This window comes from Thermococcus sp. (genome assembly GCF_027011145.1).
Lineage (GTDB): Archaea > Methanobacteriota_B > Thermococci > Thermococcales > Thermococcaceae > Thermococcus.
Map to the genome: position 1 here is coordinate 1 of NZ_JALVAO010000063.1, position 49,755 is coordinate 49,755.

56 protein-coding genes, 2 tRNA genes and 1 rRNA gene are annotated in these 49,755 nt (G+C 49.9%); 16 read left to right on the plus strand and 43 right to left on the minus strand.

The genetic code is table 11. The annotated features are described in order from the left end of the window. Positions 1-105 precede the first annotated feature (105 nt). Positions 106-1,584 carry an FAD-dependent oxidoreductase gene (locus tag MVG27_RS08615; protein WP_297549061.1) on the minus strand — a complete coding sequence of 493 codons (1,479 nt, stop codon included), beginning with the start codon at positions 1,582-1,584 and terminating at the stop codon, positions 106-108. Positions 1,585-1,701: 117 nt separating this feature from the next. After that, the gene (locus MVG27_RS08620; protein ID WP_297466334.1) at positions 1,702-2,868 is read right to left on the minus strand and encodes a GTP-binding protein; all 1,167 of its coding nucleotides are present in this window, start codon (positions 2,866-2,868) and stop codon (positions 1,702-1,704) included. Positions 2,869-2,983: 115 nt separating this feature from the next. On the opposite strand from MVG27_RS08620, the gene MVG27_RS08625 reads away from it, so the two are divergent. The 3 genes from MVG27_RS08625 to MVG27_RS08635 all read left to right on the plus strand — a co-directional run bounded on the left by MVG27_RS08625 (position 2,984) and on the right by MVG27_RS08635 (position 4,977). Then, positions 2,984-3,439: an Lrp/AsnC family transcriptional regulator gene (locus tag MVG27_RS08625; protein ID WP_297549071.1), complete on the plus strand. Its 456-nt coding sequence runs from the start codon at positions 2,984-2,986 to the stop codon at positions 3,437-3,439. A gap of 69 nt (positions 3,440-3,508) precedes the next feature. After that, the gene (gene pfpI / locus MVG27_RS08630) at positions 3,509-4,009 is read left to right on the plus strand and encodes a deglycase PfpI (RefSeq protein WP_297549058.1); all 501 of its coding nucleotides are present in this window, start codon (positions 3,509-3,511) and stop codon (positions 4,007-4,009) included. 44 nt (positions 4,010-4,053) lie between these two features. Continuing rightward, the gene (locus MVG27_RS08635; RefSeq protein WP_297549056.1) at positions 4,054-4,977 is read left to right on the plus strand and encodes a triphosphoribosyl-dephospho-CoA synthase; all 924 of its coding nucleotides are present in this window, start codon (positions 4,054-4,056) and stop codon (positions 4,975-4,977) included. On the opposite strand, the gene MVG27_RS08640 is transcribed toward MVG27_RS08635, so the two are convergent. Both MVG27_RS08640 and snatA read right to left on the minus strand, forming a co-directional pair. Beyond that, positions 4,961-5,239: a family 4A encapsulin nanocompartment shell protein gene (locus tag MVG27_RS08640; protein WP_297549069.1), complete on the minus strand. Its 279-nt coding sequence runs from the start codon at positions 5,237-5,239 to the stop codon at positions 4,961-4,963. The two genes, MVG27_RS08635 and MVG27_RS08640, sit on opposite strands and share 17 nt — an antisense overlap. A 49-nt stretch (positions 5,240-5,288) precedes the next feature. Then, on the minus strand, positions 5,289-5,939 hold the full coding sequence (gene snatA / locus MVG27_RS08645; RefSeq protein ID WP_297549054.1) for a neutral amino acid NAAT transporter SnatA: 651 nt from the start codon (positions 5,937-5,939) through the stop codon (positions 5,289-5,291). A 117-nt stretch (positions 5,940-6,056) separates the two neighbouring features. On the opposite strand from snatA, the gene MVG27_RS08650 reads away from it, so the two are divergent. Continuing rightward, a complete protein-coding gene (locus MVG27_RS08650; RefSeq protein WP_297556511.1) occupies positions 6,057-6,332 on the plus strand; it encodes a TonB-dependent receptor in 276 nt (91 codons plus the stop codon). Here MVG27_RS08650 and MVG27_RS08655 read toward each other — a convergent pair. From MVG27_RS08655 to twy1, 11 genes are read right to left on the minus strand one after another with little or no spacing between them, the layout of a single operon-like run. Further along, positions 6,287-7,042 carry a DUF2101 family protein gene (locus MVG27_RS08655; protein ID WP_297556513.1) on the minus strand — a complete coding sequence of 252 codons (756 nt, stop codon included), beginning with the start codon at positions 7,040-7,042 and terminating at the stop codon, positions 6,287-6,289. The genes MVG27_RS08650 and MVG27_RS08655 overlap by 46 nt on opposite strands. A gap of 6 nt (positions 7,043-7,048) precedes the next feature. Further along, positions 7,049-8,173, minus strand: coding sequence for a hypothetical protein (locus MVG27_RS08660; protein ID WP_297556515.1), 1,125 nt, complete (start codon positions 8,171-8,173; stop codon positions 7,049-7,051). A gap of 3 nt (positions 8,174-8,176) precedes the next feature. Further along, positions 8,177-10,285 (minus strand): TPM domain-containing protein, encoded by a 2,109-nt coding sequence (locus MVG27_RS08665; RefSeq protein WP_297548933.1) that lies wholly within the window; start codon positions 10,283-10,285, stop codon positions 8,177-8,179. A 1-nt stretch (position 10,286) separates the two neighbouring features. Then, entirely contained in the window at positions 10,287-13,043 is a 2,757-nt protein-coding gene (locus MVG27_RS08670) for a hypothetical protein (RefSeq protein ID WP_297548935.1), read from the minus strand. After that, positions 13,040-13,462: a hypothetical protein gene (locus MVG27_RS08675; RefSeq protein ID WP_297548937.1), complete on the minus strand. Its 423-nt coding sequence runs from the start codon at positions 13,460-13,462 to the stop codon at positions 13,040-13,042. The genes MVG27_RS08670 and MVG27_RS08675 overlap by 4 nt, the downstream gene beginning before the upstream one ends. Before the next feature lie 22 nt (positions 13,463-13,484). Then, a complete protein-coding gene (locus MVG27_RS08680; RefSeq protein WP_297548939.1) occupies positions 13,485-13,922 on the minus strand; it encodes a hypothetical protein in 438 nt (145 codons plus the stop codon). Then, positions 13,923-14,540 carry a class III signal peptide-containing protein gene (locus MVG27_RS08685; protein WP_297548942.1) on the minus strand — a complete coding sequence of 206 codons (618 nt, stop codon included), beginning with the start codon at positions 14,538-14,540 and terminating at the stop codon, positions 13,923-13,925. A 44-nt stretch (positions 14,541-14,584) separates the two neighbouring features. Then, the gene (locus MVG27_RS08690) at positions 14,585-15,202 is read right to left on the minus strand and encodes a hypothetical protein (protein ID WP_297548944.1); all 618 of its coding nucleotides are present in this window, start codon (positions 15,200-15,202) and stop codon (positions 14,585-14,587) included. Beyond that, the gene (locus MVG27_RS08695) at positions 15,195-16,355 is read right to left on the minus strand and encodes a cell division protein FtsZ (protein WP_297548946.1); all 1,161 of its coding nucleotides are present in this window, start codon (positions 16,353-16,355) and stop codon (positions 15,195-15,197) included. Before MVG27_RS08695 ends, MVG27_RS08690 begins: the two co-directional genes overlap by 8 nt. Before the next feature lie 6 nt (positions 16,356-16,361). Further along, positions 16,362-18,587, minus strand: coding sequence for a prenyltransferase/squalene oxidase repeat-containing protein (locus tag MVG27_RS08700; protein WP_297556518.1), 2,226 nt, complete (start codon positions 18,585-18,587; stop codon positions 16,362-16,364). Positions 18,588-18,644: 57 nt separating this feature from the next. Continuing rightward, entirely contained in the window at positions 18,645-19,646 is a 1,002-nt protein-coding gene (gene twy1, locus MVG27_RS08705; protein ID WP_297548996.1) for a 4-demethylwyosine synthase TYW1, read from the minus strand. A 124-nt stretch (positions 19,647-19,770) separates the two neighbouring features. Here twy1 and MVG27_RS08710 point away from each other — a divergent pair, with 124 nt between their 5' ends. Then, on the plus strand, positions 19,771-19,905 hold the full coding sequence (locus MVG27_RS08710) for a hypothetical protein (protein WP_297470064.1): 135 nt from the start codon (positions 19,771-19,773) through the stop codon (positions 19,903-19,905). On the opposite strand, the gene MVG27_RS08715 is transcribed toward MVG27_RS08710, so the two are convergent. Further along, a complete protein-coding gene (locus MVG27_RS08715) occupies positions 19,890-20,465 on the minus strand; it encodes a HemK2/MTQ2 family protein methyltransferase (protein WP_297556520.1) in 576 nt (191 codons plus the stop codon). The two genes, MVG27_RS08710 and MVG27_RS08715, sit on opposite strands and share 16 nt — an antisense overlap. 234 nt (positions 20,466-20,699) lie before the next feature. Here MVG27_RS08715 and MVG27_RS08720 point away from each other — a divergent pair, with 234 nt between their 5' ends. After that, positions 20,700-21,980: a S8 family peptidase gene (locus MVG27_RS08720; protein ID WP_297548952.1), complete on the plus strand. Its 1,281-nt coding sequence runs from the start codon at positions 20,700-20,702 to the stop codon at positions 21,978-21,980. A gap of 85 nt (positions 21,981-22,065) precedes the next feature. Here the strand turns inward: MVG27_RS08720 and MVG27_RS08725 are convergent, their stop codons facing one another. The 15 genes from MVG27_RS08725 to MVG27_RS08795 all read right to left on the minus strand — a co-directional run bounded on the left by MVG27_RS08725 (position 22,066) and on the right by MVG27_RS08795 (position 30,287). Beyond that, a complete protein-coding gene (locus MVG27_RS08725; protein WP_297470056.1) occupies positions 22,066-22,236 on the minus strand; it encodes a 30S ribosomal protein S27ae in 171 nt (56 codons plus the stop codon). A 10-nt stretch (positions 22,237-22,246) separates the two neighbouring features. After that, positions 22,247-22,543, minus strand: a complete 297-nt coding sequence (locus tag MVG27_RS08730) for a 30S ribosomal protein S24e (protein ID WP_297063803.1) — start codon at positions 22,541-22,543, stop codon at positions 22,247-22,249. Beyond that, positions 22,533-23,060, minus strand: coding sequence for a GTP-dependent dephospho-CoA kinase (locus MVG27_RS08735; RefSeq protein ID WP_297548954.1), 528 nt, complete (start codon positions 23,058-23,060; stop codon positions 22,533-22,535). The genes MVG27_RS08730 and MVG27_RS08735 overlap by 11 nt, the downstream gene beginning before the upstream one ends. Position 23,061: 1 nt before the next feature. Beyond that, complete coding sequence (spt4, locus tag MVG27_RS08740) at positions 23,062-23,265, minus strand: transcription elongation factor subunit Spt4 (protein ID WP_297063806.1); 204 nt, start codon at positions 23,263-23,265, stop codon at positions 23,062-23,064. A gap of 2 nt (positions 23,266-23,267) precedes the next feature. After that, positions 23,268-23,828, minus strand: a complete 561-nt coding sequence (locus tag MVG27_RS08745) for a DNA-directed RNA polymerase (protein WP_297548956.1) — start codon at positions 23,826-23,828, stop codon at positions 23,268-23,270. 36 nt (positions 23,829-23,864) lie between these two features. Beyond that, the gene (locus MVG27_RS08750) at positions 23,865-24,401 is read right to left on the minus strand and encodes an inorganic diphosphatase (protein WP_297548958.1); all 537 of its coding nucleotides are present in this window, start codon (positions 24,399-24,401) and stop codon (positions 23,865-23,867) included. 78 nt (positions 24,402-24,479) lie between these two features. Then, positions 24,480-25,442, minus strand: a complete 963-nt coding sequence (locus MVG27_RS08755) for a hypothetical protein (RefSeq protein WP_297548960.1) — start codon at positions 25,440-25,442, stop codon at positions 24,480-24,482. A 2-nt stretch (positions 25,443-25,444) separates the two neighbouring features. After that, positions 25,445-26,317: a hypothetical protein gene (locus MVG27_RS08760; RefSeq protein WP_297556522.1), complete on the minus strand. Its 873-nt coding sequence runs from the start codon at positions 26,315-26,317 to the stop codon at positions 25,445-25,447. Next, complete coding sequence (locus MVG27_RS08765; RefSeq protein ID WP_297548964.1) at positions 26,310-27,368, minus strand: signal peptidase I; 1,059 nt, start codon at positions 27,366-27,368, stop codon at positions 26,310-26,312. The genes MVG27_RS08760 and MVG27_RS08765 overlap by 8 nt, the downstream gene beginning before the upstream one ends. A 45-nt stretch (positions 27,369-27,413) precedes the next feature. Further along, positions 27,414-27,959, minus strand: a complete 546-nt coding sequence (locus MVG27_RS08770; protein ID WP_297548966.1) for a DUF1102 domain-containing protein — start codon at positions 27,957-27,959, stop codon at positions 27,414-27,416. Between the two features lie 14 nt (positions 27,960-27,973). Continuing rightward, positions 27,974-28,573, minus strand: a complete 600-nt coding sequence (locus tag MVG27_RS08775; RefSeq protein ID WP_297548968.1) for a DUF1102 domain-containing protein — start codon at positions 28,571-28,573, stop codon at positions 27,974-27,976. Between the two features lie 187 nt (positions 28,574-28,760). After that, positions 28,761-29,192: a hypothetical protein gene (locus MVG27_RS08780; RefSeq protein WP_297548998.1), complete on the minus strand. Its 432-nt coding sequence runs from the start codon at positions 29,190-29,192 to the stop codon at positions 28,761-28,763. Between the two features lie 5 nt (positions 29,193-29,197). Further along, entirely contained in the window at positions 29,198-29,440 is a 243-nt protein-coding gene (locus MVG27_RS08785) for a hypothetical protein (protein ID WP_297548970.1), read from the minus strand. Between the two features lie 356 nt (positions 29,441-29,796). Then, positions 29,797-29,872, minus strand: a tRNA-Gln gene (locus MVG27_RS08790). A gap of 337 nt (positions 29,873-30,209) precedes the next feature. Further along, a tRNA-Arg gene (locus tag MVG27_RS08795) sits at positions 30,210-30,287 on the minus strand. Positions 30,288-30,380: 93 nt separating this feature from the next. On the opposite strand from MVG27_RS08795, the gene MVG27_RS08800 reads away from it, so the two are divergent. From MVG27_RS08800 to MVG27_RS08810, 3 genes are read left to right on the plus strand one after another with little or no spacing between them, the layout of a single operon-like run. Further along, positions 30,381-30,746, plus strand: coding sequence for a BlaI/MecI/CopY family transcriptional regulator (locus MVG27_RS08800; protein WP_297549001.1), 366 nt, complete (start codon positions 30,381-30,383; stop codon positions 30,744-30,746). A 6-nt stretch (positions 30,747-30,752) separates the two neighbouring features. After that, a complete protein-coding gene (locus tag MVG27_RS08805) occupies positions 30,753-31,532 on the plus strand; it encodes a M48 family metalloprotease (protein WP_297548972.1) in 780 nt (259 codons plus the stop codon). A 1-nt stretch (position 31,533) separates the two neighbouring features. Continuing rightward, positions 31,534-32,067, plus strand: coding sequence for a cytidine/deoxycytidylate deaminase family protein (locus MVG27_RS08810; protein WP_297548974.1), 534 nt, complete (start codon positions 31,534-31,536; stop codon positions 32,065-32,067). Here MVG27_RS08810 and MVG27_RS08815 read toward each other — a convergent pair. Together MVG27_RS08815 and MVG27_RS08820 are read right to left on the minus strand one after the other, a co-directional pair. Next, positions 32,060-32,428 carry a DUF2304 family protein gene (locus MVG27_RS08815; protein WP_297548976.1) on the minus strand — a complete coding sequence of 123 codons (369 nt, stop codon included), beginning with the start codon at positions 32,426-32,428 and terminating at the stop codon, positions 32,060-32,062. The genes MVG27_RS08810 and MVG27_RS08815 overlap by 8 nt on opposite strands. A 5-nt stretch (positions 32,429-32,433) precedes the next feature. Beyond that, a complete protein-coding gene (locus MVG27_RS08820) occupies positions 32,434-33,756 on the minus strand; it encodes an HAD-IA family hydrolase (protein WP_297548977.1) in 1,323 nt (440 codons plus the stop codon). Positions 33,757-33,809: 53 nt separating this feature from the next. Here MVG27_RS08820 and MVG27_RS08825 point away from each other — a divergent pair, with 53 nt between their 5' ends. Further along, positions 33,810-34,706 carry a glycosyltransferase 4 family protein gene (locus tag MVG27_RS08825; RefSeq protein WP_297470921.1) on the plus strand — a complete coding sequence of 299 codons (897 nt, stop codon included), beginning with the start codon at positions 33,810-33,812 and terminating at the stop codon, positions 34,704-34,706. Here MVG27_RS08825 and cas6 read toward each other — a convergent pair. Next, on the minus strand, positions 34,663-35,412 hold the full coding sequence (cas6, locus tag MVG27_RS08830) for a CRISPR-associated endoribonuclease Cas6 (RefSeq protein ID WP_297548978.1): 750 nt from the start codon (positions 35,410-35,412) through the stop codon (positions 34,663-34,665). The genes MVG27_RS08825 and cas6 overlap by 44 nt on opposite strands. 179 nt (positions 35,413-35,591) lie before the next feature. Here cas6 and MVG27_RS08835 point away from each other — a divergent pair, with 179 nt between their 5' ends. Next, on the plus strand, positions 35,592-36,782 hold the full coding sequence (locus tag MVG27_RS08835; RefSeq protein ID WP_297548980.1) for a proteasome-activating nucleotidase: 1,191 nt from the start codon (positions 35,592-35,594) through the stop codon (positions 36,780-36,782). Here MVG27_RS08835 and MVG27_RS08840 read toward each other — a convergent pair. Continuing rightward, positions 36,769-37,878 carry an MFS transporter gene (locus MVG27_RS08840; protein ID WP_297549003.1) on the minus strand — a complete coding sequence of 370 codons (1,110 nt, stop codon included), beginning with the start codon at positions 37,876-37,878 and terminating at the stop codon, positions 36,769-36,771. The genes MVG27_RS08835 and MVG27_RS08840 overlap by 14 nt on opposite strands. 102 nt (positions 37,879-37,980) lie before the next feature. On the opposite strand from MVG27_RS08840, the gene MVG27_RS08845 reads away from it, so the two are divergent. Together MVG27_RS08845 and MVG27_RS08850 are read left to right on the plus strand one after the other, a co-directional pair. Continuing rightward, positions 37,981-38,913, plus strand: a complete 933-nt coding sequence (locus MVG27_RS08845; RefSeq protein WP_297548982.1) for a serine/threonine-protein kinase RIO2 — start codon at positions 37,981-37,983, stop codon at positions 38,911-38,913. Beyond that, positions 38,903-39,394, plus strand: coding sequence for a hypothetical protein (locus MVG27_RS08850; RefSeq protein WP_297548984.1), 492 nt, complete (start codon positions 38,903-38,905; stop codon positions 39,392-39,394). The genes MVG27_RS08845 and MVG27_RS08850 overlap by 11 nt, the downstream gene beginning before the upstream one ends. On the opposite strand, the gene MVG27_RS08855 is transcribed toward MVG27_RS08850, so the two are convergent. The 4 genes from MVG27_RS08855 to MVG27_RS08870 are packed head-to-tail and all read right to left on the minus strand — an operon-like array spanning position 39,363 to position 43,351. After that, entirely contained in the window at positions 39,363-40,301 is a 939-nt protein-coding gene (locus MVG27_RS08855; RefSeq protein WP_297548986.1) for a radical SAM protein, read from the minus strand. The two genes, MVG27_RS08850 and MVG27_RS08855, sit on opposite strands and share 32 nt — an antisense overlap. After that, positions 40,291-41,451: an MFS transporter gene (locus MVG27_RS08860; RefSeq protein WP_297549005.1), complete on the minus strand. Its 1,161-nt coding sequence runs from the start codon at positions 41,449-41,451 to the stop codon at positions 40,291-40,293. The genes MVG27_RS08855 and MVG27_RS08860 overlap by 11 nt, the downstream gene beginning before the upstream one ends. 8 nt (positions 41,452-41,459) lie before the next feature. Continuing rightward, a complete protein-coding gene (locus MVG27_RS08865) occupies positions 41,460-42,380 on the minus strand; it encodes an isoaspartyl peptidase/L-asparaginase family protein (protein WP_297470916.1) in 921 nt (306 codons plus the stop codon). Positions 42,381-42,439: 59 nt separating this feature from the next. Beyond that, entirely contained in the window at positions 42,440-43,351 is a 912-nt protein-coding gene (locus MVG27_RS08870) for a phosphate uptake regulator PhoU (RefSeq protein ID WP_297549007.1), read from the minus strand. An 83-nt stretch (positions 43,352-43,434) separates the two neighbouring features. Here MVG27_RS08870 and MVG27_RS08875 point away from each other — a divergent pair, with 83 nt between their 5' ends. After that, positions 43,435-44,610: an MFS transporter gene (locus MVG27_RS08875; RefSeq protein ID WP_297548988.1), complete on the plus strand. Its 1,176-nt coding sequence runs from the start codon at positions 43,435-43,437 to the stop codon at positions 44,608-44,610. On the opposite strand, the gene MVG27_RS08880 is transcribed toward MVG27_RS08875, so the two are convergent. After that, complete coding sequence (locus MVG27_RS08880) at positions 44,611-45,195, minus strand: indolepyruvate oxidoreductase subunit beta (protein ID WP_297549009.1); 585 nt, start codon at positions 45,193-45,195, stop codon at positions 44,611-44,613. It abuts the gene before it with no gap. Positions 45,196-45,355: 160 nt separating this feature from the next. On the opposite strand from MVG27_RS08880, the gene MVG27_RS08885 reads away from it, so the two are divergent. Continuing rightward, positions 45,356-46,042 carry a class I SAM-dependent methyltransferase gene (locus MVG27_RS08885; RefSeq protein ID WP_297548990.1) on the plus strand — a complete coding sequence of 229 codons (687 nt, stop codon included), beginning with the start codon at positions 45,356-45,358 and terminating at the stop codon, positions 46,040-46,042. 1 nt (position 46,043) lies between these two features. Here the strand turns inward: MVG27_RS08885 and lysS are convergent, their stop codons facing one another. Then, positions 46,044-47,624 carry a lysine--tRNA ligase gene (lysS, locus tag MVG27_RS08890; protein ID WP_297549011.1) on the minus strand — a complete coding sequence of 527 codons (1,581 nt, stop codon included), beginning with the start codon at positions 47,622-47,624 and terminating at the stop codon, positions 46,044-46,046. A 109-nt stretch (positions 47,625-47,733) separates the two neighbouring features. Here lysS and MVG27_RS08895 point away from each other — a divergent pair, with 109 nt between their 5' ends. Beyond that, on the plus strand, positions 47,734-48,342 hold the full coding sequence (locus MVG27_RS08895) for a hypothetical protein (RefSeq protein ID WP_297548992.1): 609 nt from the start codon (positions 47,734-47,736) through the stop codon (positions 48,340-48,342). On the opposite strand, the gene MVG27_RS08900 is transcribed toward MVG27_RS08895, so the two are convergent. Together MVG27_RS08900 and MVG27_RS08910 are read right to left on the minus strand one after the other, a co-directional pair. Then, positions 48,336-48,902 (minus strand): DUF366 family protein, encoded by a 567-nt coding sequence (locus MVG27_RS08900; protein WP_297548994.1) that lies wholly within the window; start codon positions 48,900-48,902, stop codon positions 48,336-48,338. The genes MVG27_RS08895 and MVG27_RS08900 overlap by 7 nt on opposite strands. Positions 48,903-49,318: 416 nt before the next feature. Continuing rightward, positions 49,319-49,755 (minus strand): 23S ribosomal RNA (locus MVG27_RS08910); the annotation flags it as partial.

Consider the following 49,755-nt stretch of genomic DNA (forward strand, 5'->3'; position numbering starts at 1 on the left):
CCTCCTCCCCGCGCTTGGCAAGCTCATGGGCTATAGTAACGCCAACTATTCCCCCACCGATGACCGTTATCTCGCTCTTTTCGGGAAGGTTTCTCGTCGGCATCTTCACTCCCTCCCGGCGACAACTTTCATCTTGACGTTCTTTATGGGTGGCCTGGCCACGGGTATGTCGAGCCTGTCCATCGGCGTTCCACTCCGCTGTGAGACAAGCAAAGCTCCGTTGAATAGGCAGAAGCGCCCCTGACAGAAGCCCATCGCGAGGTGTGTGAGTCTCTTTATAATCTGGAGGTCCGTTATGCCACTCTTCACCACGTCGTCAACCTTCTTCAGCGTGACCCCACAGCCACATATCTGGACGTCATCGGCGTTGAGGCCCTCAAGCGGGAGCTTTGGAATCGGCCTCGCTACCGGCTCGTATTCCTTCAGCTTCTCCTCGTAGATGCAGGGTTCTGCCTCAAGACCGAACTCCCTGAGGATATAGGCCCCGACGAGCTTTCCTTCGAGGTAGTTAGCGTAGTGGGGCTTTATGCTGACTGCACTCCCGGCGACGTAGATTCCGTCGCGGATTCTGTGGTTCGAGTCTATGACCGGCCTGTAGTAGCCCCGCTTGAAGTAGAGCTTCCCACCGGCCTGTGTGATTGGGTTTATGTCGGGAATCCTGCCATCGGCCATAATCACCGCGTCAACCTCGTAAACGTTGCCATTCTCGTCTATGAGGCGCTCGACTTTGTCGTTTCCTTCAACGCGCTTTGGATTTGGAACTACGATATAGTCAATCCCCCAGTGCTCGAGCTCAGCAATTATCTCCTCAGGAAAGGCCCCAACGACGGCGACCTTCTTGCCAGGTGCAACGTTCCAGACGTTGATAACCTCAAGGGCATCACTCCTCCTGAAGACCCCGGGATAATCGTTGTTCTCGAAGAGCATTATGGAATCGACGGCACCAGTGGCCAAAACGACTCTCTTCGCCATGAACTCTATTAGCTGATCGTTCCTAACGGCCGGAACGAGGAAGTACTCACCCTTGTCAAAGACACCGAGGGCCGAGGTCTTTAGAAAGACCCTGACGTTCTCGGGGAAGTTTGTGAGCTTCTCTATAGCCTCCCTCGGGTTTCCAAGGCCCTCCTGCTCGACTCCTTTGAGCCACATATCCCCTCCAAGCCAGCTCTTTTCCTCAATGAGCGCAACGGTAAGCTTTCCGCCGATTTCCTCAACAACACCCAGTCCAGCCGGTCCCGCACCGATGACGGCAACGTCAACGACATAGCGGAGAACGGGCTTGTTCTCGTCTATCTCAACCTGCTCCTGAAACTCGTCATAGCGTTGTCTCTCAATCCTCATGCCGTCCTTAAGGATGAGTTTCCTGCCGTTGACATTCTTGATACCGTTCACCTTAACTGGAAGCGGGCCGAAAGTAAACGCCCCGCGGTGCCTTCCCTCTGTACTCGTAGTGAGCCAGTAAACGCCGTTGGCGAGCATGGCAACGGGGAATTTTTCGCCCTCGTAGGCCTCGTAGGGCTTCCCCTCGAAGTAAATCGTGATTTTCCTAGAAGGGTCCTTCTCGGTCAGGTCGAGTTGTCTCATATGACCACCCCGAAAATTTTACGGCCAGCGTTCGACCTTATACACCCATGCTTATAAACGTTGGGTTGTACAAGAATGGTTGAATTCCGGAGAGTCAGAAAAAACACAACAGAGTAGTCATCTGGCGTGAATCTCCACTATATCCCCATCTTCAAGCACGTGGTCGGCCCCAACCCTCTGACCGGGGAACTTGACGCTCTTACCCCAGACTCTAGCATAGCGGAAGTTCTTGGCGAAGTCCTTGTGAATCCTCTCCGCCAAATCCATAACAGTCGAGCCCTTTTTGAGGGCAACTGGAGGATAGGCCGGCTCCTCCCCGGGGCTCTTCGTGAAGACGCGGATTATTCCGGCCAAATCATAGAGCTCGTCCTTGAGTTTGTCTAGGTTTATGCCCTTCTTAGCAGAAACGGGGACTATCTTAAAGCGGTCGCCGTAGGCCTTTACCAGTTTCTCGTAGTTCTCCTTGCTTCCGGGAGCGTCGCCCTTGTTGGCTATGATTATCGCCCGCCTCCAGACGAGGCTTTCATCTATTGCATCGGCGAACTCTTCCAGCGTTACCGGTTCTTTGACAGTTATCTCGGCGGAGTGAATCCTCTCCTCGCGGAGCATCTTCATGACCTCGTTTATGTCGCCCTTGATGTTCTCCTGGCCGTTGATGACTATTCCACCCATTGCCGTCCTCTTTATTTCCACCCGGGGCTTCCTCTTGTTGACCTTTATCCCGGCCCTCTCGAACTCCCTGAGAAGGATTTCCATCTGCTTGAGCGGGTCCTGGGAGAGGTCCACCACGATGGCTATGGCATCGGCGTTCCTTATGACGCTCAACAGTTGGGGCCCCATTCCCTTACCGAGCGCTGCCCCCTCAACTAAACCAGGAACCTCAACGAGCTGAATCTGAACGTCCTTGTGGTGCATCATCCCCGGAATGGGCTGGACTGTTGTAAAGGCGTAGTCCGCCACATCCGCATCGACGTTGGTAAGGGCCCTCATGAGGGAGCTTTTGCCGACGTTTGGCAAACCGGCGAGAACTATCTGGGCGGCCCCTTCCTTTCTCACGGCCATTGAAGGCCCGCCACCGCCCTTCCTGAGCTGTCTCTGTTTCTCAAGCTCCTTTCTGAGCTCGGCCAGTTTTCTCTTTATGTGTAATCTGAGCTTCTCCGTTCCCTTGTGCTTCGGGACGGTGGCATACATCTTTTCGAGGGCGCGAATCTTCTCCGGGATTGTCTTTGCGTTTCTGTACTCCTCCTCAGCCGCTAGATACTCTGCCGTCACGTTCGTTGGCATTCCTGCTCACCCCCGGCCCGGAACTAAAAGACGAACGGCATTTTATAAACATATGGTTATTGTGAATCGGCAAATTTATAAGGACTATCGAAAATTTTCCATGCCGGTGATGAATATGTCGAGAAGTGGTTTGGATGATGTTGATAGAAAGATACTCATGATACTCCAGAGGAACAGCAGAACGCCCCTCCGAGAGATTTCCAAGGAAGTCGGCCTTGCCGAATCAACAATATATGAGCGTATAAAGAAATTGAAAGAGAGAGGGATAATCAAGAAGTTCACAGTTATACTCGACCCCGATGCCCTGGGATTTAAAATCCTCGCTTTCATACTCATAAAGGCCCGGGCCGGAATGTACGGCCATGTTGCAGATGAGCTCAAAAGGTATCCCCAGATATGCGAGGTATACGAGACTACAGGAGATTACGACATGCTCGTCAAGATCAGAACGAGAAGTAGCGAAGAGCTCAACGAGTTCCTTGACAAGATTGGCGAGGTTGAAGGGGTAGAATCAACTCACACGATGGTCGTTCTGAAGACCCACAAGGAAACAACTGAGCTCCCTCTTTGAACATTTTTGCCCAGTTAGGGTTATAAATGGCCTGTGCTATTCTCTTTTGAGAGCTCAGGGGGTGGTGGAATGAAGGTTCTGTTCCTCAGCGCCAATGATTTTGAGGACGTTGAGCTGATTTATCCGCTCCACAGGCTCAAAGAAGACGGCCATGACGTGTACATAGCGAGCTTCCAGCGCGGAAGGATTACTGGAAAGCACGGCTACACCGTGAACGTTGACCTCGCCTTCGACGAAGTTGACCCGGATGAGTTTGACGCCCTCGTCCTCCCTGGCGGAAGGGCACCGGAGAGGGTCAGGCTCAACGAGAAGGCGGTCTCAATAGCCAAAAAGATGTTCGAGGACGGAAAGCCCATCGCGACAATCTGCCACGGACCGCAGATACTCATCTCGGCAAAGGTTCTAAAGGGCAGGAAGGGAACGAGCTACGCGGGGATAAAGGACGACATGATAAACGCCGGCGTCGAGTGGGTTGATGAACCTGTTGTCGTTGACGGCAACTGGGTCAGCTCAAGGCATCCCGGAGATTTGTACGCCTGGATGAGGGAGTTCGTCAAACTGCTCCGCTGAGAAACCGTTTTAAGCCCTCCCTTCTTTCTTCTTCCGGTGGAAGAATGAACCGGTGGGAGCTCATAAGAGCTTTTCTGACGGGGCCATTAGTCGAGGCCACAGTTCCAAAGCCCGGGAACGTGAGCAGGAAGAGGGACTTTGAGGATTTGAGCATCTACAACTTCCTCGTTGCATATCCAGCTCTGGGGAGTATCTACCACGAGACGGTGAAGAGGGCCGAGTCCATACGCTCCGGCCTTCTAAAGCCAAACGAGGCCGGAATTGGGGAGCTCATAAGGAGGGGAGTGGAGGCAACGAAAAGGGTTCAAGATGCAAATCCCAACTTTGGGGTTATCGTCCTCTCGATTCCCCTAATCATGGGCCTAACCCTGACGAAGAAGATTCCGGAAGGTGGGGAAAAAGCGAGATTGTTCATCGAGGAATCAACGGTAAGGGACACCATGGAGCTTTACAGGGCCATAAGAACGGCGAACCCAAAGGGCCTGCCCAGCGGAGTGAAGTACGACGTCTATTCTGACAAAGCCTTCGAAGAGCTCTTCAGGGACCAGATAAACCTCATGGAACTTGCGAAGATGAGCGCCGGGAGGGAGCTCGTCTTCGGTGAGTGGGCTAACGGTTACGAGCTCACGTACAGAACGTTTTGGAGAATGGCAGAGGAGCTCCCATCGCCTTTGGAAGAAGCAATCCCAAGTGTTTTCATAGAACTGCTCTCCGAGAATATCGATACGTTAATCCTCAGGAAGGCCGGAAGAGATGAGGCAGAGCTCGTCAGAGATAAAGCCCGGGAAGTTCGGGAAGAAAGGTTGAGTTTGAAAGCGTTTGAGGAGTTCATGGAGGAAAAGGGCGACCTCAGGAACCCGGGCAGTTTGGCGGACGTCATGGCGGTTTCGCTGAGCCTGCTGTTTCTGGCCGGAGTGAGAGTCGAAATGAGAAACGGGAAGGCCTGGCTGGTCACCTCACGACGGTGAAACGTTTTGCAGCTGGAGAGTAGCCGAAGGCTTTACTGTCGATGACGACAGCGTCCTTTCCGAGCTCGTCAACGACCCTCACAGGAAGTCCGGAGAGTTCGAGAACTTCCTCGTCGCCACCGAATTCCTCGTTTACCTGGGCCTTTATGAACTCGTAGGCTTCCTTTCCAACGAGAACAACATCGGGGTTAAATCCTTCAAGCTTTAACTCGTTTGCTTTCTCCTCAATCAAGCTGAGAACTCGTATCAACTCTCCACGCATTTTCAACACCATTCCTGTTTGGAAATCGACGCTTTAAGGGTTTTGGAAATTAAAGACCAAAAGCCCCCTTGATGCCGTTTATAATCATCTGGACTGCCATCGAGGTCAGGATTAGACCCATCATTCTTGTCATAACCTTTATACCGACCCTGCCGAGACGGGCCTTTATCATGTTTGCCGAGCATAGAACGAGCCAGACCGTAATACCTATGAGAACTATTGTTATCAAGACAGCAACTCTCTCCGAAAAAGTTCCGGCCTTTGCCATGTAGAGCATGACAGTTGTTATAGCACCGGGACCGGAAATTAGGGGAATTGCCAGGGGAATTATGGCAACCTCCTCAAGGGTCACCACTTCCTCATCGAACTCCTCGGTTTCTTCTCTGCTTATTTTGACGGAAGAAAGCCTGCCAGAGAGCATGTCCATGGCCATCCTGAAAAGAAGAATCCCACCCGCTATTGCGAAGGCATCGACGCTCGAACCGAAGAAGCGGAAAATCCACTGACCGATTAGGGCAAATACTAGGAGGGTAACAATGACAGTTATTGCAGTTTTTGTGGCAATTTCCCTTCGCTCCCTCAAGCTTAGGTCATGGGTAACGCTCAGGAATACAGGAACGGCCCCAATAGGGTTTGTTATTGCAAACAGCCCACAGTAGAGCAGTATGAGGCTTTTAAGGAAAGTTACAATGTCTATCATCCAATCACCAACCGAGCACGAGGAAAGGGCTTTAAAAATTTAGTGGTTTTTCCTATTTGTAGTTTTATAATTAGAAAAACTTATTAAGGTTTCAAAATTACAGGTTTTGGTGATGTCATGGGGCATTCAATCCACTACAAAACCAATATCGCTAGATGGAAAGACTTTGAAAAGCTAGTGGAAAGGATAGCCTACGGCATAGGCTACGAGGTTGAAGTTGGGAAGAACTACCTCGTGCTCGACCCGGGCCATCCTCTAGTCGAACCCCTGATTATAGAGAAAAAAGGGATGGGCTTTGCCAAGACCAACCTGGTAGAGCCCCACCATTCCATATACCTGCTGGTTCTTCACTCGGTTGCGTTTTTCGGCTCCGTTGAGCTCTGGGAGGACTGAGAGAGGTAAACTTCAATTATTCTAATAGGCTTTGCACTTCTAAAGTTCCTATTCTCCACAAGGACTTTAACTATCCTGCCCGGTTCGGCATCTGGAACCGCAGGTAGCCAATAGAAGCCGGGTTTGACGTTGGCTGAGATGTCGTCGTGAACGAAAACCCTAACTAGATCCCCTTTAATTTCTTCAACAACTCCATAGGTAAATTCTCTACCGAATTTTCTTTTAAAATATATCCAGAAAACAACTACTAAAATAACAATAAGCCCTAAGAATGAATAGTAGGAGTACGGACTCACCCCAGCCTTTTTCAACACAACGTAACCAACGAATGAAAATGAAGAAATAAGAGAAACACCTGTGTAAAACACTCTATATGGCTCGGGTTCAATGAGAAATCCAGAGTATCGTTTTAAGTAATATCTAAGATACAGGAGATAACAAATGGACAGTATCCCCACTAGTCCAACCTCTTGTGTAGATACTACCAAGATAAACGCCAAAAGTACATATAGTAGAAATGCTATCTGAAGATGAAGACTTACCAATTCATGAACTGTAAATCCTTTTTTCATGAATTTTGAAATAAATCTATGGACAGGAGGTTTTTCGGACGGCTTAGGATTAAAGAACAAAGTTATACCCCTAATAATCATTCGTGCTAAGTTCTCAATTTTTTCACCTATAGAATAAAGAAAATCTTCTAAACTCATGCGTTTTCACCCCGTGGTATTAAAGACTAGTATTTTCGTAACATTATCTAAATGGAATGCTGGGTATTCTTGAGTAACAGTTTCACCAGGTACACAGTAAGACCCACCCATTGCCACACAGTTGAGGAAATAGAAGGCAACGCTATCATAATCTGGAGGCAAGGATATATGAAGACTCGTAAGAGCGCCTACTAATGCAGGATCTGTTGACTCAGAGGGGACCAAGAAGGTTATAATACCAACAGGGAGTGAAGAGTTAATCCCAAGTTCACGCTGAACTCTGAACGCCATATCTGTGTAAGCTTGTTGTCTTGCAACGTATGTTGCATATGGGACTCTTTCAAACCGGTTCAAGATTGTAGGATAATACACTGTCTGAGCACCGTAGTGTCCAGTTGAATTAACGCCGAGGTAACACCACCCATAGACTAAATTTGTAACGTTATCTATGTCATAATAACCATAGAGGTTTCCAGGATATGGAATCTCGCATGGGTTAATAACTCTTGTGTATATACCATTAAGAGATGCCGGAAGTAATGGATCTTCAAAACCAGTAATGCTAACAGTAGCATAGATAAAACCTCTAGAGGGAATGCTTCCAGAGAACATGACTCTCCCGGAAGAGTCCCTAATGGTTATGTTGTTTATCTTAGCTATTGCAACAATATGAAATGAATCCAGCGGAGCAATTGTTAGATTAAGGTGTGATTTAAACGCGGAGAAATTTGAAGGACTTATAGTTAGGCCCAAAGAGGATAAATAACTAACTAAATTGTTAAACCAAGCTTTGAGTGTTACGTTTTCCATTTCACTTTGGGGAATACCATTTAAAGTCCCGTCTAACATTAGAGTTTTCATTGCATATGAAGCGTTGGTTGATGTTAAAAATCCATTAGTGATTACATAGTCGGTCAAAGATAAATATGCCCTTTTTAGGCTTAAATCAAGGGCATTTTGAAAATCTTTCTTAACGGTAGATATCGCAAAAGTATCCCTAGAAAGGAGCAAATTCTGAGACTGTGCGTTCACTATACTGGAAGAAACTCCCTCATAAACCGCAACGAGGAGTAACAAGGGAATGAGTATAACTATAACAGCAACATTAATCAGGAATCCATTTCTTTTCATAGCTCATCCCCTCCAAATCCGTAAAGTAACTTCGATGGGAGCAATTGAATTGGGAACGTTCCTAATACCAATAGCCTCAATCTGAAGCCCTTGTAAATTAACCATAATTGGATTAGCCCGCGTACCGGGAAGGTTCAAGGTATCGTTCTTAGCTCCCAACTGAACAAACAATCTAAAAATTGCATTGTCCAGCGCATATTTAAGGGGCTTAAGCTCAGATGCAGATATTGAGAGTGGTGTCTCAGTTGGTTTACAGTTGCCTATAATGACAGTTCCGTTGTATATTGTTCCGGTAAAATTATAATAATAAGTCAGGTTATATCCACAAGAGTTGTTTTGGGAATAATAAGGGAATACATTACCGTATGGAGCATAGCCATTAAGGAAGTAATACACAATAGCCCTGCTGTCCTCATATCTAAACGTGTAATCGATATTATCACTAAGTATGCGGAATGTATTCGTTTCGCCTGGAACCATTATGGAGTTCAAAAGTTTTGTGTAGGCAATTCTAATAAGATACAAGTCTAGAGGTTCACTTAAGACCTTAACATTGGCCCCTGGCCCTTCATATAGAGTCAAAGTTCCACTGGGCCAACCTGTAAACTGAATAGCACTCCACACATCAACGTACCATGGGATAACGTTTTGAGGAAGATAATAGCTGAATGTCATGCCAGTTGGCAAGCCGTTCCATGAAGCAGTAACTCCGTCGGGTGAAAGTTGGTATATGTTCCCAAGGGGTATCATGAATTTTGTTACTGACACTCTTGGAATATAAGTGATATTGATATAGGAATTGGGATATCCATAGAGTATCCTTTCTTGAGTATATGAGAGATTGTAGTCTTGTCCCTCATATTCCATTTTTCCAGTATTAGAGTTGTAGTAAGCATCGAGAGCAATAACTAGGTTAAAATTCTTCTTACTCAACTCACTTAATGTAGTGTATTTTTTTAGTGCACTCACGAGTGTTGAATTGGATACTATAACCTCAGACGTTGTGGAAGGGTTAACCCGAGCAGTGTACAGAAGGTTCAGAGATGTCCCATTAGAGTAGTATATCCTCACAGTAGTTACTCCAGAAACAGTTAATTTCATGCTTATCCCAGTAATGTTTCCAGGAACAAAGAGGGAGTTCAAATAATACACTCCAGTATGAGCACTTTCAATGGTATATAACTTTACCAGTCCTGGATTTTGAATCGCGGGATATGCCGTTTTGTATTTCATAAAAATCCAGCTTCCGCTTCCAAAGCCTATTTCGTCTGCCCACCAAGGAGGATTCGTGAAGTATGCACTGAAAACATTTGACCCGTTTTTGAGCTCGCCTGTTATGTTTAAAGATTGAACTCCCGTGCGGGTAACAAGTCTGTTATTAACATAGAAATACACATTTTCACCGGACCTAGTTGCAAGGTTTAAAGTTCCATTTGTTATGTTAGCATCATTAGGCAGAGAGACTGAAAATGTCACATTAAGATCATTTTCATACCATCTACCCCAACCACTATAGTAATAGGCTCCAGCCAAAACCCTCTGTATGCCAATGAGTTTTTCTTGAGATGTTATTAGCTTTGTAATATAAGCCTTTGCAACATATCCCCTAGGAAGGGCGTTTTGGGAATATCCGCTAACCAAAATAGTTGCGGATCCTACATCTTGAGCTGTAGAGTAGTTATTTCCAAAAGTTAGATAAGGACTCGTATAGTTATTTATTATAAGCTGGTAGCTGTAACCTTTGATAAGAGACCTTAGGAGGTACTGGAGAATTATTTCAGAATAGTTCTTAAACTGAGAATAGTTGTTCGCCAACGCCCAATAAGTGGCAACTATCTGAAGAGGTGGCATTTGGGGATTTACATAGGTTAAATTCAATATCCCTGAAGAAATCCACTCATCTATGACCGTTGAAGGAACCAAGTTACTTATCGGAACCGTTCTGAGAGTATCGAGAACATGTTGAGCTATCATTTTGTTTTGAAAATGTGATTGAGTTAGATATACTCGTCCCGTGTTCTCGGCTACAGCACTTATACTCGCAATGAATATAAGGGCTAAGACGAGAGCTAAAACTGCATCAAGGGTAAAAATGAAAGCTTTTCTTCTCATTTTAACCACCCCATATTAATACTTTCATCAGGCCATAGCTGTATACCGGTCTCATGTAGAGATTCATATTTGCAATGTCTTGCAAATCTACCCAGGGATACCCTGCTATAGAATACGCCCATATGGTAAACGTCACGCCACCATTGAGAGTTTCAAAGGGTACTAAACACTTCCATGGAACGAGCAATACTGTCCCAGACACTTTTACATTACATGAAGCAACTTCAGAGCTGGCGAAACCATAAACAACAGTATTATTTATAGAGGCCACCGCCAGGATTGAATATCCAGAGTAGTCTTCCCCAACATAAGTAGATACCAACGTGAAGTTACCGGTCGTTGAGTTTGGCACTTCTATCTTTAAGTACCCTATTGGAGCGAACTGGAGCATGCCTCCATATAAGGCCTTAGGAAGAGATGTTCCAGTAAGATTGTACTCTTTAGAATACAAGAGCATTCTAACCGCAATAATCCTGCTTGCCTGTTCAACCCAACTTGATGACTTCATCGACTTAACTGCCAGAGTGTTGTTAACAAGACTACCATTAATCATTGAAATCTGGAAATAGGAAGAACTGAGCTGAGAGAGACTTGGGTAAACATAGCTGACGTTTAATGATGTGACGTTCAGTGAGAGAGTGGAAGTCGTTTGAGGTACGGTACAAATTGCTAACTCAAAAGGAGGCAATGGGGGAAGGGAATATATCCAGGTTGAAGATGAAATGTTGGAATAAGGTGGAACCTGCGGAAGAGTCTGATTTGGAGTTACGAGAGATACCCCATTTGGATCTATTAGCACATCTGCCGTTAGGGATGTGGAAGAATATGAAACTAGTTTTAAAGGAGCTTCATATACGCTAGCTTGAAATCTTCTAACATAATAGTAGTCAACATATACATACCAATTCTTGTCCCAATTGGTAAGACTTGCATCTGATGAAGTCCAACCACTATTTCCTTGTTGGATATATCCAGTCATATCATAGTCAGAATCAGAATACAAATATCCCTCTAAAGCATACCAGTTATTATCATAGAAGTAAAGATATCCTCCATGTATTGTTAAACTCTTTCCTCTAGGACCAAGCACAACCCCATAATAATAATCCTCAAGTATCCAGAGATATGAATCATAGTAGCCATTCTTATAGTAAACGAACACACTACCGTCGTTTATAGTTATTGTGCCGTTAGCATAGACCTGATAACCTATGTATGCATTTTTGCCGACAGTCAACGAAACACCAGAGGACGTTAAGTTGAGATACTGATCAACAACGAGCTTATCCCCAACTGAAACAGGCACAGTTGAATATTTTCCGGTCGTAAGGTTTCCTCCAACATAGAGACTTCCTCCGATTTCAACTCCATATCCGGCCAAAACTGTAAAATTGTCAAATACCACGGTAGTGTTACCAGTTTTGAGGGTATAGTAAGATGATGAGCCTTGAATAACAACGCTCCCATTTACGACTAAGTTTTCCCTGGCCGAAACCACTCCAGTATAACCAAGTATTTCCAAGCTTCCATTTACGTATATGTTTCTTCCAACAATAGTTCCATAAACAGTAGCGTTTCCATTTATATAGACGTCTCCAGAGGCATTTATAACTCCATCATACCCCAAATAGAGAGGACCGTTTATGTAAACAGAGCCATTGCTCAAAATCTCTGAACTACTCAGGGATGCGTTACCAACTATGTAGACTGAACCATTAGAAGATAAAGTAGCAGTTCCTCTAGCTAAGAGATTGCCACCAATGTAAGTTGAACCTCCAACCGCTAAATAAGCCCCATTTGCTAGTGTTAGGTTTGAGTACTCGTAGTATGAACCTCCAATAGTTGCAACTCCATAACTGGCTATGGTAGTGTTCTTTAATATGTAAACAGAGCCAGTAGCATTGAGAAGACCTCTGTTTCCAATATAAGCAGAGCCGTAAACGTAGAGCGTCCCAACATCAGCGACGTTTCCACTACCCGCTATATAGAGACTTCCATTGATATAAGCAACGTTTGAAGCACTCAGAGTACCACTATTGGCCACAGAGAGGTTCCCATTCACATAGAGAGAAGATGTATTTACCGAACCATCGGAGCCAACACTTAAAGAGCCGTTTACACTGAATGTTTGACCGACATACAAGTTAAAGTTGTTTCCAACAAAGGCTGAGTTCAAGATGCAGACACTGTAGGGATTACCATAATAATTATAGCTAATCCCTGAATGAGAGAAGTAAAATATGCCCGTTGGACAGTATATCACAATTGAAGTATCATTAGGCAATACACCGGCTTGTCTAAGACTACATATCTCAAGAACTGAAGGCACAGAAGGAAGTATTGATGAGACACTAAACGAGTAGTTTGCAGAGATTGAAGAGTTCACAAAATAAAAGGTAAGCCTGAAGTTATTGTGACCAGACAGGTTCCAGAGAGCATTCAAGAGAGCGGAGTTACCTGAGCGAACACCATCAAATAGGGTTGTAATTTTGTTGTAATCAACATACTGTCCATTGATTGACCTTAATCCCGGAACCCTAACAACACTTAAGTTCCCTGTCCAATTTGATGGTTCCCCTGGTGTGTTGATAAGAATGTCCAGCATGTTATCTGCCAGATTCGTTCTTTCATACCAGCTCAACATTGAAGAAAGTCCATTCCCTATGTTTTGAGATGCAGACGTAACAGCGGAAAGGATGAAAATCACTACAACAAGTGCGACCAGAGCATCTAAACTTAACAGCTGACCCTTTCTCACTTCACCACCACCCCGACTTGGATTACATAACTCCTAAAGGACAACACACTTCCATTATAAGCAAACCCCTTCATTGAAGAGAGACTCCTTACAATGTACTTCTCAAGCGCATTACTTAGGATTGTAGAATTAACCGAGTTAACACAGTTTATGTAAACTGTTGTATTGATGAGGTTTCCGTTTTGAGTTAATCCGACTCCCTCGACGTTGCACTGTAGTGAGCTGTAGTTGTAGAGACTGACCACAGTATTAAGGGGAGAGTATTTTGAAGCATTCACAACAACACCAGAGTTTAAATACAAGCATCCACTCATCGCAGTTGTTTTAACATAATAAACTATTTGATTCTTTGTATCGGATTGATAATAAGCTCCGCTAACTATCACAATACCCACTAGTATTATAGCTAGGATAAACATCAGCTCTATTGATACTTGGCCTCTACTTTTGAAGGACAACCGATATCCCCCCATCTGGAGAGGTCATGGAAGTTATTTCAAATGTATCATTACCAGGAGTCAAAAGGACACTAGATTGTGAAAGCACGGGAACCTGAAGTCTTTGGATGACAAGATAGTGTTTTCCATTGAGTTGGGCATTTACAACCACGGTTTGATTTGTCGTTAGGGTAATGTTTATCCAGTCCCCAGGATACAGCTGAAACGGTGGCTTTTTTTGAAGTGTTATACCCGGTCCAGAGGCATAAACTTTTGCAACCGAGTCTCGGATATCTATTACAAATACCTTTAACTCCATCCCCTTTCCCAAGGTTTGCATTTCCTCAGTTTGGGAGGTCCCACTAACGATTAACCCAAGGACTGTTAAGGACACAAGGACAAGGGCAAACAATAAATCAAGGCTTATCTGGCCCTTTTTCATTTACGAACCACCCGGATGAATGTTTATGTAAACCTCTTGGGAAGTTGAGTTATAGGTAATTCCTACGGGCAAATCTGGGTTCCATTCAACAACTACTTTAAGGGATGAGGGAAGCAGGGTAGGAGCGATGGTTACATTGAACCCTGGGTCTACTGTAGAGTTATAGGGGAAATAAGTTGGCACCCATACTCCCGTGCGGTTACTTCCAACTAACAGAGGGGCCGAGCCATTGTTAAATACGGCAACTGCAACAACTGAATTTGTAGCGTTTGGGGGGAACAATGGGTGAGAACTACCAAGGAACATTATACTTACGACAGGATTGGAGAGGTTAAACGCCCTCTTTAAATACCCTTCATTACGAAGGAGAGCAAACTTAACATAAGCTGTGGCCTTTGATCCAGGTCCTTGAGCATAAACTTGGTCAATTAGTCCTGCTATGGTATTAGCAGTACTCTTTTCTTCAAGAGCTATTTGAACTGCCAGGGCACCGTTGGAAGGAGAGTCCGAACTAAACGTAACGTTTCTAACTGAGTAGAGTAGCATAATTAACATTATCGCAAACACTAGCATGAATTCGAGCGAAATTTGACCCCGCCTTTTCAGGACTAACCCCATTACTCACCCTCCAATATAAAGATATAAGGAACAATATTTAACGATTACTCCTCAGATTTACCTTCAACAACCGCAAAAATGCCGGATGGCGTTTTCTTGGTTCTAATACCGAAGTAACCCTCGGTAAAGAGTTTAAATTTATATTTGTCCGCGGAGAGACGGTGCTTAGTTAGAATAACCCCCAACTCATCGATAAAGAACTGGGTGAGCTCGTAGTAAATCAAGTCAAGTGAACTTCTGACCCTGTCCCGAACCGCGAACGCGAGGGGAAGGAGTGAGAGGCCGAGAAGCACGAGGGGCGAACCCGTAAGAGCTGTCAGTGCACCGGTCAAAACGATGACCCCTGCAAGAATGACGTATGCAACCTTCTCCATCCTCTTAAGCCTCTTTCCCAGCTTAACTTTCTCCTCCCAGATGTCAAGCAACGCCGGATTGTAGAAGTCGAAGGCCGTATGTCTCTTCCCTTTGGCAATTCTCTCCCTTATCAGGGCATCCCAGTCGTCGGTGTAGTAAATAACCTCCCCGCGGAGCTTTGCCCTTTCCGCATCTAGGGAGGAGATAATCCTGATTAGGTCCTCCGCGCTCTCATGGGCTATGTGGGAGTAAACCGATTTCTCATCGAGTTCGAGGGCCACTTCAACGGAGTCCCTGATTTCACTCATTCTTTTTCCTCCTGAGCCCCTTTATGAGACCACCTATATCCGGAAGCTCCCCGGAGGATTCATCGGGGATAACTGTGGGGTAGACATCATCAAAGTCTGGCAGACCGTTGAGGAGTTCACTCTTCTTTGTTTCGGCTTCCCTCTTAGCTTCCATGAAGGAGCGGGCGTATTCCTTGGCAGTCTTCACTATCTCCACTATGCTCCGGCTCTCGTAGATTCCGCTGAGGAGCGTTACGACCTCAACCTCCCTCTCGCGCGGGTCCGGGTAGAAGCCACGGAAAATCTGCTTGCCCCGGATTTTGCTCGTAAGGTAGTCCAGAGCTTCGAAGATGTCATTCGCCTTGAGAACCTCCGGCGGTCCGTGTATAGCGACGAGCCCGTAGAGAGCCGATTCTATGTTGGCGTCTAGGTAAAGGCCCTCGCTCTCGAAGGAGCGTATGATTAACCTCGACAGGCTCTTAACCTTGCTCGCATCGGCCTTCGCGTAGCCCACAGTGGCGAAGCTCCCGAAGGCCTTGAGGACGAACTTTAAGTCGCTGGCATCCAATGTCTGCTCACCCGGGACATCTACCAGAGCAAGCAGGGACGCTATCCTCTCCACTATGGTGTAATTAATCCTCTCGTAGGCCCGGCTTATGTCATCGTTGCCTTCCTTGAGCTTGTTGTTGTCTATCGCGATAATCGAGTCCGCTATCTTGGAGAGCTTGTCTATGGTTATGGCCGCGTTTATGGTCGGCCTTATGCCCTCCTCCTTCAAAGGCAGGGCCCCTATGGCGACCACCAGGGAGTCCGGGTACTCCTCCTTGAGTGCCTCAGCCAGGACGGGCGTTCCACCGGCACCGGTTCCGCCACCGAAGCCGAAGGTAAGGAAAAAGATGTCAACGTCCTCGTAGCCGACTATGGAGTTTATTTTTCTCATCACCAGGGGCAAATCACGCTTCATGGCCTCCCTGCCAAGTATCGGGTTGGCATTGACGCCCTTTCCCCCAGTGAGAGCCTCTCCAATGAGGATTCTCCTGTCCTGAGGAACGTGCTTCAGGTAGTCTAGGTCGCCCCTTGAGGTGTTTATTGCAAGGGTCTCGAAATCAACCAGCGCGAACAGGTCGGCTATCTTCGTCCCGCACTGGCCAATTCCTATTATCAGGGCCCTCAAGGGCTTTCACCTCACCACTATCTGCCTGAACATGCCGTCTTCGTACGTTAGTATCATTGCGTCTCCCCTTATGTAGCGTATGAATCCCGTGGTGAATAGCTCAACGGCCATCCACCGGCTTGAGTTGGAGTAGAACACGAAGAGGACCCTTCCCTTGGAGGTGTAGCCCGGTATTAGGACCACGGAAGAATCCATGGGCACGGTGTAGTTGGCAACGATCACGGTGCCGTTTCCAAGGTCGAACGCCAGGTACGGGTTGTAAGCCGAAACGTCGTAGCTACCGTAGGGGGCTATTACTATGTAGTATCCTTTACCGATTCCAGTCATGTTGCTAAGGTTGAATGAATCGCCATAGAGCCTTACAAGTGAATCGTAGACCTTCTGGGTATCGTTTGAGGGGAGGCCAATTGTTATTACGTTGAAGAGCTCTGAGCCAAGAGCGAGCCTAATTTCATCGAGGGTAACCTTTGGAACGAACTTGTAACGGGAAAGGTACATCACCGCGAAGGCCGTCTCGACGGTTTTACCATTGATTTCCCCACTTTCCTTGGCCTTTATCACGAAGTTAAGGGTGTCCCTGCTGAAATTGTAGCCGAAGTTTGCGAGAACGTCGGTGGCGCGGACGGTTAATTCAACAGTCGGCTTCATCTCTACAACACGACCGCTAACCGGGTCATAGTAGGGCTTCCAGTAGGCCCAGCCACCATCAAAACGCTGTGAAACGAGCCACTCGGCGTGAGGTTTGAGCTTCTCCTTGGGAACAACCCCGATAAACGCCTCTAGTATTGAGACCGTTGTTAGAACATCTGGCCGAAGCATGTAAGAGAAATACGGTGTTGAGACGTATATTCCCCATCCCCCGTTGGAGGTGCTGAGAACCCAATTGATTGCCCTCTGGATTAGGGAATCGTTCGCCGGAACACCAAGGTCGAGAAGCGCCCTAACGGCGAGGGCCGTTTCGTAGGGCTGGGGACCGAGGTTGTTGCCCCAGAGTCCGATTCCATAGGGGAGCTGAGAGGCGATTATATCCCTGATTGCTTCGTCTTTCTCCTCCTTTGAAAGGGCATTGAAGTGGATGAGCGTCTCGAGGGCGTAGAAGTAGGCCGGAGAAAACCTGTGGGTGCTTACCATCTTCTGGGCATCCACCTTAAGTGCTTCCTTCGACCACTCAAGGGCCTTTTCAATGGACTCGTTTGAAGGAACACAGTATTTGAGGGCCAGAAGGGCGTAGTAGGTGGCCTTCTCATTGGAGGGTCCCAACTCAACGAGAGGCCATCCCCCATCCTTGTTCTGGAGGGCCTTTAACTCCGAGCAGGGTGCCGCGTAGGGGTTCCTCTCAACGGGAATCTCGGGAGTGTACTGCTCAAGATACGAAACCGCCAGAAGGGCGTAGGCAGATGTCTTAATAACTTCAGGGGTTGTTAAGGGATAGCTGGGGGCCGAAAGCCAGTATGAGTAGTTTCCAGAGACCCTTGCCAGTTCGAGGAGCTTGCTAACGAAATAGGAGGTTGTAAAGTCCAGAGGCCTCACAAGTTCAAGGGCGTAGGTGAGCATTGCCCTGTCAAGTACAGTTACATTCGTACCCTTCAGAACGTTTTCAATCTCAGAAACGAGCTCCTCCGGAACAGGGTAGCCAACGGAGTGGAGGGCTATCACTTTAAGGGCAAGGGTCTGTTCCTGCGGGAGTGTGGAAGGCGCTGACAAAAGAAAATTTACGGCTTCCTTTACAGGACTTTCCGTGTAGTAATAGCCATACTCCCCGAGGGCCCAGACGGCCATGGCCGTTGGATAAAACTCTGGCTTTGTTTGCGGAACGTAACCCCACCCGCTACCTGAGCTGGAATCCACCAGATAGGAAACCGCCTTGGATATTCCACCCGAAACAAGACCGGAATGAATCGGTGAAACGTAAGGCTTTGCCATGATTAAAGCTATGAGGGCATAGGAGGTATCCACAACGTTGCTCGTCTCGTTGGGGAGGTAACCCCATCCACCGTCAGGATTTTGAAGGGAAAGCAACTTCATAGCAAGGGAGTCAATTTCACCGGAGCTGGCGTTACCAACGGCCTTCTGGGAACCCGAGAGAGCCATCAGAACGAGGCTCATGTCCCTAATGCTCTGAACGTTTGATGACGCATCGGAGAGAAATGCAACACCGCCATTTATCACTCCCGCGGAAGCAGTAGGAAGGACTATGAGCATAAGGATTAAAACTAAGGCTGTCCTCTTCATGCAATCACACCCCAACCAAAAATGGAGAAAGAAATAAATAAAGTTTTTCACGCCAAATCAATCGCTGATAAACCTTCCCCTAAGGCCCCTGCCACGTGAATCAACGTCGTCACGCATTATAAGCACGACCCTGCTCGGCTCGTATTCGTCCTCGATGTGATAACCGGGTAAGTGCTTCACGAGCTCCTCGGCGAAGGCCTTGATTTCCTCATGGCGGGGCATGTTGTTTATGGTCAGTCTGTTCCTTGAGAAGCCGACGAACATATAGGCCTTTGCCTCCACGAACATCGGGTTAGCTATCTTAATCAGCTCGGCGTACTTCTCTGGGCTGTGCATGTTCTCGCCCTTCACCAGCGTCAGCCTTATCACGGTCCTCGTCTCCGCGTCACGCATGAGCTTTAGCGTCTCCTTAATCCTTTCCCAGCCGTCGGGAATCATGGGGACGTTTACACGGTTGTATGTCTCTATATCAGGAGCAGTGAGCGAGACGTAGAGCTGAGTCGGTAGCTTGTCCTCCCTCATCATCTCATCAAGCCTTTCCGGAACTGTGCCGTTGGTGACTATGAAGGTTGTGAAACCCCTCTTGTGGAACTCCTCGACGAGGTCACCCATGTAGGGGTAGAGCATCGGCTCGCCGGAGAGACTTATGGCTGCGTGCCTTGGGTTCCATGCCTCCTCGAACTTCTCCTTTGGAACCTTCGGATTGCCCTTGTAACCAACCAAAAGCTTCCTCTGGGCCTTGATGCTCTCCTCGACTATGAACGCTGGGTCGTCCCACGGCTGTGGAAGTTCGGTCCCGAGGAAGCCCTCCATCGGGCGCCAGCAGAAGATACAGTTATGGGTGCACCAAGCTAAAACCGGCGTCATCTGGAGACAGCGGTGGCTCGCTATTCCGTAGAACTTCTGCTTGTAGCAGAACCTTCCCTTTGTCAGACTCTCCTTGAGCCAGTGGCAGAGTTTAACTCCGCTGTGCCTTCCAACTAGTTCGTAGTGCTGTTTTCTGAAGAGGAGCGCGATTTCCTCGGGCATATTGGGGTTGGCCTTAACCACTATCGCCATTAGTCTCACCTAACCGAAGACTCGGGGGAGGTTTTAAAAAGGTGATTGGTCGAGACTGTGCATCGTCGAAAAATCTTTCGGCAATCTGCGAAAGATTTAAAAGGAAAAGGTCGAGGTTGCCACCATGAAGACCATAAAACCCGAGCCCATGCTCAAGCCCAGAGAAATAGTTCTCTTTCCCGTTGAGGACGGGGAGGAAGGCAACGAGAGGCCCAAGGTCAGGCTCCTGCATGAGGTAAAACGCTATCGCCTGGCCTGAACGACGACGATGTCCTCAAAAAAGACGTGCTTCCTTGCTACAACCTCGGCACTAAAGCCGGCATCCTCAAACCTTTTCAGAGTTTCCTCAATCCCCGTTATCGAGCTCTGGACGAGGTAGACCCGCCCTTCTGCGCTCAAATAGTCAGGAACCTCTGCTATGAAGCGGTCTATCACCTTCCTGCCCCTTTCCCCACCGACCAAAGCAAAATCTATGGGTTCTTCAGGTCTGCCCGGGAGGTAGGGGGCGTTGAAGGTTATTACGTCGAACTTATCCCCAACCCGCTCGAAGAGGTCGCTCACCTTAAACTCAACGTTTTTAATGCCGTTCAGCCGGGCGTTTTTCCTCGCGAGTTCAACCGCCTTGGGGTTTATATCAACGCCGAGAACGTAACGGGCCTTCTTAGCCATTAAGAGCGCTATCAACCCGGTCCCAGTTCCAACATCTAGAGCTCTCTCGCCCGGTCTGACCTCAACGGTCTCGGCCAAAAGGAACGTATCCTCTGCCGGCTCATAGACGTTTTCGTCAAGTAATATTTGAAGGCCGTAGTAGGTGGGCATGATGGAAATTTTCAAAGATGCGTTTTATTGGTCTTTTGGTTTTATTTTCGAAAAATATTCGTAACCAAGCTGTAAATTTTGAGTATTTATCAATGTGATACAAGAGAAAAAGGCTTTTTGTAAAATTTCCTTTGAATTCCATGATATTTAGCATTTTGTCATATGTAATATCCAAAAGACTTAAGTACATCAAATTTTATACGAGTGCGCCAAAACATACAGGGGTGAACAAAGGTGAAATGGAAAGATTTGATAGGTGGATTTTTGGTCTTGGCTTTAGTTGTGTCGCTCTTTGCAGTGCCCGTGACGGCCAAGGGTAGCGACACAGTAAGGGTTGTTGCCCTGATAGACAAAGACGATTTCAGGGGAGAGGCCGTAAGGGGCATTGGAGGTAAAATCGTCTACGAGTTCAAGTTGATAGATGCAGTTGTCATAGACATACCCAGCTACGCCGTTGGAAAACTCGCAAAGATTGAGGGAGTTAAGAAGGTCGAGTTCGACTCCCAGGCACAGCTCTACAGGGGCGGTCCCCCTTGGCTCATCAGTGAACCCACTCAGCCCGCTCAGGAAATTCCCTGGGGAATAGAGCGTGTTAAGGCTCCCGACACATGGAGCATAACCACCGGGGAAAGCAACGGCGTCATTGAAGTGGCAATCCTCGATACCGGAATAGACTGGGACCACCCCGACCTCGTTGATAACATTGCATGGGGGGTTAGCACTTTAGATGGAGAGGTAAGCACCGACCCGGCGGACTGGTACGATGGAAACGGTCACGGAACCCACGTTGCTGGAACAATAGCCGCTCTAAACAACGACATAGGCGTTGTTGGAGTCGCCCCGAACGTTGAAATATACGCAATAAAGGTCCTCGACGACAGGGGAAGTGGAACCTACACGGACATAGCCATAGGAATTGAGCAGGCCCTCCTCGGCCCAGACGGAATACTCGACAAAGACGGCGATGGGATAATCGTCGGCGATCCCGATGACGACGCTGCAGAGGTAATAAGCATGTCCCTCGGCGGTCCGAGCGATGACGAGTACCTCCACGACATGATAATTCAGGCCTACAACTACGGAGTTGTCATAGTTGCCGCGAGCGGTAACGAGGCCGCAGACCAGCCGAGCTACCCGGCCATCTACCCAGAGGTTATAGCGGTCGGTGCAACGGATTCAAACGATGAGGTTGCATACTTCAGCAACCTCCAGCCAGAAGTCAGCGCTCCGGGCGTTGACATACTCAGCACCTACCCGGACGACACCTACGAGACCCTCAGCGGAACCAGTATGGCAACTCCACACGTCAGCGGTGTCGTTGCTCTGATTCAGGCGGCATACTACAACAAGTACGGCAAAGTCCTCCCGGTCGGAACGTTTGAGGACGATGACACAAGCACAGTGAGGGGTATCCTTCACGTTACTGCCGATGACCTCGGAGACCCCGGCTGGGACATCTACTATGGCTACGGAATAGTCAGGGCCGACCTGGCCGTTCAGGCGGCCATTGGGTGAATTTTCTCACCTTTTCTTTTCGATTTCCGTAAATAAAACCACGTTTTCCTTAGAAAAGCGTTGAAGTCAAAGGAAAAAGGGAGAATCACTTCTTCCACTCGGTGTAGCCACACCTTCCACAGGACCAGCGGTCCTTGTGGTTGGCCATAAAGACACCGGGCCCACAGCGCGGGCAGAACTTGTTCTTCCTGATGACCTTTCCGCCCTTAACCTCGTAGAGCTTCCACTTCTGGCTCGTCCTCTTTTTCTTCGCCATTTACACCACCTCACTCCTCCTCTTTCTGGATGAGCCCGTCGCGGAGAAGTATGTACTCGGGCTCGATGTAGAGCATCCTCTCCCTCGTCTCGTAGGCCTTGGCGTAGCCCTTGGAAACGTGGCTTCCAAAGTAGCTCCTGATGTACTGTAAAACGGTCGTGTTCGGGTCGAGGTCGAGCATAGCGACGAGCTTACCCTTCACCGCTTCCCTGCTCGGGGTAGGCTCGCCCTCGTGGAGTATGTCGAAGTATATCTCCTTTCTCCCGAGGAGCTTGTTCTCCTTAATCTCGGTCACCTTAATCTCCATCACGAACCACCTCCATCTTGGCCAAGATGCGCGCACACCTGCGCTTGCATTCGGGTGTTACCTTTATAAGCACTACCCCCTCGTCGGGCTGGCCGTAGAGGACTATACTCCCGTAAGGGGCATATAGCACGGCGGGAATCGCGCCCAAATCCTCCTCACCGCTGACTAGTATGTGAACCGGCCTGCCCCTCTCGACGAGGCGGAAGGCCTTTCTGATGGCATCTAATAAAGCTTTCGTTATCGTCCCGGGGGGATTTGAAACGGTCATGAAAACGGCCTTCGCGTTTATGTCGGGAGAATAGTCAGCTCTTTTGGTTTTGAGGTCGTATAAAGCCAGAGAAGGAGAAAGGCCGAGCTTGAGGACGTTCTCGGTGACGACGTCCCCAACCGTGACGACGGTTTTGCCTCTAAGCTCGTCCTTAATTCGAAAGTAGGGCTCCGGGATGGGGCCCCTTATGAGCTCCCCCAGGGGTTTTTTAAGCTCCCGCCGGAGCTCTCTGGTTAGGCGGAACAGCATTTCACCTGACCCTTATAGCGTATTTGCCCGGTACTTTGGCGGCCTCGGGTATGCTCTCACGGAGCTTCTTCGCTATTCTGCTCTCGGTGTCGAGGATTATAACCAAGTCGAACCAGTCGTCGCTTAAATCCCTGCTACCGCAGACTGGACAGCGATCCTCGGTGGTTATGTAATGACAGTGCCTGCAGGCCCTCTCCTTCGCCATGGTCACTCCTCCTTGGCCTTTCTCTTCTCCTTCTCAATCCACTCGAACTTGCCGAGACCGGGCTGGCGCATCGTCATGTTAATCTTGTTCTCCCTGATGATCTTGCTCTTGACGCTTATGCCTATTATCCTCGCCCTGACGTAGTCGCCGAGCTTCAGGATACGTTTGGTTTCCTTGCCTATGAACTGCCTGTTCTTCTCGTCGAAGACGACGTAGTCATCCATGAGCTGGCTTATGTGGACGAGGCCGTCCATCGGGCCTATTCTGATGAAGGCACCGTAGGGCATCATCTCGACTACCTCTCCCTCCACGACCTCGCCGTTTTCAGGCTTCCAGACGAGGACGTCGAAGATGACCTCGTGGTAAGTTGCCCCATCGCCCGGAACGATTATACCCTGACCGACGTCGTGGACGTCGAGGATGGCCAGAATAACTCCCTCGTCCCTGTCGTAGATGCCCTCGTAGGTCTCGCGGAGAACCTTTTTAGCGGCGTCCTTGGGATCCATTGTGAACATTCTCGGGGGTATTCTGACGACGTCCTTAACCGTCAAAAGCTTGTACATGCCTCAACCTCCTTGTAAATAAGAGGGGAAAAGAAATCACTCCTTCTTTCCAAACTTCTCCTTGTAGAGCTCTACGGCGCGGAGTATCTCCTTCTTCGCTTCCTCGGCGTTACCCCAGCCCTCGACAGTGGTAGTTTTACCCTGGAGCTCCTTGTAGCGCTGGAAGAAGTGGGCAATTTCGTCGAGAAACGCCTTTGGAACGTCGTCTATGTCCTTCCAGTCCTTGAAGTAGGGATCCTCGACCGGAACTGCCAGAACCTTCCAGTCCTTGTCGCCAGAATCTTCCATCTTCATTATCCCTATGGGCCTGGCCTCGATTATGGTGAGCGGGTAAACCGGCTCGCGCATTATGACCATTATGTCGAAGGGGTCGCCGTCGTCGTACCAAGTCTGCGGGATGATTCCGTAGTCAACTGGGTAGAAGAACGGGCTGTAAAGGACACGGTCGAGCTTAAGTAAGCCAGTCTTCTTGTCGAGCTCGTACTTGTTCCTGCTCCCCTTCGGAATCTCTATAAGAGCGTACACAACCTCAGGAACGTTTGGTCCGGGCTCAAGCTCGTGGAACGGGTTCATCTCTAACCACCTCTAACCCTTTTCTTAGAATTCCTAAGGTGGCTTTCCCCTTGGGCTTTTAAAGTTGTTGGTTCCGGGCTAATCCGCCCGGTACTCGTAAACGGTTTCGCCGTCTGCAATCGCGTAAACTTCAACTTCGCCGTCTCTGTAATGTATTACCGGCCTGTCGACTAGTTCAAAGACCCGTTCCAGGTCCTTTGGGGATGAGAGCTCAACGCGCCTCCCTCCGGGAAGAGTTCCATCAACCGTGTACTTTTCCAGGCCCTTAAGCACCTTGGGTTTGGTCTCTCTCCTTTCCCTCCTGGCATAGACGAACCCCGCCGGTGGAATCGCAAAGAGGAGCGCCATGGCCGGGAAAACAGTCCTGGCCGTTGAGATCTCAACGTCGGAGCCAGCTAATGAGAGAGAGTTAGCCGTCACGCTGACGTTTCTGACGGTTTTCAGATAGCTTTTTTCGGCACCCTCGAAGTACAGCATGCCCGAGGCGTCGCGCTTCAGACGGATTTCCTGAGTGAAGGGTTCCCTCCCGTTGGCCAGAACTTTCACAGTGACGTAGACTTCCCTCTCGGCCCTGTAGAGGCCCGTTCCCTCGCGGATTTTTCTGAGCTCCCCGTCCATCTCGGTGAAGTTCAGCTCAACGGGAACATTGAATGAATCTGCGAAGACACCCTTAGCGAGGAGCTTCGTCCCGTTGAGGAGGTAAACCCTCCGCTTTCCAGAGGTGACGTAGTAGTTAACGTGAAGCGTTACCTCGTAGCTTCCCCGCAAGCCGTTGGAGAGGAAGCGGTATTCGCCCACGATTGAGTCTGTTATCTCGGCAGGATAATATTGGAGAGAAGTTCCGTTTCGATAAACGCTCTCGTTCGAGAAGAGCCCGTAGTTTGCGAAGTGACCCTCCTGCGTGTAGGCTGTCGAGTAAGTTGCCTCCGTTGTTGTAGGCTCCCTAGAGTAGGCAACGCCGGAATAGACGGCAAAGGTAAGGGATAGGAAAACCGAAAGGGCGAGGCCAGTAGCTATGGCCCGTTTTTTGTAAACCTTCATAATCAACGACCTCCCGTAACTGTGATTTTATTTGAAACGACGTCGGTACCGCAGAGGTGGGCCCCGCAGTTGAGGGTGTAACTCCCGGGAGAGAGGAAGACAGCTTCAAGGGGTATGTTCAGGGTAACCGTTTCTCCCCGGGCAACATGGACGCGCCACACTATCCTCCAGCCGGAACAACCGCAGTGGCAGTGGTCCATCATCAAATCCGCCCTTCCAGAGCTTGGCCTCGGCAGACCAACGACGTAGAAGGCCCTCCAGCCGGGGTTAGGGATGGAGTCCATTATCACGAAGTCACCCTCTTCGCCGTTGTTGGTGAAGTTGAGCTGGAGCGTTATCGAGTTCCACTCACCAACGGGATAGAAGTAAACTCCCCCTACTATGGACTTAACCAGGACGTAGGGGGTTTCAACGCTCGCGTACATCGAGCAGTCCCCAATCCTAGCACTTCCGCCGTCCCACTCCGCGTAAACGGTGAGGGAAACCCCATAGGTGCCATCTGTGACGTCTTCATCGACGGAAAAGTTCCCACCGACTGCGACGGATTCACCCGGCTCAAGGGTATAGGTGGAGCTGTCAACATCGCCACTTAATCCCCGTGGAAGGGACGAGCCATCGGCCTCGACGTGAATGGTGATTGGCCTGTCCATCAGGTTCTCAACGGTTACCGCGGTGAACTCCACACCGGAACTCGCGTTAACAGGAACCGGGTCTGATAGACAGCGGTACGCGATGTAGGAATTGTCTCCCCCAACAACCCCAAACTCAACATCCCTGCTGGAGGTGTAAGCCTGGAAGTTCCCGCTCGAACCCACAATGAAGAGCAGTCCGAGGAGGAAAGCAATAAGGGGTAAAAACTTTCTCATGCTAACCATCTCCTAGAAGTTTGGAAAGGAAACTTCCCCTCCGTTTTCTGATTCTAAGGACGTCCCCCTCCGAAATCCCCGCAAGGCAGTAGAAGACCACGAGCAGTCCCGCGAGAAGAGTAGCGTAGGCAACGAGCGGAAGGTAGGGGCTGAGGGAGTAAAGGAAAACCACGAAGGAAGCAGGAAGAACGGCCGGATACGACCTGACCCCGAACTCCTCCCTGTAAATTCTCGTGTCCCGAGGAACGGTAACATGAACCGAGAAGGTGACACTTGAACCCCCACCTATGCGAAAGAACGTCGGCCCGGTCAGGTGTGCTCGCTCACTTTCACCGTCCACGAAGTAGTAGAAGGGGTAAAATGCGTTGTTCTCAAGGGTGAGGTTCCTATCAAAGGTCGAGCCGGGTAGATACCAGCCCTCCCTCTGGTTGCCGGCCAGGGTTGAGGAGTATGTAAGGGCTAGCGTTCCCCACGAGGCGACAGTAACAAAGAGGAAGCCCGCTATTATGAGGGCCGACGCGACGGCGTAGAGGGTCTTAACGCTCACTCGGTAGTATTTGACCCGTTTTCGTTTTTTATTCCCGCCGGAGAAGGTGAGAACGGCACCGGCGATGAGGAGAATGGCTATCGCATAGGGGTTGTCCAGCTTCAACCTTATGGAGTTAATCAGGTCTCCGCCACCTCTGAGGAGGAGTGGCTTACTGAAGAGAACGACCACCTTTCCTGCCACATCTGAATCTTTGACAGGAGGATAAAGGCCGTCCTGCTGGTCGGTGGCGACGTTGTTGTCGCCCTTGGTCAAGATGCCATTCCCCGTTATCGCGAAAATCCTGTGGACCGTCCAGCCGTCGCGCTTGTGGAAGACCACGATATCGCCGACCTCGAAGTTCCTCGCGAGCGGGTTCATCAGAAAGAGGTCGCCTCTGTTTATGGTGGGCGTCATGCTATCGGAATAGGCATAGGACAGAAACACGGGGCGGTTCAGGAAAAAGCCGGCTAACGAACCAAGGAGAAAGACAACCACGATGAAAGCAAACGTGAACTCGAGCAGTTTCTTCATAGCTACTCACCCTCAAAAGGGTTGGGGCAAGGCCCCGGAAGAAAATCACGGGCCCTCGCTAGGGCAGGCTCCAGCGACGGCCTCAATGCTCATCTGGAACTGGTATCCCTGCATTGCGGAGTTGGTGTTGTCGAATACCATTCCAATCGGAACGGGGTTTCCGTGGGTTACGGTGAAGTTTATGTTGTGGGCCGATCCGGCCATAGGGCTGTCGTAGGTTCCGGCGAAGATAAGTACATCTGGGTGTGAGGTCTTTATGGTGACGCATATCGGGTAGTCCGTCCCGTTGTTCTCCCAGAGCTCGTTGCTTACCTCGAACATCTCCTCAAAGACGTAGGTTGTGTTCGGGCTCATTCCGGCACCCCCATCGGCAGGGTGGTTTGGATTATACTGGCTGATGTCAACGTAGAGCTTTCCAGCGTCGTAGGTCACGTAGGGCTGGAGAGCAGTTAAGTCAATAAGCTCGTTGTCGTCGGACACAACGTCGAAGCTTGCCTGCCTCTCGGCAGAGTAATACCTGAAGTTCGCCCCGGCACCAACTGCCAGGAGCATTCCAACCATCAGTAAAGCCAGTCCAAACAGTTTATTCATCTCTCATGCCCCCCTCATGACCCCTGGCCACACTTGCCGACGAGTTCACTGGGTTCAGTGCCGAGCCTGTATGCCTGAATGTGTATCGTGCTACTTTCCGTGGTGTTGAGAGGTAAGTTCCCAACGTCGAAGTCCATACCGACCTTAACGGCCTCCCCCGGACTAAGGAGGAAGCAGACGTCGTTCTTGGCCATGTCGCTGGCGTAAACAACTGCCCCGGTGCTGACGTCGTGGATATCGTGGTCCGCCCCATAGAACTGTATAGCGGTGTTGGCGTTGGTAATCCTCACGACTATGCTCATGTTGTCCTCCCAGAGGTCGTTGCTTACGGCGAAGACCTCATCAAAGTTGTACTCCGAGTTCGGGCTCAGACCCTGGCCGTAGCCCGGGTAGTTCGGGTTGTTGGGACTTATATCAACGACGAGGACGCCACCGTCGTTTATGTAGGCGTAGGGCTGAATCGGCGTCAGGTCAATAAGCTCGTTATCGTCGCTGACTATGTCCCAGTGGACACTCCTGTCAGCATTGTAGTCCCGGAAGTTGGCTCCAGAGCCAAGAACGAGACCAAAGGCCACGAGCAGGCCAAAAATTCCAAGTGCAAGGTTTTTTCTCATCTTTTTCGCCTCCAGATTGGAGGCACTGTGGAAACGGAAGCCAGCGGTGAACGAATTCTCACCACTGCAATGGTGAAATCAACGCAGTGCCCGGCAACCCATAGGGTTGCTCAATGATACCTTGAACCATTGGAGTATATATGAAATGCCAGATTAACGGCGGGTAATGGAGGATTACCCAAAAATCTCAGACCCGCCTCATCATCCTCCGGTGAATCATACCCACTCCTGCGTAGACCAGCGAGGCGAAGGCTAGGTGAGGGTTCTCCAGGTAGAGGGCCGCCGCGAGAAAAATCAGGGAGAGGCCCACGTAGAAGGAGCTCCAGCTTATGTCGTTCTTCTTGACCGTCTCCATGTAAAGGGTAACGTCCTCGGGAACCTTAACCAAGGTTACAATCCCGTGCCTGAAGGTTATAACTCCCTCGCGCTCAAGTTTTGGAATGTGGGTCTGGATTAGACTCACGTAAACGCTCTTCCTGTGCTTCCTATCGGTGTTCCCCTCGCTCTCGGCTATGTACTCGACCATGTCCCTCAGCTCGGCCCTCCCCTCGGACTTCTGGAGGTACTCAATCATGAGCATCCTCCTGCTGTTTCCCAGTATGACCGAGGAGGTTCCCATGGCAATCACCGTGCCAACCTGTAGTGCTTTCTGCCGTTGGTGCCTACTCTCGTCTCAACGATACCATCTTCGGCAAAGCGCCTCAAAGCCCGTTCAACTCCCTGTCTTGTGACGTCAAAACCCCGTTCCATGAGAAAGCGTGTGATGAATGCAACCGTCAGCTCTCCATCATTGAGAACGTCAACAATCTCACCCTCGAAATCGTGCCTCATTTTTTCAACCTCCCTGCCAGAGTAAGATCCGGCCATGGTAAAGTTAGGGGAGGAAAGTATTTAAACATGCCCAAAAAGTTCGTTGATCAAAGTTTCAACATAAATAAAGCTAAAACTGGCCGTTTTTCAAAAACGAACCCTGAACTCGGAGTTACCGCCAATGGAACCAGTGGTAGAGTGGAACAATGGATGGGGTGTGGGCATTAAAAATCCGAAAACATCACACATGAAGAGAGCAAAAAACATCAATTGATAAAACTGCTCAGAGATTTCCCCAAAAGCCAGGAATTGCTGAGTAAAAAAACAACCAATCCGGATACTCATAGGGGTATAATATGAGGTTCGAGAAACGAAGTATGGAGGGGGTTCGGGGTTCTGGAGCCCTTAAGCGATGGTAGCCCCGCGGGGATTCGAACCCCGGTCGCGGGATCCAGAGTCCCGCATGCTTGGCCGCTACACCACGGGGCTGTGCCCGTTGAATAGCTAAAGAGGAGGATTTATAAATTTTACTCCCAGAAACTTTGCCTTCTCAAAGTTTCATCAAAGTTGGAGATTTCCAAGCGGGGAGTTAGAGAGTTTGCACATTCAAACCGCTCTTTTGAAATTCACGTTTCACAGGCCTCAAAACACGGTTTAACACCAAGAAGCGCTCCTTTGGAGCACTTTTAACAAATAAAAATCCCAACTAAAGGAATTTTGAAAACAAATTTTCAATTTAAATTCCTCCTAGAGATGCAAACACTCTAGAAATCCCCGGAATCCCCGGAAAAGAATCACAAGCCTTGATCAAACCGAAGTTTGTAACTGGCGGGCCGGGCGGGATTTGAACCCGCGACCTTCGGCTCCGGAGGCCGACGCTCTGTCCAGGCTGAGCCACCGGCCCAACCCAGAATGAGTATCTAACGTAACTTAAAAACATTAACCCCTGCCAAAACACTTTTTAGGATAAAGAAAAAAGTATTGGTAGGTGAGACAAATGGAGCCCCATGAGTTCAAGCTCACAGAGGAGGGCATTAAAGCTGTTCTTCCTCCACTTGAGGCTGAGATAATGGAACACATGTGGAAAGTGAAAGTCGCAACCGCAGGCCAAGTTTATGAGTACATGAAACAAAAACACCCAGAAATAAGACGATCTACCATAAGTATTCTAATGAACCGCCTCTGCGAAAAAGGGCTTTTATCAAGGAGAGTTGAGAAGGGCAGAGGTGGAATGAGATATGTATACTCAATAACAACGACAAGAGAAGAGTTTGAGCAAAAAGTTGTTCAGAGTATTCTCGATGCTTTGATGACGAACTTCAGAGAGGCAACTTATGCATATATCTCAAGGATAAAGAAGTGATGAATAATGCTTTACCTCATCCTTATAATCGAGGTTATACTCCTCCTTGGTGCTCTCGGAGACCTCGGGATTATAACCACAATAGGAGCAATGGCATTCCTCACCGTGCTGTACATATGGGCAACAAAACACAAATTTGGAGAGAACCTCATTCCCCTAGACCGGGAAGAAATGCCCTGGCTCTACGATGGCATCGCTGAACTCGCCAGAAAGGCAAACATTCCAATGCCCCGAATTTATCTGCTCGACGACTACATACCCAACGCATACTCCTTTGGGAATACAATAGTTTTATCTCTTGGCCTCTTCGAAGTTCTGGATGAAGAGGAGATAATAGCAGTTGCTGCGCATGAACTTGGCCATATAAAGAACCGCGACACCAGGTGGTTTCCTTTGATAATTTACGGTAGGGCCCTGATGATGATAACAACGTTACTTCTTGTTTTGGCTGGAAACCTGCCAGTAAAAGCCACATCTCTCATTCTTTACCTGGCGTACGAACTTGCGAGAAGTGACTTCATGAAAAAGAGGGAGTTCTTAGCAGATGAAACTGCCCTTAGACTACTGTCAGTTCCCCTAAGCCTCAAAAGGGCTCTTGAAGAGCTTAAGTACTACGAAGACCTGAGAATGAAGGTAAAGGTCAGCGCCGTTCCGAGCATTGAGCCAAATATAGAGAGGGAAAAGCGCTTTGCATTTTTCACGGAAACACATCCAAGCTACGAGGAAAGAATCATACGAATAACCTTTGAAATGAACAACCTAATGAGAATGAAGCAGGTGCAGTAACATGGGAATAGAGATTTACCTCGACAGGGAAAAGGCCGAGAGGATTAGAAGGATAAGACCCACTAAAGACGAATACTTCATGCTCATAGCCAAACTCGTTTCCCTCAGGGCAACGTGTCCAAGGCTTCGCGTTGGGGCCGTGGCTGTTAAGGACGGCTACATCTTGGCTACTGGCTACAACGGTGCACCGAGGGGAATGAACCACTGCATTGATGTAGGCTGTCTCATCGTTGACGGCCACTGCCATAGAGCCGTTCACGCGGAGCAGAACGTCATAGCGATGGCGGCTAGAAAGGGCATAAGCCTCGAAGGGGCAACGCTATACGTTACTCACTTTCCCTGCGATACCTGTTTCAAGCTTCTGATAAACGCTGGCATAAAGGAGATTGTTTACGAGGAGATGTATCCAAACGAGGCAACGGAAATACTCCTCAGAGAGGCCCAAGAGAAGGGAATAGTAAAGATTAGACAGTTCAAACTACCAAAGGAGCGCGTTAGAGCGTTCCTCGAAGAACTCTTTGGGGAGTTCATTTGAGCTTTTTCTCAATTTCCTCAAGCCTTTCGTTTATTTCCTCAAGCTCGATGGCGACCTTTCTAGTGAGTTCCGTTATTTCGCGCTCGGTTCTGTCAACGGCCAAGTAAACCTTGAATATCATGAGATATGCCAGACCTATGGCAACGACGAAAAGGGCATCCAGCCCACGGCCAAGGCCAAGTATATTTTTGATTTCGTTTGCAATCCTAACCGGGAAAAACGCGACGATGAACAGACCGAGCAGAATTGCCTCCCAGAACAGGAAGTCCCCCCACTCAACTTCACCGCTCCTGTATTTGCCGAGGACATAAACCATGAGGGTAACCACAACGACGAGGGTTATCATCTGGACTGCGTACATTTCCCTCACCTCAGCTTGTCAAAGAGAAGGTTGAGCGCTATCTTAACGCCTTCCAAAACGTTCGTTCCCTTCTTCATTGAATACTCGGTATAGACAGCCTTAATTGGCACCTCAACGATTCTACAGCCGGCCTTTGATGCCTCAATGATAATCTCACTCGACACGGCATAGCGGTCGCAGGTTATCCGTATCTTCCTCACGCAGTCACCGCTGAGGCACCTCAGCCCGCTCTGGCTGTCGCTGACGTATCTTCCGGCAAAGAGGGCCGTGACCGCGTCGAGAACGAAGTTGCCGAACTTCTTTATAAGGGGCATCTCACTGGTATCGCCCTTGAGCCTCGAACCGACGGCAAAATCAGCCCTTCCTTCAGCTACTGGTTTCATGACGCGAAGTGCATCGCCGATTAGGTGCTGTCCATCGGCGTCAAAGGTGATGACGAGCCTCGCGTTTTTTCTTACCGCGTAGGCAAAGCCCGTTCCAAGAGCACCGCCGAGTCCCCTGTTGACGAGATGATTGAGAACGCGAACACTGTAGGAGCGTGCTATCTCCTCAGTTCTGTCCCGTGAGCCGTCGTTTACAACCACTATTTCCTCCCTCTTAAAGTACCTCAGAAGGTCCTCCAGAACGGAGCCGATGGTCTTTTCCTCGTTATAGGCAGGAACAACGACGTAGGTCGAGAGGAGCCTCTCAATGAGTTCCTTCAGGTGAATCAGGTTGGTCACTTCAAAATGGGACTCTGCCTTGACCTGAAAGCTCATCCTGCCGTGTTCATGCCCCATAACAAGAACGCTGAGCGAACCAAGCTCCCTAGCGGGGATAACGTCATAGCCGTGGTCCCCAACGACGAGGGTTTTTTCGGGAGGGACGTTCAGGGTTTCGAGAATTTTCTTCAGCTGGCCCGGATTTGGTTTAAGCTCTTCAACGGGAACGTCGTCCCTCGTTAAGATTACATCGAAGTAACTGGACAGGTTATGGCTTTCTAGGGCAATGAGAGTGGCTTTTCTGGAACTCCGGGTCATGAGGGCGAGCTTTATTCCCCTGCCTTTGAGGTAATCGAGGAGTTCAATAGCGCCATCGAAGAGGAAGCTATCCTTCATTCTTTCCCCTTCCAGCTCAACGAGAATCGAGTAGAGCTCCTCGAAAGGCCTTCCCGTCTTTCGCGACAGCTCCATAAGGCCCTCGTACATGGGAGTTAGCTCGCCTATTTCCTCGGCCGGAATCCCAAGGGAGACCAGCCTTCCCCTGAGCTCTCTTTTAACTTCGCTGAAGGGCTTCTCAGCCCCAACGAGAGTCCCATCGAGGTCGAAAACAACCGCCCTGATGTCCATGCTACCACCGAAGGGTTTATTTTCGCTCCCGCGTAGGGAAGCCGGTGTCAAAGATGATAGTGATGATTTCACTTATAGCTTTAATCCTTTCGCTCGCACTAACGGCGTACATAAAGGACGCGATGAAAAGGGCAGGAATCGTGGGTAAAGATATACACAAGCCCGAAAAGCCCGAGGTTCCCGAGATGGGGGGGTTGGCGATAGTTCTGACCGTTGGAATCCTCGGGGCGCTCCTGGGGTCAGATGCACTCGCGGTTTTCCTGCTCTTCGGTCTGATTGGGGTTGTTGATGACATAACGAACCTGAGGCAGTCCCATAAAGTGGCACTATCGCTCCTCGTCTCAGTCCCGGTGGCGTTTTTAAATGTCGGAAGGAGCGTTGACGTTTTCGGATATTCACTGAACCTAGGCCTTCTCTACCCGGTATTTGCCGTGCTCTTCGTCACGGGTTCGGCAAATTTGGTCAACATGCTGGCCGGATTCAACGGTCTCGAAGTTGGCACGAGCGCGATAATACTCTGCTTTTTAGCGCTCATCACGGAAGGAACCGCAAGGGACCTCGCGTTGATTGGCCTTGGGGCCTCCCTTGGCTTCCTCTGGTGGAACAGGTATCCTGCAAGGGTCTTCCCCGGCGACACAGGAACGCTGAGCCTTGGAGCTCTGATAGGCCTCGTTGGAATTCTCGGCAAGGTCGAGGTTTACACAGCAATCATGCTGATTCCCCACTTTCTGGACTTCACGATAAAAGCCCTGGGAGTTCGTTTTGGCGTGAGGAAGCACGGGAGAACGGAAGTTTTGCCAGACGGAACGCTAAAGGCACCGCCGTATCCGAGCTTCCTGGGAACGATAATGAAAAGGGTTAGGGTTACGGAGCCAAAACTCGTGGCAATCGTCTGGGGAATAGAGTTTATCCTTGGCCTTCTCGTCTGGGTTCTGAGTCAATTACCTTGACCATTCCAAAGCCGTACCTTGTCTTTTCTCCAAAACCCGTCTCATAGCCAAATCTCGCCAGCTCTACCGAACCGGTGTAGCGAAACACCATGAGGGAACTCCTGAAGTACGTGTCCCTGACAAGAATCCTTACGGGCTTGAACTTGAGAACCTCAAGCTTGAACTCCTTGTCCTCGGGCATGTGACCGTAGATTGCGGAATAGCGCATTAGCATTACCTTGCGAAGCTTGTCAAAGAACATCTCATCGCTGGGATAAAGGTCCCATATCTTCATCCTGCCGTTGACAAACTTGACAGTTCTCACCATTATCGGACTTAAAGTCGAGAAGAGGACTTCGTTTTTGATTTCGGGTTCTTTGAGCACTTTAACATTATCGGCAATGAACGCGGCGTTTCCAATCTTGAGGAGGGGATCATCGAGAAAACCCTCCGCAACGGCTTTTATTAGCTCTGGAGAATGTGAGGAAACGTAAAGGGAAACGTCGTCAGAGAGAACTCTAATCCCAGCATCGGGTAAAAGCTCCCGCTTACGAACCATTATCCGCGAAAATGTAAAATGGTCGGCGTGACTCGTTTCAACTTCACGAGCAAGTTCAGGAGAAACAAGATAAATCTTTTCAATAATTTGAGAATAAACTTCATAGTTATAATTAAACGGCAATATTGTACCTTCTTCGGCAGGTCTTAGTTTGATCTCTATTCTCATTCCACCCCACCCCGGTTTCAGCATGGTGAGTTGGAACTTAAGGTTAATAAGAATTTCGCGGGTTAAACATCCATCTAATTACTATTTCAAAGAGTGAGAATGAATTGTTTAATGAATGCATAAACCCAACAAGGTTAAAAAGGGTCAATAAATAATGAAATAGCAGAGAGGTGAGATGCATGAGTATTGAAGATGCCAACATCCCGGAAAGTTACGATGACTACATCACATTCTTGAAAAGAAGGATTAGACAGCTCGAACTCCAAGTGAGAACGCTCGAAGCCGATAAGGAGAGACTGGAGAGGGAACTTTCGCGATTGAGGATGGAGATGTCGAGGCTCAGACAGCCCCCGGCCTTTGCGGGCAACGTTATCGAGGTTCTCGACGACGAGAGGGCTATAGTCCAGAACTACAACGGACCGCGCTTCGTTGTTAGAATCGCCCCCTGGATTGAGAGGGACAAGCTCAAGCCCGGCTCAAGGGTAGCCCTCGACCAGAGGACGATGGCGATAGTGGAACTCCTTCCGACTGAGAAGGACCCGAGCGTTCTCGGCTTCGAGGTCATAGAGAGGCCAAAGGTCACGTACGATGACATCGGCGGTCTGGAGAAACAACTCCAGGAACTCAGGGAGGCCATAGAGCTTCCGCTCAAACATCCAGAACTCTTTGAAAAGGTCGGGATAGAACCGCCAAAGGGCGTCCTCCTCTACGGCCCGCCGGGCTGTGGAAAGACCCTTATGGCAAAGGCCCTTGCGAGGGAAGTTAACGCCACCTTTATACGCGTAGTCGGTAGCGAACTCGTGAGGAAGTTCATCGGCGAGGGTGCCCGGTTGGTTCACGAGCTGTTTGAACTCGCCAAGGAGAAGGCCCCAACGATAATCTTCATAGACGAGATTGACGCCATAGGCGCGAAGAGGATGGACGAAACGACGGGTGGCGAGAGAGAGGTTAACAGAACCCTCATGCAACTTTTAGCGGAGATGGACGGCTTCGACCCGCGCGGAAACGTCAAGGTCATAGCCGCAACCAACAGGCCCGACATACTCGACCCTGCATTGCTAAGGCCGGGCAGGTTCGACAGACTCATAGAGGTTCCGCTCCCGGACTTCCGCGGAAGGCTTGAGATACTCAAGGTTCACACGAGGAAGATGAACCTGAAGGACGTTGACCTGCGCATCATAGCCGAGCTCACAGAGGGCGCGAGCGGCGCTGACCTAAAGGCGATAGCGACGGAAGCTGGCATGTTCGCAATCAGAGACAGGCGCGAGTACGTTACGCAGAATGACTTCCTCAAGGCGGTCGAGAAGGTCTTGGGAGCCGAGAGGAAGCTCGCCCAGGCGATAGCGATGCACGAGGTCATGTACGGCTGACCCTCGTTTCTGTCTCCTTTATTATTACCTCGGCCAGAACGTAGAGAACCGCTATGGAAAAGAACGCTTCTCTATAACCCAGCCTGTCTATCAGGTAGCCGGTGAAATAGGGCCCGACGGTAGCCCCAAAGAAGCCCACCATGTTAACGAATCCCATAACGGAGCCCAGGTTATCCTTTTCCGCTGTTTCTGCTGTGAAGGCTGTGACCATCGGCCCCACGGAGTAGAACGTCAGGCCGAGTATCAGAACAGGAACGAGGCCGGGCCTTAGGGCAAGGAGCACTATGAAAACCGCGTTGAAGATGAACACTACCTCCAGCGCCCTTCTTCCGAGCCTGTCGTAGAGAAAACCTCCCGCGAGAGAACCAACTACACCAACTAAGGAGAGCAGGGAGAACAGGTAGGAAGCCCTCTCAACCCCCATTCCCCCGTGGGTCAAGAACGCCACGAGAAACGTCAGAACTCCAAAAAAGGCCATGAGCGAGAGAAAGTTGGCAAGGGCAAGGTTTGTTGACCCGACTTCAATGGAAAGCCTTGCCCTTACCCGTTTCTCCTCAAGCTTTCTAAGGGACGAGAGGAGCAGGACTCCCACAGCCGAACTCATTATACCCAAAACCGGAAAGGCGTAGCGCCATCCGAGGTTCAGGGCTATCGGCACGACAATGAATGGAACTATGCCGGAACCGACGGGAGGACCGAGCATAAAGACACCAAGGGCAGAGCCCTTCCTCCTACCGTAGGCCTCGGCTATTAAAGCCGTCGCAGGGGCGTAGTAGAGACCGGAGAAGAAGCCGTAGAGGGCCCTGAAAGCCAGAACCTCCCAGTAACTCGATGCAAAGAAGAGCATCGCCGATGAGAGGGAGTAGCCAAAGATACTCAGTGTGAGAAGCTTTCTCCTTCCAAAGCGGTCTCCGAGGTAACCGGCGGGAACCTGAACGATGGCGTAGGGAAGGAGCAACGCTGTCATCAAAAGACCGGCCTGAGCGTTCGTGAGATGGAACTCTGACTTAATCATGGGCAGGAGCGGAGAAACCACCATCCTGTGGGCGTAGTTGAAAATCCAGCCCAGAGTTATGAGTAGCAACTGGAGGAGCATAGCTTCGATGAACAACTGAGCGGTTAAAAATCTGTCGGACAAAGGTGTCCAACTAAGGTTTATAAGAATCCAAGACAAGTAACGCCGGGAGGAGAGAAGGAGATGGTAAGCAAACTGCTGGCTCTTGAGGCCTACCCGCGCCTCCGCGACCTGGACTTCAGAATCCTCAGGGGAGTAGAGCTAAACATGAGACACCACAAGTGGGTTCCACTGGAGGACATAGCCCGCTTCGCGAGGGTGGACGTTGAAACGGCGTCCTTTCGGTTGGGCAAGCTAGACGACATGTCCCTAGTCAGACGGAGGAGCGACATAGGATACATAGGCTACCAGCTGACGATACACGGCTACGATGTCCTGGCCATAAGGGCACTCGCGAGGAAGGGTGTCGTGGAGGCGATAAGTACAACCCAGATAGGCGTTGGAAAGGACGCCGACGTTTACGTTGGAATAACGCCAACCGGCGAGAAGGTCGCCGTTAAGTTCAACAGGATAGGCGGAAGGACGGCTTCCCGGAGGGCGGGCTACCATTCCCACGTCTTCGCGGACAAGCACCACACGAGCTGGCTCTACGTTTCAAGGCTCATAGCCAAGAAGGAGTACGACGCACTGGTTCTTCTCAGCCCAATAGCGAGGGTTCCAAAGCCGGTAGCGTGGAACCGGCACGTTCTGGTAATGGAGTTCGTTGAGGGAACCGAACTGGCCGAGCTAAGGGACGACGAGCTCACCAGAGAGGAAGCCGAGAACTTCCTCGACAGAATCCTGGAGGAGTACCTCAAGATAGTGCGCTTTGGAATAGTCCACTCCGACCTGAGCGAGTTTAACGTCGTATTAACAGGGGACGACATCCTGATAATAGACTGGGCACAACACCTCACAACCGCCAACCCCGAGAGCTACGAGCTGTTGAAGAGGGATTTGAACGTCATAATCAACGCCTTTAGGAGAAGGTGGAGAGTTAACAGGAGCTTTGATGAAATCTGGCCGGCCTTTGAGGAGGCATGGCATGAGAGCAGGGGGGAGGGGCATGGTGATTAAGTACGAACCCCTGAACAGGCGCGAGAGAATAGTTAGGCTCTTCCGCGAGGCCATCGAGGCGGAAAACAGGCGAGACCTCGAAACCGCAAAGAAGAAGCTCGACGAGATACTCCACGAGAGCCTGGAAGTCGAGCCTGAGTTCTACTTCGAGGCCTGCTTCCGCCTGGCCGACATCTTCCTTCAGGAGGACAACTACAGGGGAGCCGTCAAGTGCGCCCTCAGAGCCATTCTAAGGGCTCCAAGCGAGGACCACTACAGGCTCGGCATTAAGAGGCTCGGCGACATACTGGCGATAATCAAGAGGGAAAACCGCCTCAGCGAACTTGCCGAGAACATGGAGGCGACGCTCAGGCTCATAGAGGAGGACGAGGAACTGCACCGCTTCACCCTAGCGCTTGTAAAGCTCGCAAAGGGCGAAAAGGTAAGGGAAAAGTTCCTCCTGCCAGAGTTCAACGAGGTCTTCGAGAGCCTAATCGAGTAAGGGTTTCCTCCACATACCCTTTTTCCGGCGGAAACGGGAAGTTGTAGGGCTCTCTTCTCGGCCTCTCGTTGTAGTATGGCCTGTTACATGCCGGACAGCCGTGGGTAGAGAAAACAGACGGCGGAACATTGAGGTTATCAAGGTCAAAGCCGACTATTTCATTGCCCTCAAGGAGTATTCTGTCCACCAGGCCGTTCTCCACCAGCCACCTTGCAAGTTGAATCCTCCTGTAGCGCTCAAGGCTCGGTGGTGAAAGGTTCTCAAGCCTCGTTCCCTTAAGGGGAGTGAACGCGAAGAGAGAAACGTCTGCTCCTGTAGAATAGGCCCTCTCAAACGTCTCGATTAGCTCTCTGTCGGTTTCTCCGAGGCCGACTATAACGTGGACGAAGGCCCTTCCAGAACCGAGGACATCAACGATTCTCTCGGCGAAATCCCACATCTCTCGCCAGTCAAAATCGGGCTTGAGTGTTTTGAAAAGCCTCTCGCTCGCCACGTCGAGGCCGACGCCAACGTAGTCAACGCCCAAGGATTTGAAACGCCCCAGCGTTTCAGAATCAACGGGCGTTATTGAGATTGAAACGGGAAGTTTAAGGGGTCTGAAAGCCTCGAGAAGGGCAAAAACGTCGTCGAGCATGCCCGGATAGTCTATGGTCTGGAGGCATATCCTTCCGAAGTGGCCGTTAGGGAGGGCTTTAACCACTTCCTCAAGCTCAAAGGCCGGCCACGTCACGCGGGAAAGCCTGTCAAGGTTAGCTTTGCTCGTCCTTGCCTGGGCGCAGAAGGCGCAGTCGTTGGAGCACTTACCGGGCCAGTACGTCATGAGATAAGCGGTCGTTGGCCTGGCCATGAGCCTGGCCCTGATTAGTCCCATCGCTATCGCGGTTCCGTAGGAGACCCTAACGAGCATTCAGCTTCCCCCACAAAGCTGGAGCATAGAGGGTTATAAAACCAGCCCCCAAAATGAGTGGCAGGAGCGGGAAAACACCGTAGTAGCCCTTAAGCTGGGCGACGTAGCCGAGGCTCACCTGGCCTGCCAGCATTCCAAGGTCGAAGAACATCGTGTATATTCCCGAACCCATCGTCCGTATCCTCTTTGGAAGACTTCCGAGGGCCATAAGTTGCATGGCAGGAACGGCCAGACCAAAACCAGCCCCTATGAGACACGCACTCAGATAGGCCATAGGCGGGAACAGGTAAACGTTGAGGAGCACGTAGCCTGCAAGGAGGAGGATTAGTCCAAGGGTTATCACTGGAACGGGTCCCTTCCTGTCGGCGCTTTTACCGCCGATAACCCGCGTCATAAAGGAGAAAAGCCCTATTACCATCATGTAGTAACCGAAGAGGCTCTGGGGAAGCGAGAGGGACTTGTAGAGCGCCGGCAGATATGTTGTAACACCCGCGTAACTAACGGAGAAGAGAAAGAGCGTCAGCGATGCCGAAACGAAGGAAACCCTGAGTAGCTCGCGGTAGCTGGCCTTCTCGTGCTCCCTCGGTTTAGCTATATCTCCTGCTTCCTTCCATGCCACGAGGGCAAAGAGAGCTCCAACCGCCGAGAACAGGGCAGTAAGAGCAAAGGCCCCCGAGAAACCTATGGCATCGGAGGCGTAGCCACCTATGGCGGGACCAACTATATTCCCCAGGGAGAACATCATCCCACGCCAGCCGAGTGTTTCTCCGACCCTGCCTTCAGGAGCTAAATCCACCGCCGTTGAGAGGCTGGAAGGAAAGAACAGGCCCATCGAAAAGCCGTGGATTGCCCTCGCGAAGGCGAAGAGGTAAACGTTGGAGCTTAATGCAGAGACCACGTAGAGAACCCCTGCGAAAAGACCGAGTAAATTGCCCCCAACGAGGGCATGAAATCGATAACCTTTATCCCCAAAGGCACCGCCTATGGGCTTTGAAACCAGAGAGAGGAAAGAGGTTATTCCAGCGATAAGGCCCACGAGGAATGGCTCGGCCCTTAAGCTGACGAGAAATGGAGAAACAACGGGGGTAACCACACTTATCCCGAGGAAGAAAAAGAACGTTGAAAAGTTCAAAAGCCAGACGTTCCTCATCGAACCCACTAAACACCAGCCTCCGGCTCGTCCATGCCGTCCTTCATGAAGGCGTAGCTCATGTGCTTTGTATTCTTCGCGAAGCCGACGTTTCCGCGGGAATCAACCATGATTATGCCCATAGTGTCCTTCCCGAAGTACTTGGTCGCGAGGCTTATCGCGGCATCGCTGGCCGTCTGTGCGTCCATGCCGAGCCTTACAAAGTCGGTGGCGCTCTTCGCCAAAGCCAACTTTATGGCAACCTCTCCGAGACCCGTGCAGGAAGCCCCGGCAACTTCGTTGGCGTACGTTCCCCCACCGATTATTGGGGTATCACCAACGCGACCGAACATCTTGAGGAAAACCCCGCCCGTTGAGGTTCCCGCAACGACTTCATCACCGTCGAAAGCAACAGCTCCAACCGTGCTCCTCAGAACCTCGGGATACTCCTTTATCAACTCGTTGAGCTTCTTCCAGTGCTTGGTTTCGCCCTTCTCAAGGAGTTTTTTCCTGAGCTCCTTCCACTGCTTCAGCCTCTCCTCTGTTATGGGGTCGTACTCCTCGAAACCAAGAAGCCTCGCGAATTTTACGGCACCTTCACCGATTAGGAGAACGTGGTCAGTCTTCTCCATTACCTTTCTGGCAACGCTTATCGGATTTTTAACCCCCCAGATTCCGGCAACTGCACCAGCATCTAAAGTTTTCCCGCGCATTATTGCCGCGTCCATCTCGACCCTTCCGTCAAGAGTTAGAACACTCCCTGTTCCTGCGTTGAAGAGCGGGTTGTCCTCGAGGGCTTTTACAGCCTCCTCAACGGCATCTAGAGCTGAGCCCCTCTTAAGCTCGCGCCAGCCGGCAAGAACAGCCTCCCTAACACCGGCTATAACCTTGGGTATTCTCTCCTCCTTTTTGATAGTCCCGGCGCCACCATGGACTATTATCGCGACCATTAGAACCACCGGAAAAAGTTCCCTCGAAGGGTTAAAAGAATTGTGGAAACGAGAAGAAATCAGCTGAGGGACATGTTTATTATCGTCTCTCCGATGTTCTCGATGTACTCAAGGATTCTCCTGAAGCTCTCCTTCGCTATCGACTGCCTGTAGTCGGTGGCCTTAATCGTGGCGCGGATTTCAAGCATGAGCCTGTCTATCTCCTTGAGATCGCGCCTCTCAATCTGGGTTACCATGGCCTCAAACTTTTCCCTAAGATATGGAACGTCGATTTCACTGGGATTCTCGGCGATTCGAATGATGTGGTCGCCTATCCTCTCGATGTCCCGGGCAATGAACAGGATTCCCATGAGGTCAAAGGTTCTCTTCACGATTCCGCTCTCTTCAGTAACGGTGTGCTTGCTTAGAAGCCTGTTGACGGTTCTTATTATCAGGAAGTAAAAGCGGTCGAGCTCGTTTTCTAGGTCGTTTATGTCCCGTTTTATCTCGCCGTCTTCTCCCCTAATGAGAAGCTCGAGGTCGCCGAGCATCGAAACGACGATGGAGCGAATTCTCCTGAGGAGCTCAGCGAGGTTTACTTCGTCCTCATCAAGCAAACTCTTGGCGACTATCCTGGTCGGCTCGTCAAGGATTATCTCAACGCCCGGAAGACTCTGGAGAACCTTCCTGATTTTTACCTTGTAAATCGGCATGTCTTCATTTAGTTGAATCTCAAGAACGTCGTAGCCCTGAATGTAAGCAGAGATTACAAGCCTGATAGCCATGTCCGGTGAAAACTCCTTTGAGAGGGCTAGAACTTTCTTCTCACTCACTTCCTTTGGCTCGCTTGGGAATATAGTTATGCTCCCGTCAGGATTTATAACCAGTGGTATCGTGTCCCCCTGCTTTAGGCCATGCTCCCTAACCCACTTTTTGGGGAGGGAAATTATGTATGAGCTTCGCCCCGTGAACTGTATTTTCCTGAACTCCATAGCTGGCACCAACGATATATAGAGGTAGGAACTTAAAGGCTTCATTTCGATAATCTTATAAACGATTTGAAGAACATTTTATCATGTTCTCTGAATACGGTAGGGACGCGAAAATCCTCATAGGGGCAAACGCAGTTGGCCAGACATTTCTGTGGTTCTCCTTTTTTCTCCTGCCCTTTTACCTTAGAGCTCTCGGTTATAACATGCGAGCAATAGGAGCATTTTTCTCAACACAAACAATTGTGGGCGGTATATTTTTCCTCCTTGCAGGGCCGATATCTCTCCGTCTCGGCTACAGAAAAACCCTCCTCCTGAGCGCGTTTCTAGGCTTAACAGGGAGGCTCCTCCAGGTGCTGGCCATAAATTCCCTCGTTCTCTTCCTGGGCTTCCTCCTCGTTGGGATGAACATGGGACTAAGGCAACCTAACTACAACGCCTACCTGAGCGAGCTCGTTCCCGAGGAGAGGAGACACGAGGCCTTTTCCAAGAGCTTTGGACTCGGAACCCTCTTCAACTCATTGGGGGTTCTCCTCGCGGGTTTTCTGCCGGGCTATCTTACGGGCCTGTCCCTCGCCGAGGAAACCGCGTACAGAATAACGTTTTCCCTCTCGCTCCTCCAGTTCGTCTTCGTTATTCCCGCCCTGCTTATGGTCAGGGACGTCGTTGTAAGGGAAAGAAAGATTAGGTGGGAAAAGACCCTCGTTCTCAAAATCCTCAAGTTCTCCCTGCCGAGCGCACTCATAGGCCTCGGCGCGGGAATAACGATACCCTTTATGAGCCTCTACTTCAAGCTCCGCTTTGGAGAAACCCTCCAAGCAATAAGCTGGATTTTCTTCTTCCAGCAGTTGGCCATGGGGCTCGGCTCCTTTGGATTGCCCGAGCTCGTCAAGAAATACGGGCCCGTAAAGGTCATAACAGCATTCCAGGGGACGGCCACCTTCCTCCTCGTGGTGTTTCCATCAATAGAGACCTTCGCTTTAGCGGGAGCGGTTTACGTCCTCAGGGCAATACTCATGAACATAATCTGGCCCATAAACAGCTCCTTCATGATGGGGTTCTTCAGAACCGAGGAAAAGGCCACGGCCAACGGAATCCAGCAGGCGTTTTCGACGTTTATGAGGGGAGTAGGAAACTCAATAGGCGGAACGCTCTTCGCCGTTTCCTTAGCTTATCCCTTCTACGCCACCGCGCTCCTCTATGCCTCTGCAACGGCACTCTTTTACGCCTTCTTCATCAAACACAATGGGGAGAAAAGATAGTTACTCCTTAGCCAGCTCCTCACCGCGCTCTAGAGCTTTAAAGTTCATCTCCCAGAGCTTCTCGCGGAGGGTGAGCTTTATGCCCTCAAGCAGGGACTCGCGCCTCAGAGGAACTAGGCCCTTACCGTGGGCGTAGCCGAGCATCAGAACGCCCAAAGTACGGGGGTTTATCTTATCAGCTTCCCTCTGGAAGTTGGCCATGTGAACCGAGCAGATTTTTCCTATAGCGTCCCTTATCTCCTCGAGCTCGGGATAGCGCTCCTTGCCGACCAAAGTGGTTGCAGTGTGGATTGGATAGGCGTTGATTATCGCCACGCTCTTCTTTCCTAAAAAGCGGGCGTTCCTCAAAGCCTCGGCCGGCTCGAGTGCCAACATGAGGTTGGCCTTGCCCTCCTCGATGAGGGGCGAATAAACCTCCTCACCGAAGCGCAGATAGCTCAGAACGCTACCGTAGCGCTGGCTCATTCCAAGGGTCTCACCTATCCTAACGTTGTAACCCTCGACCATAGCCGCGTTCCCGATTATCCTGGAGAGGGTCAAACTGCCCTGGCCACCGACACCGGTGATGATAAGGTTGAACTCCATGAACACCACCGAGATTGATTGGGGAGAGGGAATAAAAAGCTAAGCTCAAAAAAATTCGCCTAAATACGTAATTTTCCCGAAAAATTCCTTGTCTTTCTCACTATATCTTGCTCAAATGTCATAGAATTCTATTTAAGGGACAACACCAAAATCTAAGAACATGACGTTCGAGGAGTACTACTCGGCATTCAAGGCATACAGCGACATATACTCCGACGAATACAAAAGGAGAATCGAAAGCCTGGAGCCACTCCTTGTAAAGTTTATGAAAGAAAAGGGCAAAGTTCTCGACCTCGGATGTGGGGCGGGGGGATTTTCCTTCCTCCTCGAGGACCTTGGGTTCGAAGTTATTGGAGTTGACAACAGCGATTACATGCTGTCCCTTGCACAGAGCTTCGCAAAGGAGAAGGGCTCAAGGGTCGAGTTCGTTAAAGGTGATGCCAGGAATTTGCCCTTCGAGGACAGCTCCTTCGACTACGTCCTCTTCATTGACAACCTCGTGCACTTCGAGCCTTTGGAACTCGGGAAGGCCTTTCGAGAGATCGCCAGAGTTCTGAAACCCGGAGGAAAGCTATTCCTCCAGTTCACGGACCTTAGGGAACTTCTCCCTGTTCTAATGAACGGACAGGTTGTCGGTGCCGAGTACTGGATTAGCAAGGTTCTACCGGACAAAGACGAGAAAACCGTTCTCATAGAGTTTCAGAGTGAGGATAAATCCTTCCGCGTCAGGTTCAACGTCTGGGGAAAAACAGCAGTTGAACTTCTGGCAAAGCTCTACTTCAAAAAGATTGCCGAGGAAAAAATAAACGAGCACAGCTACTTTCAGGTCTATGTGCCAAAAAAATAGGTCAGGCCTCAAGGCGGAGGCGTTTGATGACGAATTCCCTGTCGAGGGAAGCCAGGAAAGGAGCCAACCTCGGTCCGCGATCCTTTCCGATGAAGAGATTATAAAGGATCTTGAACCATCTCTTACTGGGAATTCCACGTTTTTTGGCAACGTTGAAAATGACATTATTTAACATATCAACAGTAAAGTTCTTATTTGTTTCAAGCCATTCTGCAAGTTCTTCAAGAGCGTCTCTTATATCATGTTCAAGTTTGAGATTAGGTAAATTTTCAAGTACTTTGAACTTTACGTTATCGGGGGCATATTTTTCAACCCAGTTCTTGGCGAGCTTTATGCGGAGCCTAATTCTCTCTAGGTCTTCTTCGCTCAGCTCCTTTGGAACGTGACCCTGCTCCTTGAGAACGCGAATTATTCCTTCCTCGTCAAGGTGTGGCATCTGGACGAGAGTTACGAGGAAGCGGAACGGGGCCTGGGCCACCAGCCTTTCAGGAACCTTTGGCATCGAGAGCTCGTAGGTTCTCTTCAGTTCCTCCTCTTCCTCAGAGTTCTTGGCCTTTTCAAGGCCGAAGTATATCCTTTCGACCTTGTCGAACTCGTCGTAGAGGTTAAGGAGCCCAAGGCCAAGGTCAATCTTAAGCTCTTTATTTGGCCTCGCCTTTGCGTAGATAAACCGGATTATACCCGGCTCGAGAACTTCATAAAGGTCACTGAGGAGAATAACGTTACCCTTTGAGCCACTCATCTTGCCCTTCTGACCCTTTATTCCGACGAACTCGTACATCAGCGTCATCGGGGCCTTCCAGCCAAAGACCTTCTCGGATATCTCCTTTCCGGTGTCATAGGAGCTTCCAGCAGCTAAGTGGTCCTTTCCGGCCGGTTCAAAGTCAACCTTGAAGTGCGCCCAGCGCATCGGCCAGTCAACGCGCCAGCGAAGTTTGACGTTGCCCTCCCTTATGTCGGTCTCTCCTTCCTCTCCACAGTGCTCACAGCGATATTTAACCTTCCACTCGCCATCCCAAGAAACGAACTTCGCCTCGCGCCTACACTTCGGACAGTAGACCATCACCGGTTGCCAGCTCTCTTCGAGAGGTGGCTGTTTGGCCCTCTCGCGGTACTTGTCGAGTACTGCCTTAATTTCGTCCCTCTTTTCGAGGGCGAGCCTTATCTCGTTGGCGTATTCTCCAGATTTGTACAGTTCGCTCGCGTAGAGGAAATCCGCCTCGATGCCGAGCCTTCTCACTTCTTCCTCGAACTTCTCCATGAAGTGCTCTGCATAACTATCATGACAGCCCCAAGGATCAGGAACCTCGCGAACGGGTTTCGTGAGGTGCTCTCTCCACTCCTGCGGGACGTTCTTCGGAACCTTTCTAAAGCGGTCGTAGTCATCCCACATGTGGATGTGCCTCACCTTCTTGCCCCTATCTCGGAGGGCGTGGCCGACAATGTAAGCCGTGAAGAACTCTCTAAAATTGCCTATGTGAACATAACCACTCGGGGTGATTCCACTCTCAACGACGTACTCCTCCTTATCGCCCCTTTCTTTGAGTATCTTCTCCGCCATGTAGTCAGCCCAGTGAACCATCCTCACCACCCCACTTAGCTCGGGAAAAGGACTTTTAAGGTTAAGCTTTGTAAAAAGAATAAACGAAAAATTTTTCTGACAACAGGCTTTACATTTCGCGGGAACAAAAATGATTGAATGGATACCCTACGCAGGTGTTGCCGCAGGTATTATTCTCCTCGCAATAGGCATAACACAAAAGCTAGGACATGAATGGGCGTGGATAAACCGGAAGATAATTCATTTCAGCATTGTTCCAGCCGTTCTAATGTTCTACTACGGAAAAATTCCAGCCAAAGTCTTCAGCGTTTCGGCTTTCGCCTTTGGACTAGTTCAGCTGTGGCCACACATTAAAAAGAAAGAGTTCTCGTGGTATCAAATTGAGCACAACTACGGCGAGGTTTTCTTCGCATTTTCTGCCTCGGTAATCCCGCTTATTCTGCCGGTTAAGTACGCCACAGCCCTGTTACTCGCGATGGCAATAAGCGATGGGGTTACGGGCATAGTGAGGCACCATTACTTTAGAAGGCACGGGTTCAACGTAAAGCTGAAAAAGCACTGGACCGGAAGCCTGGCCTACCTAATTACCGCAGTTCTGATAGCATTTGCGTTCCTCGATGGAGGGATAATAAAAAAGATTGCGTGGGCCGGAATACTGACGCTGGCAGAGTATCAGGGCTGGCTCGACGACAACCTTGCAGTTCCGCTCGTTGGAAGTTTGCTGTTTTTCATCTACTGAGCCCACCGAACCTTAAGGCTGTCCTTCTTTACCTTTTTGAACTCAGCAACAAGGGCCTCTCCGGTCTTCTCCATGAAGTCATCAATGTCTGTTATTCCAAGCTCCTTGAGACCGACTGCATCCACACCCTCGGGGATTCCTTTGGCTTCAACGTTTATCCCGATGTGAATCTTGACGCTGACGGGGGAAACTGTGGCTATTGAGATGCTAAGCTTTCTGCCGTTCACGTAGATGTCGTCGCCCTTTCTGGTAGTCTTTATCCCGTATTCGCCGAGAACTTCACAGAGCCTTGCTATAAACAGCTTCTGGAGGGTTGAGGCGAAAAGCGCGTTGACCAAATCAAAGACCTCAATTATGTAGTGCACCATGTCGTCGCTTTTGATTTCCTTGCTCGCCCTCAAATCTTCTATATCAATCATTTCCTCGACTTTAACGTCGCACTTCCCGCGGAAGACGACGAGCGAATTTCCAAGGATTCCAAAATTCCTGTAGGCCCAGTGGCTTTTAATTGCCGAGCCGTCGTAATCAATGCGCCTATCCTTGACAACCAAAAGCTCCATATCAATCACCCCAGCTTTTCAAGAAGTTCCCTTAGTTCTTCAAAAGATTTCGCATCCACCCACATGTGCACGAAGTCAACCCGAGGATGGTCATCTTTATCATGTCGGCCCTGTTGGATGATATTCGATTTTTTTGGAAGTAGTCCCAGAGGCTGAAGCCCTCAAGGATGGGCCTTACCTTATCCTCGATGTTCCAGCTGGCGATGGTTAGAACAAACCTTTCGCCTGTCCATTTGAGGAACTCGCATCTCCATGGTTCCAGAGTGTGCTATCTAAATCAAGAACTAGCAGTTTTATCAAAATCACCGAGATAAGAACGGCAGGAAGAATTTAATCTTGTTGAGTTCTACAGAAGAGTCAAGTTAGGTTAAGTCAGCTGAGGGCCGTGCATAGGCGAGCTGGTCTATCAGACGCCCCGCCCGGGGCACTCGGGCTGTTGGGAGCGGCAGGCTGAACGGGTCGGTTTCCCTTCCCGCTTACACCCCCGCCCCATCAAACGGGTCTTCTTCCCGAGCCCTCGTCCTGGGCAACGGACCGGTCGCCCAGGCCCAAACGCCCAGGAATGGCCGCCTATTTTCGGGGACCGCTTCGGCCTTAGATGCTTTCAGGCCTTATCGGACGCGGCGTAGCTGCCCGGCTATGCCCTGTAGGACAACCGGTAGACCAGAGGCCGCGGCTCCCTGTTCCTCTCGTACTGGGGGAGCCTTCCCCTCAGGCGGCCAGCACCCCCGGTAGATAGCATCCGACCTGTCTCACGACGGTCTAAACCCAGCTCACGTTCCCCTTTAATGGGTGAACACCCCCACCCTTGGCCCCTGCTGCAGGGCCAGGATGGGAAGAGCCGACAGCGAGG

Coding starts and splice junctions, on each gene's coding strand:
- MVG27_RS08615 (WP_297549061.1), bottom strand. CDS start 1,584: ATGAGACAACTCGACCTGACCGAGAAGGACCCTTCTAGGAAAATCACG.
- MVG27_RS08620 (WP_297466334.1), bottom strand. CDS start 2,868: ATGCCAACGAACGTGACGGCAGAGTATCTAGCGGCTGAGGAGGAGTAC.
- MVG27_RS08625 (WP_297549071.1), top strand. CDS start 2,984: ATGTCGAGAAGTGGTTTGGATGATGTTGATAGAAAGATACTCATGATA.
- pfpI (WP_297549058.1), top strand. CDS start 3,509: ATGAAGGTTCTGTTCCTCAGCGCCAATGATTTTGAGGACGTTGAGCTG.
- MVG27_RS08635 (WP_297549056.1), top strand. CDS start 4,054: ATGAACCGGTGGGAGCTCATAAGAGCTTTTCTGACGGGGCCATTAGTC.
- MVG27_RS08640 (WP_297549069.1), bottom strand. CDS start 5,239: ATGCGTGGAGAGTTGATACGAGTTCTCAGCTTGATTGAGGAGAAAGCA.
- snatA (WP_297549054.1), bottom strand. CDS start 5,939: ATGATAGACATTGTAACTTTCCTTAAAAGCCTCATACTGCTCTACTGT.
- MVG27_RS08650 (WP_297556511.1), top strand. CDS start 6,057: ATGGGGCATTCAATCCACTACAAAACCAATATCGCTAGATGGAAAGAC.
- MVG27_RS08655 (WP_297556513.1), bottom strand. CDS start 7,042: ATGAGTTTAGAAGATTTTCTTTATTCTATAGGTGAAAAAATTGAGAAC.
- MVG27_RS08660 (WP_297556515.1), bottom strand. CDS start 8,173: ATGAAAAGAAATGGATTCCTGATTAATGTTGCTGTTATAGTTATACTC.
- MVG27_RS08665 (WP_297548933.1), bottom strand. CDS start 10,285: ATGAGAAGAAAAGCTTTCATTTTTACCCTTGATGCAGTTTTAGCTCTC.
- MVG27_RS08675 (WP_297548937.1), bottom strand. CDS start 13,462: ATGTTTATCCTAGCTATAATACTAGTGGGTATTGTGATAGTTAGCGGA.
- MVG27_RS08680 (WP_297548939.1), bottom strand. CDS start 13,922: ATGAAAAAGGGCCAGATAAGCCTTGATTTATTGTTTGCCCTTGTCCTT.
- MVG27_RS08685 (WP_297548942.1), bottom strand. CDS start 14,540: ATGGGGTTAGTCCTGAAAAGGCGGGGTCAAATTTCGCTCGAATTCATG.
- MVG27_RS08690 (WP_297548944.1), bottom strand. CDS start 15,202: ATGAGTGAAATCAGGGACTCCGTTGAAGTGGCCCTCGAACTCGATGAG.
- MVG27_RS08700 (WP_297556518.1), bottom strand. CDS start 18,587: ATGAAGAGGACAGCCTTAGTTTTAATCCTTATGCTCATAGTCCTTCCT.
- twy1 (WP_297548996.1), bottom strand. CDS start 19,646: ATGGCGATAGTGGTTAAGGCCAACCCCAATATGCCCGAGGAAATCGCG.
- MVG27_RS08710 (WP_297470064.1), top strand. CDS start 19,771: ATGAAGACCATAAAACCCGAGCCCATGCTCAAGCCCAGAGAAATAGTT.
- MVG27_RS08715 (WP_297556520.1), bottom strand. CDS start 20,465: ATGCCCACCTACTACGGCCTTCAAATATTACTTGACGAAAACGTCTAT.
- MVG27_RS08725 (WP_297470056.1), bottom strand. CDS start 22,236: ATGGCGAAGAAAAAGAGGACGAGCCAGAAGTGGAAGCTCTACGAGGTT.
- MVG27_RS08730 (WP_297063803.1), bottom strand. CDS start 22,543: ATGGAGATTAAGGTGACCGAGATTAAGGAGAACAAGCTCCTCGGGAGA.
- MVG27_RS08735 (WP_297548954.1), bottom strand. CDS start 23,060: ATGCTGTTCCGCCTAACCAGAGAGCTCCGGCGGGAGCTTAAAAAACCC.
- spt4 (WP_297063806.1), bottom strand. CDS start 23,265: ATGGCGAAGGAGAGGGCCTGCAGGCACTGTCATTACATAACCACCGAG.
- MVG27_RS08745 (WP_297548956.1), bottom strand. CDS start 23,828: ATGTACAAGCTTTTGACGGTTAAGGACGTCGTCAGAATACCCCCGAGA.
- MVG27_RS08750 (WP_297548958.1), bottom strand. CDS start 24,401: ATGAACCCGTTCCACGAGCTTGAGCCCGGACCAAACGTTCCTGAGGTT.
- MVG27_RS08755 (WP_297548960.1), bottom strand. CDS start 25,442: ATGAAGGTTTACAAAAAACGGGCCATAGCTACTGGCCTCGCCCTTTCG.
- MVG27_RS08760 (WP_297556522.1), bottom strand. CDS start 26,317: ATGGTTAGCATGAGAAAGTTTTTACCCCTTATTGCTTTCCTCCTCGGA.
- MVG27_RS08765 (WP_297548964.1), bottom strand. CDS start 27,368: ATGAAGAAACTGCTCGAGTTCACGTTTGCTTTCATCGTGGTTGTCTTT.
- MVG27_RS08770 (WP_297548966.1), bottom strand. CDS start 27,959: ATGAATAAACTGTTTGGACTGGCTTTACTGATGGTTGGAATGCTCCTG.
- MVG27_RS08775 (WP_297548968.1), bottom strand. CDS start 28,573: ATGAGAAAAAACCTTGCACTTGGAATTTTTGGCCTGCTCGTGGCCTTT.
- MVG27_RS08780 (WP_297548998.1), bottom strand. CDS start 29,192: ATGGGAACCTCCTCGGTCATACTGGGAAACAGCAGGAGGATGCTCATG.
- MVG27_RS08785 (WP_297548970.1), bottom strand. CDS start 29,440: ATGGCCGGATCTTACTCTGGCAGGGAGGTTGAAAAAATGAGGCACGAT.
- MVG27_RS08800 (WP_297549001.1), top strand. CDS start 30,381: ATGGAGCCCCATGAGTTCAAGCTCACAGAGGAGGGCATTAAAGCTGTT.
- MVG27_RS08805 (WP_297548972.1), top strand. CDS start 30,753: ATGCTTTACCTCATCCTTATAATCGAGGTTATACTCCTCCTTGGTGCT.
- MVG27_RS08810 (WP_297548974.1), top strand. CDS start 31,534: ATGGGAATAGAGATTTACCTCGACAGGGAAAAGGCCGAGAGGATTAGA.
- MVG27_RS08815 (WP_297548976.1), bottom strand. CDS start 32,428: ATGTACGCAGTCCAGATGATAACCCTCGTCGTTGTGGTTACCCTCATG.
- MVG27_RS08820 (WP_297548977.1), bottom strand. CDS start 33,756: ATGGACATCAGGGCGGTTGTTTTCGACCTCGATGGGACTCTCGTTGGG.
- MVG27_RS08825 (WP_297470921.1), top strand. CDS start 33,810: ATGATAGTGATGATTTCACTTATAGCTTTAATCCTTTCGCTCGCACTA.
- cas6 (WP_297548978.1), bottom strand. CDS start 35,412: ATGAGAATAGAGATCAAACTAAGACCTGCCGAAGAAGGTACAATATTG.
- MVG27_RS08835 (WP_297548980.1), top strand. CDS start 35,592: ATGAGTATTGAAGATGCCAACATCCCGGAAAGTTACGATGACTACATC.
- MVG27_RS08840 (WP_297549003.1), bottom strand. CDS start 37,878: ATGCTCCTCCAGTTGCTACTCATAACTCTGGGCTGGATTTTCAACTAC.
- MVG27_RS08845 (WP_297548982.1), top strand. CDS start 37,981: ATGGTAAGCAAACTGCTGGCTCTTGAGGCCTACCCGCGCCTCCGCGAC.
- MVG27_RS08850 (WP_297548984.1), top strand. CDS start 38,903: ATGGTGATTAAGTACGAACCCCTGAACAGGCGCGAGAGAATAGTTAGG.
- MVG27_RS08855 (WP_297548986.1), bottom strand. CDS start 40,301: ATGCTCGTTAGGGTCTCCTACGGAACCGCGATAGCGATGGGACTAATC.
- MVG27_RS08860 (WP_297549005.1), bottom strand. CDS start 41,451: ATGAGGAACGTCTGGCTTTTGAACTTTTCAACGTTCTTTTTCTTCCTC.
- MVG27_RS08865 (WP_297470916.1), bottom strand. CDS start 42,380: ATGGTCGCGATAATAGTCCATGGTGGCGCCGGGACTATCAAAAAGGAG.
- MVG27_RS08870 (WP_297549007.1), bottom strand. CDS start 43,351: ATGGAGTTCAGGAAAATACAGTTCACGGGGCGAAGCTCATACATAATT.
- MVG27_RS08875 (WP_297548988.1), top strand. CDS start 43,435: ATGTTCTCTGAATACGGTAGGGACGCGAAAATCCTCATAGGGGCAAAC.
- MVG27_RS08880 (WP_297549009.1), bottom strand. CDS start 45,195: ATGGAGTTCAACCTTATCATCACCGGTGTCGGTGGCCAGGGCAGTTTG.
- MVG27_RS08885 (WP_297548990.1), top strand. CDS start 45,356: ATGACGTTCGAGGAGTACTACTCGGCATTCAAGGCATACAGCGACATA.
- lysS (WP_297549011.1), bottom strand. CDS start 47,624: ATGGTTCACTGGGCTGACTACATGGCGGAGAAGATACTCAAAGAAAGG.
- MVG27_RS08895 (WP_297548992.1), top strand. CDS start 47,734: ATGATTGAATGGATACCCTACGCAGGTGTTGCCGCAGGTATTATTCTC.
- MVG27_RS08900 (WP_297548994.1), bottom strand. CDS start 48,902: ATGGAGCTTTTGGTTGTCAAGGATAGGCGCATTGATTACGACGGCTCG.